The organism is Rhizobacter sp., assembly GCA_021153565.1.
Lineage (GTDB): Bacteria > Pseudomonadota > Gammaproteobacteria > Burkholderiales > Burkholderiaceae_C > Albitalea.
Genome location: JAJKJU010000299.1, coordinates 1 through 41,093 on the forward strand (window position 1 = coordinate 1; position 41,093 = coordinate 41,093).

General features: G+C 63.7%; 10 protein-coding genes and 3 pseudogenes. 10 read left to right on the forward strand and 3 right to left on the reverse strand.

Annotated features, from left to right (window positions below):
• Nucleotides 1-91 (reverse strand): annotated as a pseudogene (locus AC30NL_RS18765) (IS6 family transposase); the annotation flags it as partial.
• Nucleotides 92-196: 105 nt separating this feature from the next.
• Between AC30NL_RS18765 and AC30NL_RS18770 the strand changes: the two are divergent.
• The 4 genes and pseudogenes from AC30NL_RS18770 to AC30NL_RS18785 form a co-directional block, all read left to right on the forward strand.
• Nucleotides 197-484: a hypothetical protein gene (locus AC30NL_RS18770; RefSeq protein ID WP_489465509.1), complete on the forward strand. Its 288-nt coding sequence runs from the start codon at nucleotides 197-199 to the stop codon at nucleotides 482-484.
• Between the two features lie 217 nt (nucleotides 485-701).
• Nucleotides 702-1,616, forward strand: coding sequence for a hypothetical protein (locus AC30NL_RS18775; protein WP_489465510.1), 915 nt, complete (start codon nucleotides 702-704; stop codon nucleotides 1,614-1,616).
• Nucleotides 1,617-1,687: 71 nt separating this feature from the next.
• The gene (locus AC30NL_RS18780; protein ID WP_489465511.1) at nucleotides 1,688-2,185 is read left to right on the forward strand and encodes a hypothetical protein; all 498 of its coding nucleotides are present in this window, start codon (nucleotides 1,688-1,690) and stop codon (nucleotides 2,183-2,185) included.
• A 114-nt stretch (nucleotides 2,186-2,299) separates the two neighbouring features.
• Nucleotides 2,300-2,655: pseudogene (locus AC30NL_RS18785) on the forward strand (Tn3 family transposase); the annotation flags it as partial.
• Between the two features lie 339 nt (nucleotides 2,656-2,994).
• On the opposite strand, the gene AC30NL_RS18790 reads toward AC30NL_RS18785, so the two are convergent.
• Nucleotides 2,995-3,132, reverse strand: a complete 138-nt coding sequence (locus AC30NL_RS18790) for a hypothetical protein (protein ID WP_489465512.1) — start codon at nucleotides 3,130-3,132, stop codon at nucleotides 2,995-2,997.
• Nucleotides 3,133-3,227: 95 nt separating this feature from the next.
• Between AC30NL_RS18790 and AC30NL_RS18795 the strand changes: the two genes are divergently transcribed.
• A complete protein-coding gene (locus AC30NL_RS18795) occupies nucleotides 3,228-3,326 on the forward strand; it encodes a hypothetical protein (protein WP_489465518.1) in 99 nt (32 codons plus the stop codon).
• A 340-nt stretch (nucleotides 3,327-3,666) separates the two neighbouring features.
• On the opposite strand, the gene AC30NL_RS18800 is transcribed toward AC30NL_RS18795, so the two are convergent.
• Nucleotides 3,667-4,374, reverse strand: a complete 708-nt coding sequence (locus tag AC30NL_RS18800; RefSeq protein WP_489465513.1) for an OB-fold nucleic acid binding domain-containing protein — start codon at nucleotides 4,372-4,374, stop codon at nucleotides 3,667-3,669.
• Between AC30NL_RS18800 and AC30NL_RS18805 the strand changes: the two are divergent.
• The 5 genes and pseudogenes from AC30NL_RS18805 to AC30NL_RS18825 all read left to right on the forward strand — a co-directional run.
• Nucleotides 4,375-5,089: pseudogene (locus tag AC30NL_RS18805) on the forward strand (transposase); the annotation flags it as partial. It abuts the gene before it with no gap.
• Between the two features lie 155 nt (nucleotides 5,090-5,244).
• Nucleotides 5,245-5,769, forward strand: a complete 525-nt coding sequence (locus AC30NL_RS18810; RefSeq protein WP_489465514.1) for a hypothetical protein — start codon at nucleotides 5,245-5,247, stop codon at nucleotides 5,767-5,769.
• Nucleotides 5,770-6,403: 634 nt separating this feature from the next.
• On the forward strand, nucleotides 6,404-12,955 hold the full coding sequence (locus AC30NL_RS18815) for an LEPR-XLL domain-containing protein (protein WP_489465515.1): 6,552 nt from the start codon (nucleotides 6,404-6,406) through the stop codon (nucleotides 12,953-12,955).
• 45 nt (nucleotides 12,956-13,000) lie between these two features.
• Nucleotides 13,001-25,558, forward strand: coding sequence for a CARDB domain-containing protein (locus AC30NL_RS18820; protein WP_489465516.1), 12,558 nt, complete (start codon nucleotides 13,001-13,003; stop codon nucleotides 25,556-25,558).
• Between the two features lie 15 nt (nucleotides 25,559-25,573).
• A partial coding sequence (locus AC30NL_RS18825) for an Ig-like domain-containing protein (RefSeq protein WP_489465517.1) occupies nucleotides 25,574-41,093 on the forward strand: 15,520 nt, incomplete at its 3' end.

Genomic DNA, 41,093 nt, shown 5'->3' on the forward strand with positions numbered 1-41,093 from the left:
CCTTGAAACCAAGCATGGGTCGCACGATTCGTTTGATCGCCCGATGATCCTGCTCGATGAGGTTGTTCAAATACTTGGACTGGCGCAACTCGGCGTGGTTCAACCAAGGGTTACCCGTCCACGGGCCCGAAGAGCTGGAAGACGGGTGGGTGCCATGGCCGACACTTGCGCCCCATTTTTGAGCTGAAGCGTGAGCATGAATCGATGCGGGAGTGTGGCGGCGAGGCTGCCCAAGAGCGAACGTCTGGATCTTGCCGTTCGGGCGTTGGCGAACTCGGAATCGATCACCGATCTCGCCGGCGAGCATGGCGTAAGCCGCAAGTTCGTCTACGAGCAAAGGGGCAAGGCCAGCGCAGGGTTGGACGAAGCGTTTGCAATGGACGCGTCGGACGAGGAAGGGCTGTTCGATCTGAAGGTACGCGGCTGCGTGCGCGCAGCGATGCGGGCCAACGCACCGAAGCAGCGGCGGATGCTGCGGTGCTGAACCGCATGCTTGCGGCTGGACGCCCGGACTCCGTGGAAAAGCATGCCACATGCCGAGCGACGCCGGTCACAATCGGTACTCGATCAGTTCGACAGTGTCGTGAAGATTTCGCTTCGCCACCCCGCGTTTCGCCAATGCTCTGCGCTCGTTCGAACCAATGGGCATCGTCTGCCTGATGGAGTCGGCCTCCCGGTCTGACACCGCCATTGCCAGAAACATGCAGAGAATTTCGCGGCTTCTTCCCCAGATCCGGACCCGGTCCCTCGCGGCCGCGCCGAGTGTGTCCGGCGCTGACAGGCGCGCACTGCCGACGACGCAGGCGCTTGCGTCATCTCCCATCTCGGCGCGACAGCGGACAGGAGGCAGTGCGCCGTTGCAGCCCCCGCGTGCGGGCATTCACGGCCTTCGGAACTTCCTCTCGTGGTCCTCATCGGGCGGCGACGACGACAAGAATGTCGAGCAGTGTCTGGCCAAGTACGTGAACATTGGTTTCGTGAAGCAACTCGTCGCGAAAGCCCGAGATTCGCTCCAGTACAGAGACCCGAACAAGCAGCCATCCGACGCGGGGCTCGCGCTCATTGCGGCATACACATCGGCAGGACTCGACCGGCACCTCGCCGAATTCCACGCTCGCGTGCGGCGTGATCCGAGGTTCAACGAAGACATGCTCCTGTTCGAGAAGACGATCGGCGACACGATCAAACTTCTGAAGAAGGGTGAAGCGAAGGTGGTTCGTCGCAATGTCCAGCTCGACAGGGACACCGTCGCGTCCTTCGCCCCGGGCTCAGTGGTGGGCTTCGATCGACTGACCAGCGTCACGATAAAGCCACAGCAGACATACAGGGGCGGCAACGTTGACTTCGTCATTGAGACGCGAGCCGGCGTCGTGCAGGTCGAGCCGTTGAGCGACTACGACAAGGCCGAGAGGGAGGGCATCCTCGACCTCGGCGCGGTCTTCGAGGTCGTCAAGGTCGAGACAGGCCGCGAGGATGGAATCCCATCGCAACATCAAGATGAGTATCCGGCCGTGACCATCCACTTGCGCGAGAAGGCAGCAGTCGAAGCGGAGAGCAGGCGCGTGCGAACAGCATTCGCAAGCTTCAATCTCCGAACGGGTCGGTCATTTCGCTGAACGGACCATGGTGGGGGTGTGCCGAGAATTACGGTAGGGACACCCATTGCTGGGACCCCCCCCCGACGGGCATGAACGCGGATCGCTACGAGTTCTGGGTCTACCGCCAGTTGCGACGGCGCCTGCACTCCGGGGCGATTCACCTCGACGACAGTCATCAACATCGGCACCTCAGTGCCAAACCCGTGCCCCCCGGGCGGCAGCCCGGGGCCTTCGAGCAACTCGACATCCCGTGGGTGCGCCGGCCGCTGGACGCGCAGCTCGCAGCCCTGTCGACCGAGTTGCACGAGCAGTGGCTGGCCTTCGACCAGGAGCTACGCGCAGGCCAGCTGACACACCTCGACTACGACGCGACCACGGGCACGCTGACATGCCGCCGTCCAGCAGCCGCGGAAGACGACGAACCGGACTCCTTCTACAAGCAGCTGTCGTCATGCGACGTGGCCGACGTGTTGCGCTTCGTGAACCGGCACTGCCGGTTCCTGTCGGCCCTGACGCCGCTGCACGCTGCGCCAAGAAGGTCGCCGACGAGGACAGCCTCCTGGCCGTCATCGCCGCCCAGGCGATGAACCACGGCAACTTGCTGATGTCGCGCACCAGCGATATTCCCTATCACGTGCAGGCGATCCGGGACGAGAAGGCGAACATGCGACCGCATCGTCGCGACGTTGGGGCTGAAGGAGATGACGCAGTGCACGCTGGTGCGCAAGCTCTGTACCTACGATGTCGACCCGACGCGCAGGGCGATCTTCGAATACGACAGGCTGGCGCGCAGCATCTACACGCTGCGATACCTGCGCGACCCGACGCTGCAGCGCGACGTGCACCGCTCGCAGAACCGCATCGAGTCGTACCACCAGCTACGCTTCGCGATCGCGCAGGTCGGCGGCAAGAAGGAACTCACCGGGCGCACGGATCTCGAGATCGAGATCAGCAACCAATGCGCACGCTGGTTGCCAACGCGATCGTGTTCTACAACTCGGCGATCCTGTCGCGGCTGCTTCCGCGGTGCCAGGCCTGCGGGAGTGAGAAGGCGCTTGCATTGGTGACCTCGACCTCGCCGGTGGCTTGGCGGCATGTACACCTCGGAGGGCGCTACGCCTTCCGCGTCGGCGGGCAGGCCATCGATCTGGACGCGGTCATCTGAGTGTGATCAGCCAATTCGATGGACCGATGATCGAGCTCGGTGATGGTCAGTCGGGCCATCACGGAATGTGAACATCGGCTCCGTTTCGGGAGTCGACGTGACCCTGTTCAGATCCTCGATGGACATCACGACCATGAGCACGAACGCCAGCCCTTTTTGAAGCTGGCGGAGTTAGTCCAGAGCGGTGCGAGGTTCCAAGCGGGCAATCGGTCGGTTGCCGGATCAAGATGTTCACCGACCGACGGGTGCGATCAGCAACTCGATGGCCTGATGTTCAAGTACTGCGATGGTCAGCAGAGAAGGTTCAGGCGTCGTGATGCCTGATTGGCCGCCGTGCGATTTGGTCGGCGCGAGCACAACGAGCTTCATGGAAGCGTACGGAACCCTTCAGAAGCACGCGGCCACGCTGCGGGACCAGAAGGAGCCGAACATCGACGACACTCTTGCGTGTGGTCACCGAATCGGTGAGCGCGTACAAGGTCTGCCAGGAGCGGATTGATGCCGTTGAGAAGGCGCTGCAGGCGGCGCTCGGGGCCGATGGTGCCGGGCCACAGCCAACGTGACTTTGCGGGAACTTCGCCACCTTCTGTTCGCGCTGGCCTTCATATTGCCAGTTGATGCGAAGTCGCGCGGAAACGAAGTCCATTACATGGTTGCGACCCAAGATTGAAAGCGATGTACGACCACAACCAGCTCGAAATCCCCGACTCGTTCATGGCGCTGTACCTCGTAGATGGGCGCCTGAAACCGGCGTCGACGCGGACAGCTATCACTGCCCGCTACGAGTTCTGCGAAGACCTGGCAAACCATCTCTACGAATACGCACGCGCTCAGCACTTTGACCTCGGCATCACTGAGCAGGACGTCCTTGAGCGGTGTCATAGAGGATTGCTCGCCGGGTCGTCATCGGTCAACGAGGCAGAGGCGACCTGGGTCATTCGAAGACTGGCCGAACTCGAGGGTTGGCAAGCACTGCCGTGAACCATGGACAAGACTCGCTTCCTGCAACTCTTGCGCGCCAGTGATGATTCGTGATCGCGCCGTTACTTGAAGTCTCGGCTCTCCGTCACCAGCCTGCCCAACACTCGGCGTCAAATCCTCGAGCTTGCCGGCGATCAGGTTCTTGACGTTGCCCTCGCGCTGCCACTTGCCGTGGACGACAAGCAGCCGAAACCGGAGCAGATCCTTCCGCTGCGCGTCGCGAAGCGACTTCCAGCATATGACCTGGACCACGCCCGTCTCGTCCTCGAGCGAGATGAAGACGGTGCCGTTCGCGGTCTCGGGCTGCTGTCGCAGCGTGACGATGCCGCAGTAGCGCACCAGGCGGCCGTTGGGTGTGGCATTGAGGTCAGCAGATGTCAGGACGCAACGGTACGCCAGGTGTGGCCGCAACAGTGCCATCGGATGGCTTCGGAGCTTGAGTCCGAGTGACGCATGGTCGAAGACAAGCTCTTCACCTTCCGGCGCCGACGGCAGATCCAGGATTTCTTCGTCGACGGGTGCGTCGCGCAACAGCTCAGGCGTCGAACGAAGAGCCGACGCGTCCCACACCTGCTGACGCCGGTGGCCAGACAGGCTCATGAGCGCATCGGCTGCGGCAAGCAGCTTCATCTCGATGGTTTCAATCCAGGCAATGTGATGCATCGCCGATGCGCTGTACTGCAACTACTTCCTGATCGCCGATCTGAGAGCCCGAGGCGTGGATGTGCTGTTCGAGCAAAACGGATCGCGAATCACGGACTTCCGGCGCGGACAGTCGCTTGGCACGCGCGATCACATCGTACGCTGGCCCAAGCCTGCGACACGTCCCGAGTGGATGACGCCCGAGCAATATGCCAACGCACCCGATGCGATCACGCTGCGTGAAGTCAAAGTCGCCAATCAGGTGCTGGTTACCACGCTGCTCGATCATCGACGGGTCAGTAAGGCTGATCTCTCGGCACTGTACGCGCGACGCTGGAACGTCGAGCTGGACCTGCGCAATCTCAAGACCACCACGGGCATGGACGTCCTGAGCTGCCAGACACCGCAGATGAACGACAAAGAGCTACTGCTCATGGCGCAGGCCGCCTGCAATGCCAACGTGGACCCACGCAGCTTGAGCTTCAAGCACACGGTGCAGCTATGGACGGAGTGGACTGCGCGAGGTCTTTCCAACAAGAATGACCGCCAGCGTCTGTTTGCGTCGATCGCTCAATCCGAGGTCGGCCATCGGCCTGGACGTATCGAGCCACGAATGCGAAGACGACGGCCCAAACCCTCCCCTTGGTTGAGGGTGCCTCGCGCACAGGCTCGCCGACATGTACAGAGGCATGGCCATGCGTAAGGGGGCAAAGTAGGTGCCATTCGCCTTAAAGGTTCGAGCGTCAAGCCGCCAAGGGCTCTTCGCTCGCATCGTCTATCACTTGGGTCCCGACCTCATCTTTATCAATCACCTTCGGATTTCCGGAAGCCAGAGCCTTCACCTCGACGTAGCTCAGCGTGGCGGGTTCGACATCCAAGAACCACGGCATCGAGTGCGCAGCCACGTATGACACTGTTTCGCTCGAGGTCGAGGTCGAGGTCGGGATCACATCCGCGCTGGGACGCCGGTACTTCGAGCTCATCCACAAGCTCGACCAAGCCATGCCGCTGCTCCCGACACTGGAGATCGAAGAGGTGATCAGCGAAAAGCAGGCAGAACAACAGCGCTGTCGACACAAGCGCATCCTGCTCGCGATGTCGTCGAGCGCGCGAAACTTCTCCATGGGCGTGCGCCGTCGCATGAACGAAGCCGATGCCAAGCCACGCGACATCAATGAGAAGGGCCGCAAGGGCCGCCGGCCCGGAGCAGCATCTCCGAGCGCTGATGCTACGGTGCGACAGCAGATCGGTTGCGGCTGTACTGGGATCTCGGTGCTGCCATTCTCAAGAAGCAGGAGACACACGGCTGGGGCCAGGCTGGCGTCGAAAATCTCGGGTGCGACCCAGTTCGCGATTGACCGCGCGTGCTGCGGAAAGCCGTGACGAAGCAATGCGCGCTCGCAACTCTGCGACAAAAGCAGCATCGGCGGAGGCGGCGGAATCACGCTTCGTCATGGTCACATTGCAGCGCAGAGATCTATGCGACCGCATCGATGTGACGGATTCGGCGGCGAACGACGGGGTGGTCGAGCCTGATTCTGAAAGCCCGGCTTTGCTCGCGTCGGTCGACTCCGAAACGGCAGGAGTCGTTACCCTGCTCCCCCCAAGGCTCCCCAATTGACAGGCGAAAAACACTTTATTACATTCAACCACGCGTAAATCATGGTTTTTAAATGGGTTTGCGCCTTCGTGCAATCGTCCTGGGAACACAGCCTGTGCCGTCACTCAAAGAAGATTCCAGTGAGCAAGTTGTGCGAGAAACGCGCCTCAGCTCAAGTCGAACTTGGCCCCCCAGGTCGAGCACGGTTGTTCAGTGCAAGCCACTGATACAGCCCTCATTGCTCTAGCACACGCCCCAGGCGTTGCGCCCCCCGTCATCGCGTCCGCCCATGCGCGCCGCGAGCCTGCTGATAGGCAATACACGACATTCCCTGGCTGCAATCCAAATGCGGCCAGGCGCAGCTTTTGCGCTTTGCGAAGCAAATTCAACAAGCAGTAACTCTCAGGAGAGAACTCTATGCGTGCCAAGTCCAAGCGTCTCGCCGCTCATGCCGCCTTGCACAAGGTCGGCGCTCGGTTCAAGACGTCGATCAGCCTGCCGGTGAACAGCATTGCCCGGGCGGCACGCGAACTGGGCGCATCGCAAGCGCGTCGTAAAACGGCCTGGAATGTCGAGCCTTTGGAGCCGAAAGTTCTGCTCTCGGCCGACGCCTTGCCGGGCGTTCACACCGTCGACGGTTCGGTGGATCAACCGGGTGAGCAGGATCGCTATGAATTCATCGTCCAAGAGCGTACCCGCTTCTTGTTCGACGGGGTGCAAGGCGATCAAATCCAATGGCAACTTCGCGGTTCGAACTCGACGGATCAGTTCGACTTCCGTGCATTGACCAACAACGGTGATCGCTTCCTGGATCTGGATCCTGGCAAGTACACGCTGACGGTGGATGGCGTTGGCGACCATACAGGCACCTATGCGTTCCGATTGATGGGCATGGAAGCCGCCGTGCCGCTGACGTCTGGCGCGACCGTGGCGGGCACTTTGCAACCCGGTGCGCAGGGCGCGCTCTACAGCTTCAACGCCGAGGCGGGTGACCGTCTCTTCCTGCAAGCAGGCAGTGGCAACACGGGTGGCACCTGGACATTGTTTGACCCGACAGCCAACGTCGCGGTAAGCCAACGCAGTCTGACCAGTGACTCCGGGGTTTACACGGCGCAGCGCTCGGGAACATATTGGTTGTCGGTGGAAGGCCAGAGCGGTGCAACCGCAGCGCTGAACTACGGCTTCACGACTTACCGAAACGCCGCACGGGTGGCGCCCCTCAACCTGGGCCAAACTTACAGCGTCAGTCTGGCGGCGCCGGGTGATGCGCAAACCTATACCTTTGATCTGGATCGCACCACGCAAGTGATGTGGGATCAACTCAGCGCCCCTATCAACAATGCGCAGTGGGTCCTCGTCAACACGGACACCGGCAGCACGATTTCCTCAGCTGTTCTCGACACGCAAGATGGCGTTTCGAAACCTCTGAATCTGGCTGCGGGCCATTACCAGTTGCGCTTGGAAGCGGTGGGGCGGGGCCAGGGCGCTACGGTGGCCTTCCGACTGCTGGACTCCAGTCAGGCCGACGTGGTCGCGGCCGGAGAGGCAGTTGCCGTATCAGCCGGATCAGCACAGGGTGGGGCGGTACACCGTATCGACGTGAGTCAGGCTTCGACCCTGTCCTTGGCGCACTTGCCTTTGCCTGACGCAGACGCATCGTTCAACACCTTGCCCAAAGCGCGCGACTGGCTGGTGGGTGGCTCTGCGGCGGGCAATGTTCAGGTGAATCTGGGAACTGGCGACGCTGGCCAGTTGGACGTGCAAGTCTTGCGCGTCCTGGCGGCATCGGGGGATCAACTGCATTTCAGTGTGACGGCCTCCGACTTTGCGCAGTGTTTGCGTCTGTTTGACACATCGGGTCACGAACTCGCCAACACGACGGGCAGCACGTTGGATTGGACTGCGACATCTACCGGTCTGCTGTACCTGGGTGTCAGCCGTGCCGCAAACGCCAACTACGATCCACTCATCGCGCCCGCAAGCGCAGCAGCAGCTCCGGGTCTACTGAGTTTGGCACTGAGGCGCACGCTGGCCAAACCCGAGTCAGTCGGCGATGTGGGGGATGTCATGGCGGATGCGTCTGACGTTCTGGTGGGGGCCTCGTCATCGGTCGTGGTGAACGCCACCATAGGTGATGGCGTCAATGGCACCCTGGATGTCGATTTCCACCGACTGGTGCTGGCGGCGGGCGAAACCTTCCGGTTGTCCACACCCAACGGCACGCTGGATGGTTATGCGCGGCTTTTCGATGCCAATGGCGTGCAGGTTGCGTCAGTGGACGATAGCCCTATGGCCTACAGCGTGGCCGCCACCGGGGTCTATTACCTGGGATTGAGCGGCTATCCCAACTCGACATATCTTCCCACCACCCCAGCCAGTGGGCGCACTGGGGCCGCCGGCACGATGTCCGTGACCTTCACGCGCGAGCCATCCTCGGTCACGCCATCTTCCCAATGGGTGGTGACAGACAGGCAAGGCAATCTCATAGGCTCCGCATCGCTGAGTCAAGGGTTGGTGTCAAGCGTTGCCTTGCCCTCTGCGGGCAGCTATTTCCTATGGACCAATCCTGCGTTCACCAACGGAAATCGGCGCGGCGAACTGCGTGTCGGTGTGTGGTCGGACGCAGCAGCACCCGCCCTCAATCTGGATCCTGCTGGTTCCACCACAGTGAATGCCAGCTTGACGCAGAGCGGTCAAAGCTTGGCGTACAACCTGACGGTCGCCACAGGGGGTGTTTGGGTCATCGAGCCGAACCGCTTCCCGGCCGGCGCACAGTGGCGCCTGAGTGGCCCGCTGGGCGTCGTGTCCGACTGGAGCAACCTGTCGAGTGACCTGACCAGCAGCGCGACGCCCTACCTCACGCCTGGCAACTACCGACTCGAAGTGCGCACCGGCGGCACCGCCGTAGGTGACGTGACGCTGAGTTTGGTGGGGCAGGGGACGGCGCTTGAGCTGAGCCCCGGTGCGCCTGTGCCCTTGCCAGACATGGCGGTAGGATCATCTCTGCTGCTCAGGAGCAACGCCACGCCGACCGACACCTTTGCGGGCAGCTTCTCACAGGCTGGTGGAGACTTCACCGTGCGCGCCTTTGACGCCTATGGGCGAAGCCTGGCTGTCAACGTCAACGGTGGATTCTTGCAAGGCAGTGCCAGCGGCCCCGTGTACGTTCGCCTGGTGCGAAGCTCCCGCAGTACGGATGCTGCGCTCACCTACACGCTCACGCGCACGCCTGCTGCTTCAACCACGTCGGTGGCGGCGACCCCCGTCACAGTTGGCAGCGAAGTCAACGACACCAATGCCAACGTCTCATCTCCCAACTACACCTTCACCTTGGCGCAAGACGGCTGGATGGCGTTGGAGTGGCAGGAGGGCACCTGGACTAATTGGACTCTGAGTGGCCCGCGTGGCGTAGAAGCCAACGGAGCCCTTCATGAGTCGTTCTACTACAGCGGCAGCCGCAGCTGGAATGCTCCTGTTCGTTGGCTGCCGGCGGGCACCTACACCCTGCAACTGAGCGGTGGCTCTGGGCTGGCGCGCTTTTCGCTGCGCTCCCCCGCCACCGCAAACCCCATCACCACGGACACCCCTGTGGCGGTGGATGTGGGCACCAGCGACGCCTACGAACTGTTTGACGTCACACTCGATGCCGACCTCAAGACCTTTCTGCGAGCCCTGAACGGAGCCGGCACCGGCAACTTCTTCCGCCTTTACGATGCCGCTGGTGTTTTGCAGACCCAAGGCGATCCAGCCAGCACCACGCCCGCACTGCTGAGCGTCCCGCGCGACGGTCACTACCTGTTGGCCATCGCGCGCAACACCCAGGCCACCGGCAGCACAGCGCTGCGCTTCGATCTGTCCACCATGCCGGCTGCGGCCCTTGCGCTGCCCGCGGGCGGTGTCATCAGCGGCCATTTTGTGCAGTCGTATGACTATGTGGACTACGCGTTGGTATTGACTGAAGCCTCGCAAATCTCGCTGTCGGGCACGGCCAGCACCGGCTCGAGCAAGACCTACACCTTGCGTGATGCTGCCGGCAACACGGTGGAGAACCTGTCGTATTACGGCGAGAAAGCCTGGGGCTTGGCGGCGGGCCGCTACACCTTGCGAGTCCAGCGCTCGGACTACTACTCCAATCCCAGTGCGAACGACACCTACACCGCCACCGTGCAGGTGACGAACAACAGCCGAGCGCTCGGCGTGGCGCAGCCTGTCAGCCTGCAACTGAACAACGGCATGGCAGATGCCGTGCTGCAAATGAACCTGGAGGCCGGCCAAAGCTATGTGCTCACCACCGCGACGGACCCCACCTACTACCAGGGCATGCGCGTCAAGATCTTCGATCCGAGTGGCGATCAATGCGTGTCGTCCGGAATGGGGGGGCCGTGGTGGTACAGCCAGACCAGCCTGATCTTCACCGCGCCGCAAACGGGCACCTACCGTGTCATCTTGGGAGGCTCTGATTCCTCGGCGGGTTTGACGGGGACCTATGGTTTCAAGCTCACCCAGGCTGCGGTGCTTCAGTCGCCGCTGCGAATCGGCGTTGACGCCATCAACTCTCTCACCCAGGTTGCAGACGAGGGGCGCCACGCATTCACGCTCACCGAGGCCAAGCGCTTGCTTGTCAGTGTGACGGGCGATGCTTACCAAGCTCAACTCGTGCGTACCGATACCGGTACTACGGTCCTGTCAACGTCGAACACCCTGAATGGTCCGCTCATCCAGTTGCTGGATCTGGCGCCAGGCAGCTACGAATGGCGCATTCAGGCGACGAAAGAGAACCCTGGCAGCTACCGGATCCGCATGGATGATGTGGCCAGCCTCAGTCCGCTGGCCCTCGACACGACGGCCACGGCCACGGTCGCGCAAGGGCGCTGGGCCACCGCCTGGTCCTATGACGGAACAGCCGGCGAGTTGCTCACTCTGGATTCTTCGTTGCAAAGCGATGGCTATGGATACTGGCAGCTCATAGGCCCCAATGGCGCCGCGGTGTCGTCCGAATGGCAGTACGGCGGTGAGCTTGTCCGACGCATCAAGCTGACCGAATCTGGACACTATGTGCTGATCCTGCGCGGAGACAGCAGCAACTCCGCGCCACAGACTTCTACCGTGGTGCTGCGGCGCTATACCGAGGCCACGACTCCCATGTCCGTGGGCGACCAGGTCAGCGGCTCCATCGCCCATGTCGGCGACATCCAGCACTACAGTTTCACCCTGGCCACAGACACAACCATCGCGCTCGACCCCCAAGGCGGGGCGGCCAACCTCACGCTGACGGGGCCCAATGGCGACGAACTGAGCTTGAACCTGGACAGCGTAGAAAGCTATGACGTGCGGCGTCTGCGCGCGGGCACCTATTCGCTGGACATCACCGCCGATGCCCTCAATTCCACGCCGAGTTTTGGCTTCAAACTGTTGAACCTGGCATCGGTCGCTCAAGCGCATGGTGAAGTGACGAAACTCAGCGGGGACATACCAGCCGGGCGCAATCTGGCCGTGCACAGCTTTGAGGTGTTGGCCGGGCACTTCTACAACCTCGACTTCCTGGTGCCGACGGTCTACCCGGACTATTTCCGCTACACGCTGGTGGACGCGCAAGGCCGGACGGTTTCCGCAGATGGGTGGACGCACGGCACGTCGGTGAGCTTCACCCCCGCCGCCAGCGGGCCGATCTATCTGGTGGCCAAGCAGTACTACTCCGCGAGCGCGGCGGTGCATTTTGATGCGGCATTGCGCCAACCCACGCTGGTTTCCACCCCATTGCCCTTGGGCAGCAGCGTCGCGGCGTCTCTGGTCACGCGCGAGGACCGCGCGGACTACAGCTTCAGCCTGGATGACGCGGGCTGGCTGGATTTGTCCGACGTCGCCGTCCAGGGCGGCGGCGCAACGTGCGATGTGATCGCGCCGGATGGCACGAGCCTGTGGTCTCGCAACTTCTCTGCGGGCAGCTCAGATCAGTCGTGGCAAATCCCGCTCAGCGCGGGGCGGTATGTGCTGCGGGTGCATGGCGCCAGCGACGGCAGCACCGTGGCCGTGGGTTTCACACCCCGCACCGTTGCGCGTCCCCATCAGTTGGATCGGCGGCCTGGTGCCGTTCAAGCCGTTTCGACAGCAGCAGGTGAAAGTACCGTTGACCTGTGGTCCGTGAACGCGGCCGCCGGTGACAGCCTGAATCTCACGTCCACACGATGGCCTGGGGCGGGCTCGGTGCAGTTGTTCGCCCCGAATGGATCACTGTTGTCCACATGGAATCCGGCCAGCGGCTCCCCTTTGAATGCGGTGCTCGATGTCTCTGGCATCTATCTGCTGCGGGTGACGCGTCCGTCGGAGGAGGCCGTTGCCGACAACGCCTATGCCTTCGAAGCACTTTGTGACGGCACTGCCCCGGCAGACCCCTTGGTCAATACAGAGTCTGCCGGTGGCACCCTGGATGCCGGCAGCCAGTTCACTTACGGCCTCACGGTCACCGAGGCTGGGCTTTGGTATCTCGACCGCAATGCCATCCCAGACTATTACGCCTACTACTACAGCGGCGCACGTGTCCTGGATGCGCATGGTGCGGTAGTGGCCACGGGCTGGGACACGGCGATTTGGTTGAAGCCCGGCCAGTACAGCGTGGAGGTGTCTGCCACCTACAACGCCGCGAGCTATGACTTCACATGGCGTCGCCTCGACACACTCACGCCCTTGCCCTACGGGCAGTCGGTCAGCATGGCCAGCGCGTCGGTCTATCAGATGCGTGCCTACCGTGTCGACGCACAGGCCGGCGACCAATTGCGCTTCAACGCGCTGAGCAGCAGCGGCTCCAACCTGCGTTGGATGGCGGTGAATCGCAACGGCCAGGCATTGACCGGCTGGAACTGGGGCAATGCAGACGCCAGTGCCTTCACGGTTCAGGACACCGGGCCCGTGACTTTTCTCTTCGATTGGGCCAACTACAGCTACGGCAGCGGCATCAACGGCGCGGTGTAATTCCAGATCGACAACCTTGCCAACGCTCAGGCCGGCGTCATCGCATTGAACCAGACAGTTTCAGGAACGCTTAACGCACAAAACCAGTCGCGCACCTACACCTTCACCCTGGATGAAGGCAAGACCGTGCAGTTCGACCGGCTCAATAGCGGTGCGGGCAACGACAACCTGTACTGGTCGCTGACAGGCCCGTACAACACCTCGTTGGCCAGCAGTGAATACCTGTCAACGGGCACGACTGCACCCTCCACCCGCGTGCTGGATCTGCCACCCGGCACCTACACGCTGCAGGTCTACACCTCGGGATTTGGCAACGACAGCTACGCCTTCCGCCTGCTGGATCAGAGCACCGCCACGCCATTGACGAACGGGCAGATCGTTGAAGGTCGTGTTGAGCCCAGCGGTGAGATGGTGGCCTACAGCGTGGATGCCGAGGCAGGCGACCGGCTGTTCGTGGACTTCCGCGATCTCACCATCCGTACCTCTGCCTACGATGCGACGGTTGGCTTCTCGCACTACAACTACACGGGCGGTGTTCGCATTGTTGACCCCTATGGGCGAGATGTCACCAGCGCGGCCCTGGGCGACGCGGAGGCCGTGGCCACCGTGAGTGGCCGCTACACGGTGCTGCTCGACAACTACCAGAACTACAACGTGCCGGTGGCCTACCGGCTGGCGGTCTTTGTCAACACGCCTGGCCTGCCGCGCACCATAGACCTTGGCGTCACCGCCACGGCCATGGACCTGCAGGTGCAGAGCGTGGCCGTCACACCAGCCCAGACGGGCAGCGACATTCGCTCCGGCAACACGATGACCGTGTCATGGACCACGCTCAACAACGGCGTCAGTGCCACGCTCGGAGACTTCGTCGAACGTGTGATCGTTCGTCGTCCGGCGACGGGCGAGGTGGTGGCCCAAGTCAGCATGCCCTTCGTCGAGGCGGACCCAGGCAATGGTTCGCTGTTGCCGTCACAGACGGTGGCGCGCCAGGTCAACATTCGTTTGCCCGACGGCCCCGCTGGCGCTGGCGATCTGTCCGTCACGGTGGAGACAGACGTCACCAACACCCAGCCCGAAGGCGGAGTGGCAGAAGAAAACAACCGGGCTTTCGCCAACTTCACCAGTGCGCTGGCTGACTATCCCAACCTGGTGGCGGCCAACCTGTCGATCGCGCCGACCGCCGATTGGAGCGCGGGCCAGCCGGTGACGGTGCGCTGGACGACACGCAACGATGGCAGCCTTGCGGCCACCGGAGGCTGGACCGAGCGCGTGGAGCTGTTGAATCAGACCACTGGCGTGGTGGTGGCCAATCTGGCACAGGCCTTCACGGCGCAAAACATCGCAGCCGGCTCGTCTGCTGATCGCAGCGCCAGCTTCAACTGGCCGAGTGGTCTGAACGCCATTGGCGCCTTCCGCCTTCGGGTGGTGGTGGACGCCTTGTCCGAAGTTTCCGAATACAACGCCAGCGGTGCGCTGGAAAACGACAACGCCAAGCAACAGGTCGTGAGCGTGGGGCCCGATCTCGTCGTGCGCAATCCGGGCTTGTTGCAAACCGGCGTGCAGTCGGGTGACCGTGTCACGCTCGTCTGGGAGGACGTGAACCAGGGCAGCGTTCCTACACCCGTGGCCTACCAAGACCGTGTGGTGGTGCGCCAGCGCAACGCAGACGGCACGGCCGGTGCAGTCATTCTCGACACCTCGGTGGCCTTTGCCGGCGCTGCTGCACTGCCACTGCAGCCCGGCGAGGCCCGTGCTCGCTCGCTCAACTTTGCGCTGCCTGATGGCGTCTTGGGCTCGGGCCAGTTCGATGTCTTCATCACCGCCGACAGCTCGGCCAGTGGCACCGCCATCCTGTTCGAAACCAACCTGGCCGGCAACGCGGAAACCAACAACACCTCCGCCGGAGATTTCATCACCACCCTCAGGCAATACGCCGATCTGGCCGTGACCGATCTGGTCGCCCCCACCACCGTGGAGTCGGGTGCACAGACCCAAATCAGCTGGAGCGTCACCAACCAAGGCCCGGTGGCCGCCGTGAGCGCCAACGGCTCGTGGGTGGACCGTGTGGTGCTCAGCAGTGACAGCGTCATCGGCAACGCCGACGACGTGATCCTGGCCAGCGTCACCCACACCGGTGCGCTGGCCGTGGGCGCCAGCTATGGCCAGAGCGCGAGCGTGCGCATCCCGACGCGGCTGCAGGGCAACTACCGCATCGCCGTCATCTCCGACATCAACAGCGCCGTGCGCGAGCCCGACACCCGGGCCGACAACCTGCGCCTGTCCGGCACCATTGCCATCCTGCAGACCTATGCCGATCTGGTGCCTTCGCTGGCGGCCGTGCCGGCCGAGATTTTTGCGGGTCGCACGGCTCGGGTGGAGTGGTCCGTCCAAAACAACGGAACCGTCACTACCGACGTGAGCCGCTGGGTCGACCAGGTCTATCTGTCGAGCACCCCGTCGCTTAGCGCCAGTTCGATTCTGCTGGGCTCGGTGACCCACGTCGGGGCGCTGGACCGCAACGGGAGCTACGCCGCTGCGATGGACGTGCAGATCCCGCGCGACGCCTCGGGCCCCATGTATTTCATCGTCAAGACGGACGCCTTCGCGGCCGTCTACGAACTCGGCCGCACGCCAAACAACGTTGTGATTGCCGCAGCGTCGTCCCAGGTTCAACCCGAACCGCGCGCCAATTTCGTGGTGCAGGACCTCACCGCGCCCACCCAATGGCGTGTGGGTTCAACGGTCGAGCTCACGTACACCGTGCGCAACACCGGCAATGATCCGGTGAATTCCTGGCTGGCCGAAGAAGTGCGGCTGGTGGACACCGGCAACGCGTCCAACATCGTCACGCTTGGCTCCCCCTCGGGCACGCGCAACCTGGCGCAAGGCGCCGCTTATACCCAAACGCTCAGCTACACCGTGCCGGCCATGCCGGCGGGCAATTGGCGGCTTGAGGTCATCGCCGACCGCTGGGGCTACGTGAGCGAGTCGTCGGAAGCCGACAACGTGGGGAGCGCGTCGATCGCGGTGGTCCACCCCGACTTGGTGGTGAGCCAACTGGCCACCACGGGTCTGCGGCAAGGCGGCGAAACGCTCACGCTGAACTGGACCACCCGCAACAGCGGCACGGCCGACGCCAGCCATGTGCGCGATGCTGTCTACCTGTCGCGCGACGGCGTGGTCGGCGCGGGCGACACCCAGCTCGGTGAAATCACTCACACCAGCTTGGGGGCTGGGGCCAGCGAAGTTGGGCAGCTCAGCTTCACGCTGCCGGTCGATCTCGAAGGCGACTGGCGCTTGATCGTCGTCACCGACGCGACCAACCAGAACAATGAGAACACCAGCGGTGAGGCCAACAACGCCGACATGCTCGCCATCGCCGTCGCGCGCGACTTCTTCGCCGACTTGGCGGTGAGCGCCGTGCAGGCGCCTACACGCGTGATCGACGACCCGGCCTCGGTGACGGTGGAGTGGACCGTGACCAACATGGGCACGGGCCTCGGCCGCACGCTGTCGTGGACCGACCGCGTGATCTATTCGCAGAATGACGTGCTGGGTGACTCCGACGACATCGTTCTCGGCAATCTGGAGCGCACCGGTGGCTTGGCCGTGGGCGACAGCTACAACGGCAGCGTCACCTACCGCTTCGGTCCGGGCGTTTCGCGTCACGGCCGGGTCTTCGTGCGCACCGACGCGGCCGGCGCTGTGTGGGAGAACACGAGCGAGGCCAACAACACGGCTGCCGCACCCGAGGCGATGGACGTGATGCCCATCCCCTATGCCGACCTGCAGGTCGAGTCGGTCACGACGCCGAGCGATGCCTTCAGCGGCCGGCCCATCACGGTCACCTGGACGGTGGTCAACCGTGGCATCGGCATCACCGACGCCGGTTCGTGGAGCGACAACGTCTGGCTCAGCAGCAACCCCGACGGTACCGGCACACGCTGGAATCTGGGCTCGGGTTCGCACAACGGCCAGTTGGCGCCGGCAGGGCGCTACACGCGCAGCATGCAGGTCACCTTGCCCGAGGGCATCTCCGGCAACTACTACCTCAACGTGTCCACGGGCGGGCCGTTCGAGTTCATCTACACAGACAACAACCAGGCCAGCTCGGTCAGCGTTCCGGTGGCCTTGTCGCCATCGCCCGACCTGCTGGTCGAGGCTATCAATGCACCGGCCACGTCCAAAGAGGGCGCGCTCGTCGATTTGTCGTGGACGGTCATCAACCAGGGCGAGGCGCGTGCCGCTGGCCAGTGGACCGACACGGTGGTCCTGGTGCCTGCTTCGGGCACGGGATCGGCCGTCGTGCTGGGCACCTTCACCTACGACCGCGGGCTCGACTCCGGCATTCGCTACACCCGCACCGAGCAGGTTCGCCTGCCGTCCAAGATCGAAGGTTCCTACCGCCTGCGTGTCGTCACCAACAGTGCGCTGGGCTCGTCGTCAAGCACCCAGGTGTATGAGCACGGCTCGGCTCGCAGCAACAACACCACCACGGCCGGCGACGTGACCGAGGTGAGCCTGAACCCGAGGCCCGACCTGCACGTAAGCGCGGTGGTCGCTCCAACCGAGAGTGTCACGGCGGGTACGACCGCGTCGGTGCGGTTCACCGTCACCAACATGGGCCCGGAGGCCACATCCGGCCAGTGGCAAGACTACGTCTACCTGTCGCTGGATGGCATTCTCAGCGGCGACGATGTGCTGGCCGCTCGCCTGGACAGCGGAGCAGCCTTGGCCCCGAGCGAGAGCTACACCACGCAGACTGCAGCGATCAACATCCCGATTCGTTTCCGCGGCGATGTCTACATGATCATTTCGGTCGATGCGCCCAACCGCATCGACGAGTACCCCAACGAAGGCAACAACGTCAAGGCCGAGAAGTTCCACGTCGACCCGATTCCGTTTGCCGACCTGGTGACGAGCGACGTGGTTGCGCCCGACCAGTTGGTGCACGGCGCGACCGTGGGCGTCACCTACAAGGTCACCAACAGTGGTGCGGCCCGCTCGCAAGGCGACACCTCAGCCGTGAACAGCTGGACCGATTCCGTCTGGCTCACGGTGGACAAGCGCCGCCCGTCACCATCCAAGGGCGACATCCTGCTCGGCCAGGTCACGCACACCGGCAACCTCTCGGTGGGCGAGGACTACCTGGGTTCGATCCAGGGGCAGATCCCCGACAACGTACGTTCCGGCCAGTACTACATCACGGTGTGGAGCGACACCTACGACGCGATCCTCGAAGACACGCTGGCCAGCAACATCAACCCCGACGACGCGGGCCAGATCGACAACAACAACTACAAGGCACGTGCCGTCAGCGTGCTCGGCATGACGCCGCCCGATCTGGTGGTGAGCCAGGCCACAGCCACGCCTGCCGTCACCGCACCGGGCGACTACAGCTTCAGCTACACCGTCAAGAACCAGGGCGACCTCTTCAACGGCGCCTGGACCGACAGGGTCTGGGTCGCTGACAACGCCGATCTCTCCCGGGCTACCACCAAATGGATGGTGGGTGAGTTCAACCAGCAGCGCAGCCTTGGCAATGGCGAAACCTATTCCGTTTCGCAGACGGTGCAGCTGGCACCCTCGGTGAAGGGCGCTTATCTGGTGGTCGAGACCGACCGCCCGTACAACCCGGGCTATGCCTACCGCAACGACATCGCCGAGCTCGACGAGTCCAACAACGCCCGTGCGGTGGCTTCCAACGTCGACAACCGGCCGTCTGACCTGCGTGTGGCCAGCATCGTCACCGAGCCCGAGAACTTCTCGGGCGAAGAAACCACCATCATCTGGACGGTCACCAACTTCGGCGCCGACGTGTGGAGCGGCACGCGTGGCTGGGTCGACAGCGTCTACTTCAGCCCGGATCCCGAATTCATTCCCAACCGCGCCACCGCGCTGGGAGCCCTGGTTCACTCCAACGCCGCGGGCCTGGCCTCGGGGGCGAGCTACACCGCCTCGGCGCGCTTCAAGCTGCCGCCGGGTACCAACGGGCCGTACTACATCTACGTCATCACCGATTCCAGCCATCCGACGGATGGGCTGTCGCCTGCCGTCTCATCGGGCGCGATGAGCGAAGACCTGCGTGGCGAAAACAACGCAGGCTCCCGCGATTTCCTCTACGCCTACAGCGTGTTCGAAGGCGCACGCAACGACAACAACAGGAGCCGCGGCACGCTCAACGTGACCTACCGCGAGCCCGATCTGCAGATCGACAGCATCACCAGCTCCGACCCGAACCCGGCCTCGGGCGACACCATCACGGTGTCGTGGACGGTCACCAACCGCGGCACGCGTGAAACGCGCGTGCCCGGCTGGTTCGACGGCGTATTCCTGTCGCGCGACACCTCCATGGATCCGAGCGACTATCCGGTGGTCGATCGCGGCAATGAAGGGGAGATGCTGACACGCCTGCGCCAGACCTACCTCACCGACGCAGAAGGCAAGCCGCGCTACCTGAAGCCCGGCGAGTCGTACACCAATTCCACGACCTTCACGCTGCCGTCGTCGATCAGCGGCAACTTCAGCATCATCGTGAAGGCTGACACTTCACCTGCCACGCCTTGGGGAGGTTACGGCGTGGTGAGCACTGTCCGCGAAGGCCTGCGCTTGCTGGCCGATGCTGGGGCTCAGGCGGGCTCGGTGCTGGAGTTCCAGGACGAAGGCAACAACGTCTCGTTCATGGCGCTGCCCATCAGCTTGTCGCCACCGCCCGATCTGCAGGTCACGCAGGTCACGGCGCCCAATTCGGTCATCGCCGGCCAGGCGCTCAACATCAGCTACACGGTGGAGAACAAAGGTGGCAAGACGCCTGCTGACCAAGGGTCGTGGTACGACCTGATCTACCTGTCCAAGGATCGCTTCCTCGACATCAACAAAGATCGCTACCTCGGCTACGTGTCGCATGGCGATGGCCTGCCAGCCGGTGGCAGCTACGACTCGGGCACGCTCAGCTTCACCGCGCCGCGCGATCTTGAAGGCCCGTACTACGTCTTCGTCGTCACCGATCCGGCGCGTGCCTGGGGCTCGGGCGACAACGGCCGGGTGTACGAGTTCGGCAAGGACGACAACAACAACGCGGCCGCGGTTCAGCCCGTCTTGATCGAAGTCCCCCCGCCGGCCGACCTGGTGGTGACCAATGTGGTGGTGCCTTCCAGTGTGTCCGTGGGCCAAGAGGTAGAAATCACTTTCACGGTCACCAACCAATCGACCGACCCGGCCCTGGGCCGCTGGACCGATGCGCTCTACCTGTCGTCCGACAACACCTGGGATTTGAACGATCAACTGCTTGGCAAGGTGGCCCATGCGGGCGACCTGGCGGGCAACGGCACCTACACCGCCACGCTCAAGACCACGCTGCCAGCACTCAAAGACGGCGCATGGCGCGTGATCGTGCGCCCCGACCTCTACAACGAAGTCTTCGAAGGCAAGATCACCTACAACGACACCGGCTTGCACATTCCGCCGGGCGAGGCCAACAACCGCTTGGCGTCCGCCGCCACGCTCAACGTGACCGTGCCCACCTTGACGGTGGGCGCGCCGCTGGCCACCACGCTGACCACCGGCAACGTGCAGATTTACAAGCTGAGCGTGGCCGCAGGTGAGACCCTGCGCGTCAACCTCGACTCTGTCGCGACCGACGGTGCCAGCGAGCTGTACGTGCGCTACGGCGACATCCCCACGGGCTACGCTTTCGACGCGGCCTACAGCAAGCCAGTCTCACCCGACCAAGAGGTGCTGATTCCCACCACCAAGGCGGGTGACTATTACGTGCTGGTGCGCGCGCGCCAGGCGCAGGCCGGCACGGCGGCCACACTGCGTGCCGACTTGCTGCCCTTGTCCATCACCAGCGTCACACCCGACCAGGGCGGCGTAGGTGACGACGACCACCGCTGGGTCACTGTCGATATCGAAGGAGCCCGCTTCGCAGCGGGCGCGCTGGTCAAGCTCTCGCGCCCAGGCGTGTTCGAGATCGAGCCCGAGCGCTGGCAGGTGCTAGCCGCCACGCACATCCGCGCGGTGTTCGACCTGCGCCATGTGCCGATGGGCCTGTATGACATCAGCGTCATCAACCCCGACGGCCAGCGTGTCACCGAGCCTTACCGCTATCTGGTGGAGCGTGCCATCGAGGCCGACGTCACCATCGGCATCGGCGGCGCACGCACGATCAACCCTGGTGATGGCACGACCTACAGCGTCACCCTGCAAAGCCTGACCAACGTCGACACGCCTTACGTGCGCTTCGACGTGGGTGCGAGCGACATGGGCAACAGCCAGAACCTGCTCGAAGGCCTGAACCTGCCCTATGTGGTGTTCTCGTCCAACGTGGGCGGCCAGCCCGGTGGCGCGACCTCGCAGGACGCCGGCAACACGCAAAGCTACGGCGCCACGCCCACCACGCCGATCCGCTCCGACATCCCCTGGGCTTCGCTCGATGGCGCAGACAACACCAGCGGCTGGAACCTCGCCCCCGGCTATGCCTTCGACGTGGCGGCGGGCGGCTTCGTCGGCTTCAGCTTCAACGTGCAGACCTACCCCGGCTTGGCCGAATGGCTGGCCTACGACTTCGAAGGTCTGCGCAGCAAGCTCTACGCCATCCGCCCTGACTGGAAAGCGCAGGGCCTGCTGGACGGCGGCATCCCGTCGCTGAACAACATCTCCCCAGGGTTGGCGGCCAAGTTCGTCTCGACGGAACCAGGCGTTCACATCACCAAGCTCGAAGCCCTGGCGATGCCATTCCGCTTCGACACGCTGGGTGCAGCCACGCCGCTGACGCGCGATGAGTTCATTGCCGACCAGACCGCGCACGCCAAGCAGCTGAGAACGGCCATCCTTGCCGACGCCAGCGCCCCCAGCACCCTGGCGGTGCTGGCGGCAGACGAAGCGCAGTGGGTGCAAGGCTGGCTGGCGGCGCTGGAAGCGTCGGGCCTGCTGCGGCCTGCCGATGAAGCGCCACCCATCCGGCTGCAACCGCAGGTCATGAGCCTGAACGCCACGCTGGCCACCGGCATCCTGCTGAGCAAGGGCGGTGAAAGCTACCGCACCCAGGCTGACTTGCTGGGCTTCTTCACCAAGGTGCAGCAGTGGTATGGCGACACCGCCCGCTGGGCCGGCGACCCGATCGCTGCCCATGCGCCGGTCGACTATTCCGAAACGCGCCACAGCGATGACGGTGGTGAGGTGGAAGTGCCAGTTCCAGTGGCCCCCAAGCCGGCCGACTACGACCAGCATGCCACCCAAGACACACACTTCATCAGCTTTGACGTGTTCGCCGGCGGTACGGCCGAGCTGGAATACCTGCGCCACATCGGCGTGCTCGACGAAAAATTCGGCCCCGTTGGTCCGCAAGCACTCAACCTCACGCAGTACCTGCAGCAGGCCGCGCAGCGCGCCGCCAACGCTCAGGTTGCCGTGTCGGTGCAAGGGCCGCAGACCGTGCTCACGGGGGGCAGTACGTCATACGTGCCGGCCGACTACGCGCTGCCGTACACGGTGTCGTTCAGCAACCCCACGGAACACCCGGTGGGCGAGCTGCGCATCGTCACCGAGCTCGATGCCGACCTCGACCCGCGCAGCCTGCGCTTGAACGACCTGAAGATCGGCGACATCAACATCCATGTGCCGGGCGACCAGGCCGTCTTCCAGGGCGACTTCGATTTCAGCGGCAACAAGGGCTTCGTGCTGCGCGTGAGCGCAGGTATCGATGCGCAAACCCGCATCGCCACCTGGCTGATCAAGGCCATCGACCCCGACACCGGCGAGGTGCTGCACGACGCCACGCGCGGCCTGCTGCTGCCTGATGCGAGCGGCAAGACCAACAAGGGCTATGTGAGCTACACCGTGCGTGCGAGTGCCGAGGCCGTCACCGGCGCCAGCATCAGCTCGCAGGCCCGTGCCTTCTTCGACGACGCACCGCCCATCGACAGCGGCTCGGTCAGCCACACGCTCGATGCGTCGGCGCCGGTCACCCAGCTCACGGTCACCAGTGTGGCCGGCAGCAGCGTGCCGACCTACACCGTGGGCTGGAAAGCCACCGACGACGCCTCCGGCGTGAAGCACGTGACGGTGTACGTGTCCGAGAACGGAGGTGACTTCCGCATCTGGCGCAAGCAGGTGGCGGGCGACGCGAGCCAGGTGGTCTTCACCGGCGAGGCCGGCAAGAGCTATGAGTTCCTGGCTGCGGCCACGGACAACGCGGGCAATCGCGAAGCCGCGGTCGTATCCAACGCTGTGCTGCCTGACGACGGCAGCCGTCAAAAAGCCGAGCAGGCGCTGGGCGCCAACGACACGCTCACCGGCACCGCCGAGCTGCCTGCGGCAGCGCCTGGGCGCAGCTATGTGAGCAACGAGATCTTCCAGCAGGCCACGTTGCGGCTGCCGGGATTCGTTGCGCCCGCCCAGCCGGGTGATTTGCAAAGTGTGCTGGCCCCGATGACGGTGCGTGGCTTTGCCGATGGCTTCACCGGCAGCGATGGCGACATCGGCGCGCTGGCCATGGTGCAACTGTCCGACGGCTCGGTGCTGGCCAGTGCCGGCAGCCTGCGCAACGAAGTGTTCAAGTTCGGCAAAGACGGTGGTCACACCACCACGCCACTCTTCGTGCTTGATTCGCCGGTGCTCGACATGGCCGTCGACGCACTCGGCCAGCTGTGGGTGATGACGGGGCGGGAACTGCTGCTTGTCGACGCCACCACCGGTGCCGTGATCGACCGCCACATCGGCCCGGGCCAAGATCCGTTGACGCATGCCCTGGCGATCGATCCCGATTCGGGCCTGATCTATGTGTCGTCAGGCAATGGCGTCGAAATCTTCGACCCCAAGGCCACTGATGCCAGCAAGGCCTGGAAGCATTTCTCCAACAGCCGCGTGGGCGACCTCGCCTTCGGGCCCGATGGCCGACTGTGGGGCGTGCGCTGGACGGGCAGTGACATCACCGACGCCGTGCCGGGCAGCACCACCGAGATCATCAGCTTCCCAATGGCTGGCCGCACCCAGGGCCGGGCCGAGGTGGAGTACCGCATCGCCGGCGTGGTCGACAGCATCGCTTTCGGTGCGGCCGGCTCGCCGCTGGCCGGTGTGATGCTGGCTTCGAGCAACCTTGCCCAGCGCCCGGTGGTGCAGGGCGCAGGCAGCGTGCCGCACACCTCCAGCGTCTGGATGGTCGAGCTGCAAAGCCGCCGCGTGCTGCAACTCGCCACGGGCGGTACGCGCGGCGAGAGCCTGCTCACCACGAGCGACGGCATCATCTTGATCGCGCAGACCGGCCACATCGACCAGATCTCGCCCATCCACGCCCCGAGCGTGCTGGCCACCAGCGTGGCCGAAGGCGCCTTGCTGCCGCTGCCGGTGAGCCAGATCGCGGTCACCTTCGACCAGGCCATGTGGACAGGATCGTCCGGAATGGATGCAGACGATCTGTCGAGCGTGCTGAACGCCAGCAACTACAGCCTCATTGCGACCGGAGCCAACAGCAACCTGACGCTGCAGCCGGTGTCGGTGCGCTGGGATGCCGGATCGCGCTCGGCTGTTCTGACTCTGCCCAACCTGCCAGCCGGCGGGTGGCGCCTTGAAATCAACCCCCAGATGCGCAGCGCGGCGCAGGTGCGCCTGTCTGCCACCTTCATCACCACCTTCACGGCGGTGAGCGACCTCACGAGCCTGGTCAACCTGGTGTTCACCAACACCCGTGCCGACCGCTTGACGGGCGAGGTGAGCTACGACGTCAGCATCACCAACATCGGTGTGGATGACATCCGCGGGCCGCTGACGCTGCTGCTCGACCCGGGCCGCTACTTTGCCAACCAGGTGGTGGGCGCCACGCAGGGGACGGGCGATCAGGCGGATCTGTGGCTCATCGACCTCACTGCCGGCCTGCAAGCCACTGGCGGCAAGCTGGGCGTGGGCGCGACGCTGGCCAACCAGACGGTGAGCGTGCGGCCAGCCAGCATCTTCGGCACCTCGCCGGGCTCGAGCACGCTGGTCAAGTTCAACCTCGGCCATGGCATCTACGCGGTGCCTTACGACAACACGCCGCCGACCGTGCAGGTCGCTGGTGCGGCCGATCCCGAATCGGTCGCGCTGCCTGATGCCCAGGCGGGCCAGGCCTGGACGGGTACGCTGCAAGCCGACGACAGCGATGGCGCCACCTTCTTCTGGCAGATCTTGCAAGGGCCTGCGGGCCTGACGATTGCGCAGTCCGCCACGGTCGATGCATCGGCCACCGGCTACAGCAACACTGCCACGCTGAGCTGGACACCCACCGCCCGTGACCGCGCCGATACCGAGGTGCTGGTGCGCGTGGTCGATAGCCGCGGTGGCGTGGCGATCCGCCGCTTCACCATCGCCGTGGCCGGTGCCAACCATGTGCCGGTGCTCGATGGCGTGGGCGACATCACGCTGGCCGAAGGCCAGACGCTGCAGCTGCCGATCGTCGCGGCTGATGCCGATGGCGATACCGTCACCGTGAGCCTGCGCAACCTGCCGGCTGGTGCGCGCTACGACGCGGCCACGGGCATCCTCACCTGGGTGCCCGGCTACGACCAGGCCGGCGACTACCCCGACGTGACCATCGTCGCGAGCGACGGCAAGCACACCGTCAGCTAGCGCTTCACGCTGCATGTGGAACAGGGTTACGCCAAGCCGGTGCTCGGCGTGGTGCCCGCGCAAACACTGCGCGAAGGGGATCGCTATGCCCTTCAATTGCCCGGCAGCATGCCGGGCGGGCTGAGCCAGGCAGACGGAAAGACGATCGCACTGAGCTACGACAGCCCGTGGTTGCCGGGCGGCGCCACGCTCAACACCGAGACCGGTTGGCTCGAATGGACGCCTGACTACGCCCAGGCCGGCACGCTGCGCCTGCCCGTCACGCTCACTGCTACCTACACGCCGGCCGACGGCAGCGACCCGGTGACCACCAGCGTGACCCGCGAGATCGTGCTGAACGTGCTCAACGCCAACGGTGCGCCGGTGTTCGACGCCGTCGAAACCTGGAACGTGCTTGAAGGCCAACCGCTGCGCATCAGCGTGTTCGCAATCGACCCGGACAACCCAGGCTTCGAGCCCAAGGTCCGTCTGTCACCCACCGGCCCCGCCACGGGAGGCGAGGGCAGCGCGGCCACCGTGACTTACCAGGTGAGCGGCCTGCCCGCAGGCGCGAGCTTCGACCCCGACACGCTGGAGCTGGTCTGGACGCCGGGCTACGCTCAGGCGGGCACCTACCACGTCACCGTCACGGCCACCGATGACGGCGGCGGCACTGGCACCCCGCTCAGCAGCCAGATCATCGTGCCCATCGTGGTGAGCAACGCCAACCGCGCACCGCAAATCGGCGACGTGACCAATGCGTTCATTGACTGCGGCGCCGTGCTCGACATCCCGGTGAGCGCTGTGGACGCCGATGGCAACCCGATCAACTTCAGCGTCGCGGGCCTGCCCTCGTTTGCGACCTACACGCAGACCAGCGTGCCGGGCAGCAGCATCACCGGCATCATCCACTTCGCGCCTTCCGCGGGCCACCGCGGCGACTACACCCTCACGCTGGTCGCACAAGACGACGGCGATGGCGATGTAGACCAGGCGCTGGCGCAGGCCAAGAGCTTCGTCGTGACGGTGCGCAGCCCGTCCGAGGCGCCTGTGATCCAGGTGCCGCGGCAATCAGTGGCGGTCGTGGGCCAAGAGATCCGCATTCCTATCCTGGTGAGCGACCTCGACCAAGACGCGCTGACCTATGCCGCACAAGGCCTGCCCGCCGGTGCGCACATCGTCAATGACCCGCAATACGGCCACGCCTATATCGCCTGGACGCCAACGGCCGGCCAGGCCGGTGTGTTCGACCTGAGCCTGGAAGTCAGCGACAGCGGCTTGCCGCCTGCAGACGCCGGCTACATCCTCGACCCCGAACATCCGCCGGTACCCAACACCAGCGTGGCCGATGTGCGCATCGTCGTGCGGGCGGCCAACCAGACGCCTCAACTCATTGCGGTTCAGGCCACCGGCGCCACCATCGCGGGCGACGCGCTGGCCGGTACCAAGACCACCATCACCGCCGATGAAGGCGTGGCGGTGGCCATCGAGCTGTCTGCACGCGACGCCGATTTTGACCACGTGCAGTGGTCCGTCAGCGGCTTGCCGCAAGGCATGACCATGGTTCCGGTTGCAGGCTCAGACGGCCAGACACGGTTGACGCTGAAATGGACGCCAGGCCTGTTTGCGGCCCAGTCCGACAACAGCAACGGCGCCGCCCCGGGCCACTACACGCTGCTGGTCAGGGGCAGTGACGGCAGCGCCAGCACGACGCGCGAGATCGACCTGGTGGTGCGCAACGTCAACCAGGCACCGCGCCTGATGCCGATGCCGCTGCAACTCGTGCAGGAAGGGCAGACCCTGGCCTTCACCATGCTGGCTGCCGATGCCGACAACGACGCCACCCAGCTGGCATTGGTGTATGACCAGAACACCCCGGCCGGCGTGAGCTTCGACCCGCTCAGCGGCAACTTCGAGTGGACGCCGGGCGCCGACGTGGTGAACGACGCCACTGGCGATTCGCGCGCCTTCACGTTCAGCTTCACCGCCACCGATGGCAGCGCGACCACGCTGCGCACGGTGCAAGTGCGCGTGTTCGACGTGAACCGCGCGCCGGCCATCAGCACGGCCAGCCACGCCATGCTGGTGGGCCAGAGCTTCAGCCTGCCCGTGGTCAAGGGCACGACGGCAGCGGCCGGCGCGCTGCGCGTCAGCGACGCCGATGGCGCTGCGCAGACCCAGGCCCTCAGCGTGTCGTTCAGCAACCTGCCCGAGGGCGCGAGCTATGACGCTGCCGCTGGCCGACTGAACTGGACGCCAGGCCCTGGCCAGGTGGGCGACTTCATCATGATCGCCCAGGTCAGCGATGGCCGCAACACCACCACCGAGACCTTCACGCTGCGCGTGGTGGCCGAGGCCTCGGCCAACGAGCCGAAGATCCTCGTCAACGCCACGCCGAGCACCCCGGTGCTGCCAGGCCAGACCGTGGTGGGCACGGTGCGTGCAAGCGCCTTCAGCCCGATCGCCAGCATCCAGGTGCAAATGCGCGGCGCTGCCATGGGCCAGGCCGACTGGGCACCCGTCACGCTGGACAACCTGGGCCGCGTGCGCCTCACCGCCACGGCGCCGGGCTTGATCGAGCTGCGCGTGACGGCGACCGATGCCGACGGCTTCGTCGGCACCAGCACCCAAACGATCCGCGTGCGCGATCCCTTGGACACGGCGGCGCCGCAGCTCGTGTGGGGCGGCTCGCTCGAAGGCGGCACCCTCAGCACAGCACCCGTCACAGTGGCTGAGACCACCACGCTGCAAGCTCACCTGACCGAGCTGCAGTTGATGGGCTGGAAGCTTGAGATTGCAGCGGCCAATGATTCGACCGTGGCAGGCACAGCCAACGGCGCCGCATGGCGCACGCTGGCGCAACAAGACGACGCCGCAGCCGGCAGCAATGCCCTGGTGTCGCTGGCGACGCTGGACCCTGGCCTGCTTGCCAACGGGGTGTACCGATTGCGCCTGAGCGCGTCAGACCTCACGGGCCGCATCTCCGAAATCGAGACCCGCGTGGTCATCGATTCCGCCACCAAAGCGCTGACGCAAGCCCGCACCACCGATGCCGTGTTCCAGCTCGGCGACCATGCCTTTGCGCTGACGCGCGACTTCGCCACGGCCATCGCAGCCCAAGATGGGTCTGCCGATGGCGCGTCTCAAGGTGAGTTCGGCAACTGGGCGATGCCCATTCTGGACACCCACCTCACGCACGACCAAGCCGGCCTCACGCCGCTGGGCGCTGTGGCGCCGTGGCTGCAAGGTGCACGCGTCTGGTTGCAAGTGCCGGCCAGCGTGTCACAGCCCGAGGCTGCAACGCAGTACCTCAACTTCACCTTGTCCACCACCACCGAGCGACTAGCCAACCAGACCGGTGCCCCCACCGTGCTGCATCCCGTCTTCAGCACCAGCAACGGCTGGACGCTGCAAGCCGTGGACGCCGTTGATGCGACCCAGCCGATCTCGCTGCAACGCCAAGGCCTGCGCCTGCTCGACCAGGCCACCGGCTTGCCTTGGGTGCCGCAAGCCTATGTGCTCACCGGCCCCGACGGCACGCGCTACACGCTGGACGCGCAAGGCAAGGTTCAAGCCATCGCCTTCGCCGACGGACAGCGATGGCTGGTCAGTGATGCCGGCATCGCCCTCGTGGGCGCTACCGACCCGACGGCACGCATCGAGTTCGTGCGCAATGCCCAAGGTCGCATCGAGCGCGTGGCCGGTCCCGCGGCATCGGGCGAAGCCCAGGCCATTGCCTACCGCTACGACGCGCAAGGCCGCCTCGTGCTGGCGCGCAGCCTGTACTCGGCCGACGCCGGCCGCATGGTCGGCTACCACGACGACGGCAGCCTGATCAGCGACCCCATCACCGCCAACCTCGGCGCAGCGGTGGGCTGGTTGGCCAATGCGGCCACGCCGACCAACACCTGGAGCGGCACGCTCAACGGCACGCAAGCCGTGAACCTGAGCTTCACCGTGCGCGACACCGAGCTGGCCTCGACGGTCAAGACGCCGGGCGCACAAGGCGCGGTAATCATCGCCGTTGAAACAACAGGCGCCACAGTCCAGCTGCAAGCGGTTGGCGCCACCGTGCTCGGCCGAGCCACCAGCGGCGCGCGTACCGTGACGCTGCTGCGCGTGACCGAAGCCGGCCTCAAGCTGCTGACGCTGCAAGGCAATGGCAGCGTGAGCGTGCGTGTGAGCCTGGCTGGCGATATGGACCGCGATGGCGATATCGATGGTGCCGACAGCGCGGCCTGGGAGCAGGGCGGTGCAAGCGCCGACATCAATGGCGATGGCACTGCCAACGCGAGCGACCGCCAGGTGCTGTACGCCAACTACGGCTGGCGAGCCAACCAGGCGCCGGTGGCGGCAGTACAGCCCAGCGGCCCTGCATTGACGACGCATGTGAACCTGTCGACGCAGCGCAGCCTCGCGTCGTTCGCCCAGGATCTCGAAGGTGATGCCATCTTCTGGCGTGTTCTGGGTGCCGCGCATGGCACTGCCACGCTCAGCGCCGACGGTCAGGGCATCGTGTTCACGCCGGGGGCCGGCTACGCTGGCGAGGCGACCGTCATCGTGCAAGCCGACGATGGGTTCGCAGTCGGGACGCCGATCGCCCTGAGCGTGCATGTCAGCTCGGCACCGCTGCGCAACATTGTGGTGACGCGCCTGCCGATTCTGAGCATGGGCACTGCCCAGGCCCTGCAGATCACAGGTGACTTTGCCGACGAGGTCGGTGTCACCCTGCCTGCGAGCTACTACCAGATTTCGTCTGACAACCCGGGTGTGATCTCGGTCGACGGGAACGGCTTCCTCCATGCCAAGACGGAAGGCGTGGCGGTTGTCACGATCAGGGCGGGCGCTTATTCGATCGTGAATGCCATCACGGTGGCACTCTCGCCTGTGGCTCCCGACCTGGATCGCTTTGGCAATGAGTTGAACGTCTATCCGTTGTCGATCGACCTGTCTGCACAAGGTGGGCAGCGCCAGATCGACGTGCACGTGCTGGACGGCACGATCCTGGGGGCAGACATCAGTCTTGCGGCGAGCGGGACGCGCTACTTCATCAGTGACCCCTCCATCGCCGACATTTCGGCTGACGGACTGATCACGGCCAAGTCAAGCGGTGCAGCAACGATCACCGCCATCCATGGTGGCCGCCAAGGCACGATGCAACTGAAGGTCCGGGTTGCCAACACGGGCCCGACGATCGCCACGGTCGGGGCCGGTGTCGTAACGCAGGATGAGCAAGGAAACACCCTGACCATCGGCGCAGATGCCCTCTCCAACAACACCCTTGCTTCCATCAGCAGTCTGGATCTCGGTGCGCTGCAGACACCCCTGCCTGCATCGGACATGCTGCCGGCGCTCGGCGCTGTTCGCATTGACCTGAGTGGCGCGACGTCCCGTGTTCCGATTCAGCTGGCCTTGAAGGTCACTCCGTCGATCGACCCCGTTACCGCGCAACTCGCGACGCTTGCCGCCGGCACCGAAGTCTTCTTCTGGCAGGAAGGCGAAATTCGCGACGCCGACGGCGTACTTCACAAGACCTGGTGGCTGATGGACAACGGCGTGATCGGTTCTGATGGAGTGGCGCGCACCTCCAGCACGCCTTACGTCGGTATCACCGGTGGAGGCAATATCCTGGTGACCGGATCTGCCAAGGTCGACGCCCAGACGGGCGCGGCCAAGATATCCGGCGCGCTGATCGACTTCAATGCCATCTGGTCGTCGCTGGCATTCGCCGCGATCATGCCGACGCCGATCATGGCCATGAGTGCTCTCGCGGCCTTCGGCTCGATGAACGCGGTCAGCGCTGTCCGCTACACGATCGAAGGTTCATACCAGTTGCAAATTCCGCAAGGTGCACTGCTTCCCAATTCATCGGTTTCCCTCCCCGTGCCGCCTTCGCTGCCGCTGGAAAAGCCGGCCATCACTGGCGTGCAATACAACCCGACGACTCGCCAGCTGACGGTCAGCGGCGTGAACTTCATTCCACTCGACCAAGCGTCCAGCGTCTTCAAGCTCAAGCTGTGGCTCGTGCCGATCGGGGACCAGATCGAGAAAGTGACTGCGCCTGGTACGGCGCCCGTCAATGGGCTGATCTGGCAACCGTTCGAGGTGTCGCCTCAGGCTGATGGCACCTTGCGGATCATGCTTCCGGAGGGCGTTGCCCTTTCGCAGCACAACATCTACCTCGAACGTGCGCCCAAGGCATCGCTGCCCCCTGGTTGGTACGGAGATCCAGACGTGCTGTGGCCGCTGCGTCATGCGTCTGTGGTGTATGCGCCAGAGGTGGGGTCGAACGTCAGCGCGCTGCAGCTCAGCGCGTCCGATGCACAGGCAGTGCTGTCGGCGGCTCGATTGGTTTGGCAGTACGCTGGCGCGGACATGAAGCTGCTCGATGACGTCATGATCAAGATCGAAGACCTTGCCGGCAACAGCCTGTCCTACGTCGACGCGCACACCATCGTGTTGTCACGCAATGCGGCGACGTGGGGCTGGTACCTTGGGACGAACCCCGACATCGACTCGAACTTTGCTGCCTCATACGACGAGGCGGCAGTCAGCCTGGCGGTCTCGGGCGGCGCGGCCAAAGGCCGCATCGACCTGCTGACCACTGTGCTGGAGCAACTGGGCGCGATTCTGGGTGTTGTGGGCGACGGCAGCGCCGACAGCCTGATGAATCCCGAGTTGCCGCCCGGCATGCGCCGCTTGATCGGACCGAGCGACATTCCAGGCGTAGCCAAGCCCGACAAAGGGGGCGGCTCACCCACTAAATCCGCGTTGCGGGACTTGTTCAACAGCACGCGGGCAGAGGACGCGCCCATCTACAGCGCACTGATTCCCGCTGCGCCACCTGCACCGTCGGTCGATACGCTCGTGACCACGGCCAACACCATCGACATCTTTCAGCCCGGGGGCAATCGTCAGCCGGTGTTGATTGGCCAGATCATCAAAGACAACAAGGGCAAGCCGCTTGAACTGAGCGGGGCATACGCAAGCCAGATCGTCTTCAACGACGACGGCAGGCTGGCCTTCATCGCGGGCCGCAACAACAAGATCTATGTCTTCGACACGATGACGCAGGACATTGTTGTGACCTATACGGTCGCCGGTGCCTCGGCGCCAATCAGCAGCCTGGCGGTGAATGACGGCTGGCTATATGTGGTGGAGGGCAGCAACTACAGCGCGGGCGGCCGTCTCGTGCGGATCAACATCGACTCCGGGCCTAACTTCCTGAAGAAGCAGCAGACGCTGGCCATTCCGGATCTCAGTGCTCCGCTTGGCTTCCGGGACCTTGCCATCAACAGCGGGCGCTATCTGGCTGTCACTGCACCCGCGGGCCGCATCAACATCAGCAACTATCCAGCACCCTCGCCGGGCAACGTGTATGTGATCGACCTGTTCGGCGTGGGGGCTGGCAGCAAAGTCGATCCCGCCTATGTCAAGAAGCTGGATCTGGGCGCCTACCCGTCGTCCTACCTCGGCAAAGGGCCGCTGTACATCAACAGCGGCGAACAGCGCGGCCAGTTCCTGGTGTCCAACGCGAAGGACATCAGCAAGGGTGCCGCGGGCATCACTTTCAAGACTGACTCGAGCACGGGCAAACTGAGTGGCAGCGCCACGGTCGCGGACACTGCACTCAAGCCTGAAAATGTTCCGGGGTGGCTGCAGGCAAAGTACCAGCAGAACATTCAGCGGGCTGCTGACACCGTCGTGCTGAAGTACCAGGGCAAGACTTACGCCTTGGTGGCCGACTACAACTTCCTCTTCAACGATGTCCATTTCGTGGACTACGAAAACTATGGCCTTGGCAAGCAAATCGGCGGCAAGATCGGCGTCATACAGGATCCATTCGGCGAGGAAGGCGGGCCGGTCTACCTGGGCGCGACGACACCTATTCCCGGTGTGGCGCTTGACCAGCTGATCCTGGACCAGAGCGGCATGTTGTATGCGAGTGGTTTCGTTGAGGACACCTCAGGTTACTACACCGGTGGTGCCTACTCCGACCTGATGTACCGATCCATCTTCGTGTGGAACGCGAGTCAACTGGTTCAGGCTGCCATCAATGCCCAACAGGCCGACCGCAAGCTCACGATGCCCATCGACCGGGATGGTTTCGGGGCGCAAAGCCACCAATACCCGGAGGTCACACCGGCCCGCTATGACACCGCCGGTAATGGCCAGCTCTTCGGCTGGATCTATGGCATGGGAACGTATTCGTCCAAGCAGGCATTGCCCACGTTGACGCTGCAGAACTTGCCGTACCTCAAGGAGCTTGCTCCCAGCATCTTCACGGCGGTGCAGTCGGCGGCCGTTGCCGCCAAGGTGCCGAAGATTGACGCGCCCGAGTTGGACAAGAGCCAGGGGACGTGGAACACATTCCTGATCCGAACGACAGCACAACTGGTGACGCTGGGATCTTCGATTGCAGCCTCGGCGCTGGCGCTGTTCGGCAAAGACAACTCCGAGATGTTGGCGCAGATCGATGACGCGCAACGTGTACTGGGCACGATCGCGTACGACACCGCCAATGGCGGCGTTCTTGCAACGAACCTTGCCAGTGCGGCACAGGCAGTCGAAGGTCTGCTTGGCGGCTTGACGCTGATCGAGACCAACGCGGTCGTGGGCGTGGCCAAGGCGCTTGCCGATGGCAAAGCAATCAACTTGCCAACGCATACCGACTTCACGAAGCTGCTTGCAAGCGATGCTTCGGCAAGCGAAATCGTCAACCACGTGTTCCTAGCCTTCCTGAAGTACAACCCGGTAACCCTGGGCGCGGAGGGGCTGTACAAGATGGGCTCCGCGTTGATCGAAAAGGACTACGAAGCGCTGCGGAACGAGTCCTACAACATGCTCGCGCTCTTCGGCAGCATGAGGTTCGGTGAAACGCCTGCGGCGAAACGAGAGCTTCAGCTCAAGGTCAAGCAGGTCGAGTTCCTCGAGCAGCAACTTCGTCGGGGTGTGATCGAGGAAACGCCGCTTCGGTCGCTTGAGTACAAGAAGGCCACGACAACCAGGGAATATGTGATCGAGTCAGCGCGCAAGGACGCGAACGGGGTGACGGTGTCCGAAGGGCGTGTGCTCACGGTCGAGGAATTCGAGAAGGCCGCCGAGGGCCTTCTCGACGTATCCGATGCGGGCGAGGTGAGCCCAAAGGGTTGCTTTGTCGCCGGTACGCTCGTGCACACCGAAAACGGGCTCGTGCCGATCGAGAAAGTCCGCGTGGGCACGAGAGTGTTATCTCAACCTGAGCATGGTGGTGAGAAAGGCTATCGGAGGGTCATCAATACCGTGGCCCACCTCGACCAACAGGTCTACGCAGTGCAGGTCAAGGTAGAGGGCGCAGAAGTACTGATCACCTTGATCGCCACGCCGAATCACCCGTTCTGGATCGAAACCCCACTGGATGACGGCACGCATTGGATGGCCGCTGAGTACCTCGAACCGGGCTTGGTGTTGCAGCTCTCCACTGGACGCAAGGCACAGGTACACGCCGCTGGATTGGTCCGCCGAACGCAGTATGCAAACCTGGGTTTCGCCTCTGACGACAGAGTGGGTGTGGGCATGGTGTTAGAGCTTGGCGAGGTGCACATAGCTTTGGCAAGCGACGAGGGCGCCTTCAAATCCGACAGCTTGCAACTGGCCGGACCATTTCTTACGTCCGTCTATAACTTCGAGGTTGAAGACTTTCACACCTACTACGTCGGTGAGATCGGGGTTTGGGCACATAACACCAATTGCGGAAAAACAGAGGCTGTGCAGGCAGCACTCGACAAGCCCGGCTTGGAGAGCACATGTTTTAGTGGTGAAACACTAGTTCTCCTCGAGAACGGAAAGTTTTGCGAAATAGAACTTCTTCGGGTTGGCGACAAAGTCTTGTCGCGCTGCGAAATTACAGGCGAAATGGCGCCTAAGCGAATCGTCAAATTGCATGAGCACAGCGCAAAGACGATGTCGATAGGTTTTAATTACAGCCCTGCATACTTTGAAAAATATGGAAGTTCGGCCAATGCAGTGACTCACGTAACGGGAGAGCACCCTATCTGGGTCGAAAGCAAGGGTTGGACTGCAGTCCGCGATCTTAATGAGGGCGATGAATTACTGACTTACAACGGTGATCTAATAAGTGTTAGATGTCTGTATCCATCAGACTCATGGTCGTCGGCGCCAGTATATAATCTGGAGGTCGAGGATTTCCATACCTATTTCGTTGATTTGGCCGGGATCTGGGTCCATAACAAGAATATTGAAATTGAGGTTTCTAACCTCAATACCAATAAGGTGGCAGAGCCTAAGCCGGAATGGTCGCCTTTATTTCGTGGTGCGGAGGAGCTGCGCGACTCGGGCCTGACACCAGGACAGCTTCAGATCAAGCTGCGAGAGATGGAAGTGGACAAGGTGTTAAACCAAGCGGGGATCCAAACTCTTGCTCTGCCTGAAAGGGGAGAAATAACATCCCATATCACCAACGACCTTGGCAGAACTGGGAGAAATGGTGAAGTACTTGGCTATCCAGACCGTTTGCTAAGCAGCAAAACAACTCCTGATCTCAACGGGGTTCCGGTTGATATTTATCAGCCGGGTGGTAACAGTTTGGCAACGATTGCTCAAACCATTGCTAGTAAGAGTGAAAGGCAGGCGTCTGTAATCGTGCTCGATTTGCGTTTTGCGGGTGAAGCCATTTCTCTCACGGAAGTATTGTCAACTCTCGACAAGGGATTCGAAACGGCCGGCCCTCCGCCAACCCTGAGAACCCTGCTGGTGATCGATATAAACGGCAATATGATCCGGGTGGACTATCCGAAGACAGCACTCAACGAGCCGGTTTACGGTGCCGCTGAGATCACTGTCAATACTCTGATAACAAAGCGTGGCTCCAAGCCGCCGGCTGGTTCAGAAGTCATTAGCAGGAACTATCCTCCGGAAAATGCAGAGCAAGCTAAGTATCAAGAAGTCAATGCTCAGGGTACCGTCACATCGCCTGCTCTGACGTTAGTCAATATAGAGACCTTGTTGCCCGTGGCCCGGCAATACTGGCTCGACGCTGGTGCACCGGCGTCCTTGCTCGATTCCGCCGAATTTGCCATAACCACGCTCGCCCCACGGGTCGCTGCGTTGACCGTGGGCCAGGAGATTGCCCTTTCTGCTGATGGCGCTGGTTGGGGCTGGTTCGTCGATCCGACGCCTGCCGAACATGATGAATTCGGCTCCGGCGATACATCCGAAGAGTTCAAAGCATCAATTGGCAGCGCCGCCGAGGGCAAGCTGGACCTGCTCACGGTGCTCGTCCACGAACTGGGCCACGTGATGGGACTGGGCCACGCAGAGGGCGATGTCGATGTGATGGCCAAGTACCTCACCCCTGGCGTGCGCCGCATTCCGAGTGCTGCTGATGCCGCTCTCGTGTTGGCGCAGCGAAGGGATCCATCTCAGTCGGAGAGAGTGGTGATCGGTGCTACTGTTGTTTGGGACTCGACTGGCCCCACCGCAGTCAATCATGCCGAGGCTCAGCAGGTTGGCGGTTGGAGCACCCAGGGCAGCGTCGTCTTTGACAGCACGATGACCCAGTTGACCTTGAATGAAAGTTCCAATACACAGACGAATGCTGGCGAGATCCTGACGTTGACGGATCACGACCGCTTCCTTCGCTTCACTGTGGATGCGCGAGGCCTTCAGTCCAGCGGAAGCGGCAGCCCTGGTGATGCTTTCGAGGTTGCTCTGCTCAACGCCAGCACCATGCAGGCAGTCGGCAGCACCGTGTCGCTGACGCGATCCGATGCACTTCTCAACATCCAGGCCGATGGACAGGAGAGCCTTGCGTCCGGCATCCGCAAGGTGATCAATGCCGACGGGTCGAGCACCTACTACATCGACCTGCCGAAAGCCTTGGCCAACACGCCGGTCTACCTCTCGTTTGACCTGCTCGGCTTTGGTCTTGGCGCTGATGCCACGCAAAGCCATGTCTCGCTGCGAGACGTGCAGGTGCTTGGCGACCCGGTGGCTGAAGACGACGCGGTGTCCACGCTTGAAGATGCTGCCACCACCATCACAGTGCTCGGCAACGATGTGACGCTGGGCACTGCCTCGGCACAGGTTGAACTCGTCACCACCCCGCAACACGGCACCGCCACGCTCAATGCCGATGGCACAGTGAACTACGTGCCGTTCGCCAACTACCACGGCACAGACAGCTTCAGCTACCGCTTCAACGACGGCGGGCAGGTCTCCACCATTGCCACCGTGCAGCTGCAGGTTGCCTCGGTGAACGATGCGCCGGTGCTCACGAGCAGCACGCAGGAGGTGATTGCCGGCGAGCCGCTGGTGTTCTACCCGCTGGCGCATGCCAGCGATGTGGACGGCGATGTCTTGACCGTCGACGTGATTAACGCGCCACTGCACGGCACGCTGGAAAACACCGCCGATGGCCGCTACACCTACACACCGGATGTGGGCTACTCCGGTGAAGACGTGTTCGCCTACCGCGTGACCGACGGTGTTCAAGCGTCGGCCCCGGCCGAAGTGCGCTTCACGGTGCAGCCTGTCACACCAGTGTTCCACGCAATCAACGAAACGAGCACGCTCGCCGAAGACGGCAGTGTGCTAATCGATCTGCGCAGCTTCGCGCGTGGAACTGCCAGCACGGCCATCACCGCCACCATCGCGCAATCACCGACCCACGGCGCATTGAACGACAACGGCGACGGCACCTACACCTATGTGCCATTGGCCAACTACCACGGCAGCGATTCGCTGCGCTTCCGCCTGAACGATGGAACGGAAGACTCGAACGAAGCGACGGTGAGCCTGGCGGTGGCATCGGTCAACGATGCGCCGGTCTTGGGCTACCAATCGCTGGTGCTTGCACAAGACACACCGCTGCTCATCGGCGCCACGCTGACGGCGTCTGACGTCGATGGCGACGCCCTCGTCGCCACCATCGTGTCCGGGCCTACCTACGGCACGCTGGTGCTCAACGACAGCGGCAGCTTCACCTACACATCATCGGCCAACTACGTCGGTGCCGACAGCTTCAGCTACCGCGTGAGCGATGGCCAGGCCGACTCCGACGTCGCAACCGTCAGCCTGAACGTGAGTTCGGTCAACAATCTTCCGCAACTGGTCAACCAGGCAGTGACGTTGAACGAAGAAGGCTCCGTGGTCATCGACCCGCTGGCCACCGCCAGCGGCGCAGATGGGGAGTCGCTGACCGCTGCGGTCGTGGCCGGCCCAGCGCATGGCAGCCTGACGGTCAATGCCGACGGCAGCTTCAGCTACCGGCCCGAGTCCAACTACTTCGGTGCCGACAGCTTCAGCTATCGCGTCGTCGATACCGCGGGCCGCAGCTCCAACACCGCCACCGTGCAATTGAGCGTGCGCCCGGTGAACGATGCCCCGGTCGCGCCCGCCAGCTTCAGCACGACCGTGTCGGCAGGCAAGCCCTGGACTTTCGATCCGCTGAATGGCGCGAGCGATGTCGAAGGCTCGGCACTCACGGTGCAGATCGTGACCGCCCCCGCCCACGGCAGCCTCACAACCAACGCCGATGGCAGCCTCAGCTACACGCCCGATGCGAGCTTCACTGGCCCCGACAGCATCCGCTACGTGGTCAGCGACGGCGAGTCGGTGTCCACCCCAGTCACCGTCCAGTTCACCGTGCTCGCCGCCAACTTCGCCCCGGTGGCCGTTGACGCCACGCTGCAACTGCTGGAAGACGGCAGCATGCGTATCACCCCGGCCAGCCTGGGCGCGGATGCCCACGGCGATGCCCTGACCGGCATCATCGTCACCGAGCCCGCCCACGGCACCCTCAGCGTTCAGGCCGACGGCAGCTGGCTCTACACCCCAGCCGCCAACTTCAACGGCACCGACACGCTGCGCTTCACGCTGACCGACGGCCACCAGACCTCGAACGAGGCGACGCTGACCTTCAGCGTCCATGCGGTGAACGACGCGCCGGTGCTGGAGGACCAGTCGGCCACGCTGAACGAAGACGGCAGCTTCACGCTGGCACCGCTGGCACATGCCTCCGACATCGATGGCGACGGTCTGAGCGCCGCCATCGTTACCGGCCCCGCCCACGGCACACTGTCGATCAGCGCCGACGGCAGCTTCACCTACACGCCGACCGCCAACTTCAACGGCATCGACAGCTTCACCTACCGCGTCAACGACGGCCAGGCCGATTCCGACGTCGCCACGGTAACTCTTACGGTCACACCGGTGAACGAAGCGCCGGTGCTGGGCAACAGCTCGGCCACAGTCACCGAAGACGGATCGCTTATCCTGAACCCGCTGGCCACCGCCAGCGACGCGGACGGCGACACGCTCACGGCCTCGATCGTCGCCGGCCCCGCCCACGGCACGCTCACGGTGAACACCAACGGCACTTTCACCTACAAGCCAACCGCCAACTTCAACGACATCGACAGCTTCACCTACCGCGTCAACGACGGTCAGGCCGATTCCAACGTCGCCTCGGTAACGCTGATGGTCACACCGGTGAACGACGCGCCGGTGCTGGGCAACAGCTCAGCCACGGTCGCCGAAGACGGCTCGCTCACCCTGAACCCGCTGGCCAGCGCCACCGACGTGGATGGCGACCCGCTGACGAGCGGCATCGTCAGCGGCCCCGCCCACGGCATCGTCCTGCTGCATGCCGACGGCCGCTTCAGCTATGTGCCCGATCCCGACTTCAATGGCACCGACAGCTTCACCTACCGCGTCAGTGACGGGCTGTCGTATAGCGGCATCGCCACCGTGGCGCTCACCATCGCCGCGGTCAACGACGCGCCGGTCGCTCAAGACGTGGCGCTCAGCGTCGTTGGCAACGCCTCAACGGACCTGGCGCTTTCCGCCACCGATGTCGACAACGCCGCAGCCACGCTGGGCTACACCATCGTGACCGCACCGCAGCATGGCAGCGTTGTATGCCAGGCCGACGGCCAATGGCGCTACACCCCGACCACGGGCTACTTGGGCAGCGACAGCTTCACCTACAAGGCCAACGACGGCCAACTCGACTCCAACGTCGCCACGGTGCGCATCACGGTCACCCCGCCGCCGGTCACTTCACTGCCGATCGATCTGGGCATCGCCGGCGCCTTCAACGTCTTCGCCTTTCACGACTTCACCAGCACTGGCAGCGACACCGAAGGCGCCATTGCGGCGGGCAACGACCTGACGCTGGCGAACTACAGCGTCAACGCCAACGGGTTGGCCTATCACGGTCAGTCGGCTGTGGTCGGCGGCAACCTCACGTTCTACGGCGGCAGCCTGCACGGCACCGCCACCTACGGCACCAGCCAGCACACCGGCCAACTCTCCAGCGGCGATGTCGTGGGGCAAGCCGCACCCGACTTCTCGTTCGCCAGCGAAGAAGCCCGCTTGACGGCGCTGTCCGATCAGCTCGCCACGCTGCCCGCCACGGGCAGCGTCACGGCACAGTGGGGCGGCCTGAGCTTCACCGGCGACGGCACGTCCGCCGTGCAGGTCTTCAACCTCAGCGGCGCCGAGCTGATGAGTGCCAACTGGAGCAGCTTTGCGAACCTGAGCCCCGGGCAGACCG

What these genes read in the sequence shown, in the direction of transcription:
- AC30NL_RS18770 (WP_489465509.1), top strand. Translation starts at nt 197, where the DNA reads ATGAATCGATGCGGGAGTGTGGCGGCGAGGCTGCCCAAGAGCGAACGT.
- AC30NL_RS18800 (WP_489465513.1), bottom strand. Translation starts at nt 4,374, where the DNA reads ATGAAGCTGCTTGCCGCAGCCGATGCGCTCATGAGCCTGTCTGGCCAC.
- AC30NL_RS18815 (WP_489465515.1), top strand. Translation starts at nt 6,404, where the DNA reads ATGCGTGCCAAGTCCAAGCGTCTCGCCGCTCATGCCGCCTTGCACAAG.
- AC30NL_RS18790 (WP_489465512.1), bottom strand. Translation starts at nt 3,132, where the DNA reads ATGAAGCTCGTTGTGCTCGCGCCGACCAAATCGCACGGCGGCCAATCA.
- AC30NL_RS18780 (WP_489465511.1), top strand. Translation starts at nt 1,688, where the DNA reads ATGAACGCGGATCGCTACGAGTTCTGGGTCTACCGCCAGTTGCGACGG.
- AC30NL_RS18775 (WP_489465510.1), top strand. Translation starts at nt 702, where the DNA reads ATGCAGAGAATTTCGCGGCTTCTTCCCCAGATCCGGACCCGGTCCCTC.